This is a genomic window from Micromonospora sp. NPDC048835, assembly GCF_040649995.1.
GTDB lineage: Bacteria > Actinomycetota > Actinomycetes > Mycobacteriales > Micromonosporaceae > Micromonospora.
Map to the genome: position 1 here is coordinate 1 of NZ_JBEZGM010000022.1, position 57,671 is coordinate 57,671.

Sequence of the window (57,671 nt, forward strand, 5' to 3'; positions counted from 1 at the left end):
AGGGCGTCGGGCAGGCCGGCGATGCCGGTGGCCACGGCACTGGTGACGGTGGGGCTGTCTCGTCCTGACAGGGGAATCAGGATCAGGAACCGGGAGGTGCGTTCCACCAGCGTGGCGGTGGCGCTGGCACCGTTCTTCCCGATGACCAGGTCACCTTCCCAGTGCCCCGGTATCCGGCGGTCCTCGGCCTGGGCGGGCCGCTGATCGATGAACGTCGGGTTCGGGATCTTCGGCGCCCGCGACGCCGGCGACCGCGCCGGACGACGGTTCCTGCGGCCACTGCGCAACCGCAGATGCTGACGTGCCAACTCCCCGACCGGCAACGCGTACATCCATGTGTAGATCGCCTCGTGCGACACCCGCATCGCCTCGTCATCGGGATAGTCCACCCGCAACCGCCCAGCGACCTGATCCGGCGACCAGCCCTCACCCAACAATCTCACCACCACCTCCCGCAGCCGGCCGTCCACCTCCAGCTTGCACGGCTTCGGCCGACGCCGCGCCCGCTGCGCCTGCCGCTGCGAACGCCACGCCCGATAGAACCCCCGCCCACCACCCCGACAAATCTCCCGCGACACCACACTCGGATCCCGACCAATCCGCGCCGCGATCTGCTGACCCGAGAGCCCTTCAGCGATCCCCCGCGTGATCTCTTCCCGGTCCGCCACCGTCAACGGCCTACGACCCGCCACGTCCCCACCAGCCTCTCAACGATCACCCCGCCGAAGAGACCAACGAACGACAAGATCGATTGCTACGACCACCTGAGCACGGGAACTACATCCAGGATCGAGCACGATCATGGTGGCGGTCTGCGCTCCACGTCCGCCCGAGGCGCTCAGAGCGCCTGAACCTGCCCCGACCCACGCGTTATGACCAAAAGATCCGCGCACTTTCGGTGAAACTGCTGCCTCGCGACGCGGCGAGGGAGCAGTTTCACCGAAGTTGCTCGGATCTTGACGGCGCAGGTGGGGTCCGGCGCGGGGGCGCGAGGCGGAGGGCGGGGCGAGGGGCGGGGGACGGGGGACGGGGGACGGGGCGAGGGCAAGGCGAGGGGCGAAGGGCGGGGCGCAAGGCGAAGGGCGCGCCGCGAGGCGAGGCGAGGGGCGGGGCACGGGCAAGGCGGGGGCGGGGGGCGAGGTTTGACCGATGGCTGACAGGGGTGATCGGGATCGGTCTGCGACGAGGCGTTCTACTTGAGTTGACCGGCGGTGAGGCCGGCCTGCACCTGACGTTGGAACGCCACGTAGACGGCGAGCACCGGAAGCACCGCGATACTCAGCCCGGCGAACAGCCGAGCGTAGTCACCGGCGTAGCCCTGGCTGACCGAGAGCGCGAACAACCCCTGCGCCAGCATCCACTTGGACTCGTCGCCCTGCAACAGCACCTGCGGCAGCAGGAACTGGTTCCAGTGACTGAGGAAGTTGAAGATCGCGACACTGATCAATCCCGGACGCGCCATCGGCAGCATCACCCGGAAGAAGAGCCGGAAGTGACCGCAGCCGTCGACAAGTGCGGCCTCCGCCACCGAGGTTGGCAGGGTCCGGAAGAACGCGGTCAGGAAGAACACCGTGAACGGTAGCGAGTAGGCCGCGTACACGAGGATCAGCCCGAGCCAGGTGTTGAAGAGGCCGGCATTGCGGACCACGAAGAAGAGCGGCACCAGGGCGAGGAACACCGGGAACATGAGACCGCCGACGAACAGGTAGTAGACGGCCTGGCGGCCGCGGAACTCGTACCTGGCGAAGACGTACGCGGCGGTGGCACCCATCAGCATGGTGAGGCTGACCGAGCCGGTCACCACCACCAGGCTGTTGAGGAAGTACCGGCCGATGTGCGCGCCGGTCCAGGCCCGCGCCCAGTTGTCCCAGTGCAGGGCGTCGGGGAGGCCCCACGGGTCGGACAGGATCTCACCGTTGGTCTTGAACGAGCTGATGAACATCCACAGCAGCGGCAGTACGGTGAGCAGGCCCCAGAGCAGCAGGAAGCCGTGCGAGAGGGCGTTGGCCACGCCGAGTTCCCGGCGCACCGGGCGGTCCCGACGGGCGCTCGACGCCGGCCCGGCGACGGAACGGGTGGTCTGATCAAGAGTGGTCACGAGTACTCGATCCGTTCGCGCCGGCCGATGCGCAGCGACAGCACCGCCACCGAGAGGGTCAGGAAGAACATCACCACGCCGATCGCGGAGGCGTAACCGAACTTGGTCTCGCTGCCGAAGGCGGTGTCGTACATGCGTACGCCGATGACGTCGGTGGAGAAGTTCGGGCCGCCGTTCGTCATGAGCTGTACGAGGATGAACCCGTCCAGGGCGAAGATGGCCAGGTAGACCCAGGCGACCTGGACGGTGTCCCAGAGCAGCGGCAGGGTGACCCGGCGCAGGGTGGTGAACCGGGACGCGCCGTCGAGCAGCACCGCCTCGTAGATCTCCTTCGGTACGGCCGACATCGCCGCGCCGAAGAGCACCACGTAGAAGCCGACGTTGCTCCAGACCATCACCGCCAGTACGCACCAGAAGGCGGTCGCCGGGTCGCCGAGCCAGGTCGGCGCGGTCAGGCCGACGGCGTGTGCGGCGCTGGTGAGCAGGCCCTGGTTGGGGTGGTACACCTCTTTCCAGAGCAGCGCGATGATCACCACGGAGAGCACCTGCGGGAAGAAGTAGACGGTGCGGTAGAGCGCGCCGCCGCGTACGCCGGTCACGCCGGCGCTGCCCTTGCGCCCGCCCAGGGCGAGCATGGTGGCGAAGAAGAGCCCGAGCACGATTGTCAGCACCGGCACCAGGGCCAGCAGGATCACGTTGTTCTTCAACGCGTTCCACACGTAGTCGTCGTGCCAGAGGGTCTTGAAGTTGGCCAGGCCGACCGGGTTGGCGTCCGCCGAGTAGCCGAGCCAGTCGGTGGTGGAGATCTGGAACGCCTGGAGGTACGGCGAGACGACGAAGAACACGTACAGGAGCACCGGTGGCACCAGGAACGTGACGATCAGCGGCCACTTGCCATGTTTCACGGGGAGGACCTTTCCGTGGGGGTGCGGCCGGTGGGGGCACATCTCCCCCACCGGCCGGGCGGTCAGGCCGCTCGCTTGTACTTCTTGACCGAGCTGTCCTGGGCGATCGAGTCGGCGCCCTTCTGGCACTGGTCGAGGAACTCCGCGGGGCCGATGCGGCCGCTGAAGAACTCGCCGCACGCCGCGTCGACGAGGTTGCGCTCCAATTTGCGGTAGAAGTTGTTGTAGACCCAGTTGAAGCCGTTGGCGCCGGACGCGTCGAGGGCCTTGACCACGGTGTTCAGCCCGTACGGCAGCTCGACGCCCTCGGTGGCGCCGGCGACGACGGTGAGACTGGCGACCTTCTTCGTGAAGTCCTGGGCGCCCTTCTTGGAGAGCATGGTCCGGAAGTACTCCAGACCACCGGCGATGTTGCGGGCCTTGGCCGGCACCATGAACGGTTCCCCGGCGGTGCCCCGGATCGCCTCGAACGGCAGTTTGTCGCCGCTGCCCAGGCTCGGCGTGGGCGCGATGGTCATGTTGAACCCGGCCGGGGTGACGTCCTTCTGCTCGCTCTCCAGCCAGGAGCCGCAGGAGATGAAGGCGGCCTTGCCCTGGCACCAGGCGGTCTGCGACTGCTTGTGGTCGAGGCCGGGCGAGCCCTCCAGGATGTACTTGTCCTTGACGATCTGGTGCCAGGCGTCGGCGGCGGCGCGCATCGAGTCGGACTTCCAGGCGTTGGGCTCCAGGTTGTCGATGGCGGTCGCCACCGACGGGCCGCCGAACTTGATCGCCGTGGAGATCAGGGGCCAGCTCATGTAGCGCGGGTGCAGGCCGGCGTACGTCCAGGGGGCGATGCCGGCGGCCTTGATCTGCTTGCAGAGCGCGATGTGCTCGTCCCAGGTCTTCGCGTACGACCAGCCGCGGTCGGCGAAGAGCTTGGCGGAGTGCCAGATGCCGTAGGCGGTGTAGGTGTAGTTGAGCACCAGGAACGTGCCGTCGTAGGAGCCGACCTCGACCGCGCCGGGCAGCAGGGTGTCCTTGACCGTCTTGCCGGGGATGTCGAGGCTCGGGGCGGCCAGCAGCTCGTCGAGGCCGGCGAGGGCCTTCTGGCTGACCAGGCCGTTGAAGTCGATCTGGCCGGAGCCGGAGTTGTTGACCACGTCCGGTGGGGTGCCGTCGACGAAGCGCGGCTGGAGCGTCTTGCTGATCTCCTGGGTGGACGAGTGCGTGATCTTCGCCTTCGGGTACTTCTCGGTGTACATGGCCTCGTGGGCCTTGGCGTACTCCTCACCGAACCCGCCACCGAAGATCACCACCTCGAGTGGGGCGTCCTCCTTCACGCCGAGTGGGTTCTGCGCGCTCTTGGTGCCCCGGTAGGTCTCGGCATCGTTCTTGTCACCGCCACCGCTGGTGGCACAGCCGGACAGCAGACCAGCGGCGGGGGTGGCCAGGAGGCCGGCGGCGGCACTGCGCCGAAGGATGTCACGCCTGTTCATGGGTTCTCCTCGGGTCGGGTCGGGCGGATCGCCGGTGTGCGGGGGTGGCGTCAGCCGCGCGAGGCTTGGTGGTTCTCTTCAGTTAATGCCCTGTTGCTGAAGAATTTCTACGACAGCCGGGCCCGGACTTCAAGTCCTGAAGGCCGAACCGTTATCACCACCAGCCGCGCCGAGCGCCGAACGCCGCCGGTCAGACCCCGCCACCACCCGCGGGGACCGACACCGCCGGGCCGCCCCTTCCCGACCATTCGGGGGTACGCCGACAAGGCCGGCCCGCCTCTCGGCGGACCGACCCGGTGGTCTCGACAGCGGCGTCCGTCAGGTCTGGGTGGGGAAACCGAGGTTGACCCCACCGTGCCGCGGATCCAACCAGCGGCTGGTGACGACCTTGCCCCGGGTGAAGAACCGCACCCCGTCCTCGCCGTGCGCGTGCAGGTCGCCGAAGAGGGAGGACTTCCAGCCGCCGAACGAGTGGTACGCCATCGGCACCGGGATGGGCACGTTGATCCCGACCATGCCCACCTCCACCTCGTGCTGGTAGCGCCGGGCCGCACCACCGTCATTGGTGAAGATCGCCGTGCCGTTGCCGTACGGGCTGGCGTTGACGAGGTTCACCGCCTCGTCGTACGAGCCGACCCGGACCACGCTCAACACCGGCCCGAAGATCTCGTCGGTGTAGATCGACATGTCCGGGGTCACCCGGTCGAACAGGGTGGGGCCGAGCCAGAAACCGTTCGGGTCCCCGTCCGGCGTCACGTCCCGACCGTCCACCACCGGCACCGCACCGGCGGCCACACCGGCCTCCAGGTAGGAGCGCACCCGCGCCGCGTGCGCGGCGGTGACCAGCGGACCCATGTCGCAGCCCCGTCGGCCGTCGCCGGTACGCAGACCCCTCACCCGGGCGGCGATCCGCTCGACCAGCGCGTCCGCCACCGGCTCCACCGCCACCAGCACCGAGATGGCCATGCACCGCTCCCCCGCCGAGCCGAACCCGGCGTTCACCGCCGCGTCGGCGGCCAGGTCCAGGTCGGCGTCGGGGAGCACCACCATGTGGTTCTTCGCCCCACCGAGGGCCTGCGCCCGCTTGCCGGTGGCCGTCGCGCGCTGGTGGACGTACCTGGCGACCGGAGTCGAGCCGACGAACGACACCGCCCGCACCTCCGGGTGGTCCAGCAACGCGTCGACCGCCTCGGCGTCGCCGTTGACCACGTTGAACACCGCGTCGGGCAGACCCGCCTCGGCGAACCACTCGGCGAGCAGCAGCGCCGCGCTCGGGTCCTTCTCGCTCGGCTTGAGCACCACCGCGTTGCCGCAGGCCACCGCCACCGGCACGAACCACAGCGGCACCATCACCGGGAAGTTGAACGGGGAAATCACCGCGACCACCCCGAGCGGCTGCCGGATGGTGTAAGAGTCGACCTCGGTGGAGACGTTCTCGCTGAACGCCCCGCGCAGCACCGACGGCAGGCCGCAGGCGTACTCGATGACCTCCAGGCCGCGCTGCACCTCGCCGGCGGCGTCGGCGAGCACCTTGCCGTGCTCGGCCGTGATCACCTCGGCGAGCCGGTCCCGGCGGGCGTGCACCAACTCCCGGAAGGCGAACAGCACCGCCGACCGCCGGGCCAGCGACGCGTCGCGCCAGTCGCGGGCCGCACGGGTAGCGGCCCGCACCGCGACGTCGACGTCCGCGGTCGAGGCCAGCTCGACCTCGGCGGTACGCCGGCCGGTGGCCGGGTCGAACACGTCGCCGCGCCGCTCGGAGGCGCCACCGACCCGCTTGCCGTCGACGAAGTGACCGATGCTCACGCCGCCACCCCCGCCGCCGCACGGATCGCGTCGACGAGGATCGCCAGGCCCTCCCGGGCCTCCTCCTCGGTAAGCGTCAACGGTGGGCCCATCCGCAGCACGTTGCCGTAGAGCCCGCCCTTGCCGGTCAGCAGACCACCCTCCCGGGCGGCCTCGAAGACCGAGTTGGTAAGCGCCGGGTCCGGCTCACCACCGCCCGGTCGGACAAACTCGACGCCGAGCATCAGCCCCTTTCCGCGTACCTCGGCGACGCAGTCGAGCCCGCCCACGGCGGACCGCAGGCCGTCGGCGAGGATCGCGCCGACGCGGGCCGCGTTCGCCTGCAGGTCGTGCGCGGTCAGGTAGTCGAGCACCGCGTTGCCGGCCGCCGTGGAGATCGGGTTGCCGCCGAACGTGGAGAAGCTGATGGCCGGCACCGCCTGGAGCACCTCGGCCCGGCCGACCACCCCGGCCAGGGCGAACCCGTTCCCGACGCCCTTGGCGAAGGTGAGCAGGTCCGGGGTGACGCCGTGCGCCTGGTAACCCCAGAAGTGCTCCCCGGTACGCCCCCAACCGGTCTGCACCTCGTCGGCGATGAACAGGATGCCGTGCTCGTCGAGGACCTTCTTCCAACCGGCGAAGAGCCCGTCCGGCGGGTGCACGAAGCCGCCCACGCCCTGGATCGGCTCGGCGATCAGCGCGGCCACGTCACCCGCGGTCTGGGTGGCAAGCACCTCGCGCAGGTCCTCCACCGCCGCGTCGACCTGCTGGTCGGCGCTGAGCCGGGCCAGCAGACCGCGCACCCGGTCACCCGAGTGCAGCCAGGCCACCTGGAGCGGGTTGAGGCCGCTTGCCGACCAGGTGCGGTTGCCGGTGACGCCCATCGCCGCGTACGACCGGCCGTGGTAGCTGTTGCGGACGGCCAGGATCTGGTGCGAGCGGCGGTGGTTGGTGGCGACGAGCAGGGCCGCCTCGTTTGCCTCGGTGCCGGAGTTGGTGAAGAACACCCGGGCGTCCGGGATGCCGGAGCGCTCGGCGATCTTCTCGGCCAACTCCACCTGTTGGCGGATCAGGTACAGCGTCGACGTGTGCACGATGCCGGTCGCGAGCTGCCGCTCGACGGCCTCCCGGATCTCCGGGATGTCGTACCCGATCATGTTGGTCAGCACGCCGCCAAAGAAGTCCAGGTAGCTGCGCCCCTGCGCGTCGGTGACCCGGCGGCCCGAGCCGGAGACCAGCTCGATCGGCTCGGCGTAGTACAGCGGCATCCAGGACGGGAGCACGGCGCGGTGCCGGGCCAGCAGGTCGTCGGTCATCGTGGCAACCTTTCAGCGGCGTTCGTGGATACCGCACGCTCCCACCGCCGGCCGACGCGAACAACTGTCACCGTGTAGCGCAAGGACCTCCCCACCTGACAGCCCGCAATACCCGGCGGGGGCGCACCGGCAGGTGCAGGGCGACGGCGATCACCGCGAAGGCCGCCCAGGCGGCGCCCAGCGCCACTGCCGACGAGACGTCCTGAAGGTAGTGGTACGCGGTGAGGAAGCCGACCAGCGCGAGGCTGTTGCGGGCGAAGTGCCTGCTGAACTCGGCCAACTGCCGGCGGGCCTCGACCGCGACCAGCACCCCCGAGTACGGGAACGTCACCACCATGCCGCGCAGCACGGCACCGAGCAGTTGGGTGAGGACCGCCCCGACGAAGATCACCACCAGCTTGAGCAGCGCCGGCAGCCCGTCCGGGCGGGTCTGCGTGCCGGGCACCGCCGCCGCGGCAGCGGCCACCTCCTCGGCGGAGGCGACCCGCCGGCGGGCACGACGACGCAACCACAGGACTGTCGCCAGCCAGAGCACGAGCGTGCCGGCCAGGGCCACCTCGAACGGGATGTCGACGGCCAGCAGACCGGCACTCAACGCCACGTACCCGGCGATCCCCGCCCCGTCGGCGAGCAGGATCGGCCAACGCCACCGCTGGTGGGTGACCGCCACGACGACGAAGAAGAGATTGAGCCCGAGCACGCCGAGCACCTGCGGGCCCTCCACCCGGTGACCGGTGGTGACCAGGGCGAGCGTCATCGGCAGCGGCAGGCTGTAGACAAGAGCCCGGAGCCGGACGGAGCGGATCACGCTCACCGCCCAGACCACCGCCGTCACCAGCAGGACCGCGCTCCACGTCATGGCTCGCCCGTTCCCGCCCCGGTGGAGGCCGTCAGTCCTGGAAGGTCGCGGCGTTCGCGCACAGGTCGAACACGCGGGTGAGCCTGGCGACGTCCGTCCGGTTGACCGAGAACTGATTCTCGCCGATCTCGCCGTGTGCGGTCATGTGGGCCTCCCAGCAGCTCGACCCGTCCCAGAGGGTCAGATTCACGTGCAGGTGCGGGCTGACCACCCCGAGCGGCAGCAGACCCACCCGTGCCCCGGCCGCGCGCTGCTTCTCCACCAGGGCGGACAACTCGTCGGTCAGCGTGGCGTAGACGAAGACCCGCGTGATCTGCACACCCCGTTGCAGGGCCTCCACGTTCGCCTCCCAGTAGCGCCGGCCGATCTCGCTGCGCCACCAGCTCAACTCCCCGCTCACCCGGGGCATCACGTTCGTCACCCCGTCCAGCCGGTGCGCACAGGTCCGGGTCGCGCCGAGCAGGTCCTCGTCCTCGTCGCCGCGCCTGATGATCCGACCGTCCGCGAGCTGCTCGGCCTCCAACCGGAACTGCTCGTACCGCCGCTGCGCCTCCACCGCCACCCGGGTGCCAGCGTGCTGCTCAGCCGCCTCCCGCATGGCCCCGGCCAGCTCCGTGGTGGCGCCGACCAGCCAGGGCGGGCCGTCCAGCAGGGTACGCAGGTGGAAGCGACGCTCCGCACGGGCCAGCGAGTCGACCAGGAGCGAGATGGTGATGCCCATCAGGCCGGCCAACAGCGACTCCACACCGGAGGCGGCGTTGCTCAGGTCGAGCGCGATGCTGAGACTTACCGACAGCGCGATGCCGACCAACGCCACCGGGTCGGTGTGCGCCACCAGCCGGACGAAACCCGCGCCGGAGCCGCCGCCCTCCCGGAACCGCTGACCTGTCCCGTCACGGGTCATCGAGATCCCCCCATCGGCCGCTCCCGCCAGCGTAGACAGCAACCACAACCAGCAGCCCGGACGCGACGGGCGGTAGCATCCGGCAGGTGCAGGAAGCGGACACGGCGTCGTCGGCCGGGACGGACGAGGAGCGGCCCACGGCGCAGGTTCGGGCCTGGGTCAGCTCCACCCCGCTGCGCGGTCTGGTCGCCCACTTCGGCGGGACGTGGCCCGACGGCCACCTCACCGAGGTGCTCCGTTTCCTCGACGAGTTCTCCGCCCAGCACTGGGACTTCCGGGGCGGCCGGGAGCGGCCCGACGCCCGGGAGCCCGACCTCGACCCGGCCACCGCGACACTCGTGCTCGACGCGGCCGCCGCGCTCGGGCTGATCCACCCGGTGCCACCGGCCCGGTCGGCGTACGCCCACCTGCTGGTGCTCGGCGGCCTGGCACACGCCTGCGTACGCCGCGTCGCCTACGCCGCGCACCTGCTCCGCGCCGGCCTGCCGGTGAGCGGCGAGGTCGCCGTCCTGGGCAGCTTCCGGCCGCTGTCGGACTGGGAACGCCGCACCCTCGCCGACGCGGGCCTGCCGGCCGACGACACCGAGGTGGACGTGCTGGACACCGCCGTCCGCCGGGTGTTCGAGGTGACCGCCCCGGCGGAGCAGGCCGGCGTCGACGCCGGCCACCCGCACCACTCCTGGTCGTCGCGGACCTACCGACCGAACGGGCTACCACCGATCCGGGTGCTTGCCGCACCGTCCAGCGAACCCGACCGGCGACGCGCGCACACCGCCGACACCCAGCGGTTCTGGGCCGGCCACGTCCGGCTCGCCCCGGGCGACGACGTGCTGATGGTCACCGCGCCGATCTACGTGCCGTTCCAGCACGGCGACGCGCTGCGCACCCTCGCCGTGCCGTACGGCTGCGCCATCGACACCGTCGGCGTGGACCCCACGCTCGCCGACCTGGCGGTGCTGCCCGAGCAGACCCTCACCCCGGGGCGCTACCTCCAGGAGATCCGCTCGGCGATCCGCGCGATGCGCGCCCTGCACACCGCCCTGACGCACCCGGCGTGACACCGGCGCCGCGGGCCGCTCAGGCGAAGACCAGCAACGGGTCGTTCTCCGCGCGAACGCCGACGAAGCAGGCCGCCGAGGTACGGCAGCCCTCCCGCACCTCGCGGACGCCGTGCATCCGGCCCGCCTCGAACATCACCAGATCGCCCTTGCCGGGCAGCACGGTGTCCAATGGTGGACCGACACGTTCGGGTTCGATGCCGTAGTCGAACGGGTCGGTCTTGAGCGCCACGAACTCCTCCTCGGACAGGATCCCCCAGAAGTCGATCTCGCCACCCGCGCCCGGCTCCGGCACCTCCAGGTAGATGTTCACCCCCAACCGCCGATCCAGCCGGTACGCGTCGAGCAGCGGGATCTGTCGGCGGTCGATGTGCGGGCGGCCCCGACCACCGGGCGTCATCCGGCGCAGCACACCCGGCAGCATCATGCGGCCGTCGTGCCGCCCGACCGTCGCCCCGTACGGCCACATCTCATCCAGGTCGAGCCGAATCAGGTCGGTCGGTGACTGCTGCTCCGCGAACACCTCGTGACGGATCAGCCGGGTCGTGTCGGCCGCGGTGTCCAGGTAGCGCCGGACACTGTCGCCACCGTTCGCCACCTCGCCCATCGACGTGCCGACGCTTGTGAACTCCTTGGTGAGCAGGAAGTTCGCTTCGTCGACGGCGCGGACCACCCGGGGCAACGCGGCGTCGCACTGCTCCGGCGGGTAGTACTCCTGGTGCCAGATCACGTCGATCTCACCGATCGCCAACTCCCGCAGCGACTCGGCGGTCAGTCGGTCCCGGCGACGTAGTTGCTCGCTCACATCAACTCCTCGTCAGGCTGGCTGCGGAACTGGAGCGGGACCTCGACGTCCCGTCCGTCACTCGCCACGAAGCTTCCTGAGGTCGGTCTCGGCCCGGACGGTGTCCGGGTGGTCGTCGCCGAGAATCCGCCGCCGGTCCGCGACCACCCCGGACAGCACCTTCTCCGCCTCGGCGGCGGCGCCGGTGGCGATGAGACACTCGGCCAGGGTGTGCCGGGCGGCGATCATCGCGACGTGCTGAACCTGCCGCTTGGCGCTGTCCGTCGAGAGAATCTCGCGGAGGTCGACGAGGGCCTCCTCGACCTCACCCTCGCGCAGCCGGCACAGGTCCAGGGTGTGGCGCACCGTCAGGGTCTCGAAGTGGTCCGGCGCCCAGTGCCGCAGGCGGATCTCCAGAATCTCGGTCAGCTCCGCATGGGCGTCGGCGTACCGCCCCTGGTAGACGATCGCACGGGCCAGGCTGTGCCGCGCGGTCATGGTGTCCCGGTCCTCGGGGCCGCGCACCCGGTACTCGGCCTGGACGATGTCGCGTAGCTCGGCCTCGGCGTCGCGCCACCGACCCTGTTCCAGGATCGTCCGGGCCAGCTTGTGCCGACTGGCCAGGGTGTTGCGGTGCTCCCGTCCGAGTCGCGCCTCCCGAGCCGGGATGATGGCGCGCAGCTCGGCCTCGGCCCAGCTCAGATGCCCCTGCTCCAGCGCCGCCCGGGAGCGTTCGTGGCGCAGACTGAGCGCCGGCCGGTCGTCCAGGTCGACGCCGATGCGGCGACACCCCGCCAGGCAGAGATCCAGGAAGATCTCCGCCTGCCCGGGCAGGCCCACGGCCAGGATGTAGCGGGCGATCAGCCGGGCCAGATCGAGTGCGACATCCAGCAGGTCCGGCCGGGTGCGGGGCAGGTCGCCGCTGTCGAGGAAATCCAACACCGCGCCCATCGTGGGTGGTGCCAGCAGATGCCAGCTCGCCCACTTGTCCGGCTCGTCGGGATCGAACTCCTCCTCGCGAGGGCGGTCCGGGTCCCGCAGCCGCAGCGCGTCCAGCAGACCGAGCACCAGTTCGTGGTATTCCGCCCGAGCGGCCACCACGTCGGGTAGGTCCCGGATCAGCTCGCGTACCAACGGGTGCAGGGTGACCACGTGGGCGACCGGAGACTGGGCCGGCAGTGACTCGATCACCCCGAGGTCGACAAGCGCGAAGTCCGCAAGCGAACGGAGGACCTCACGCAGCCGGTCCTCGCCGATCTCACCGATCAGCGGCGAGGCCGACAGCCGGACCGGGTCGAGCAGCACGGCGTAGGGAATCGGCGCGTCACCGAGACAGGCCAGCAGGCGCAGCACCGGCCGCGCCTGGTCGAGCCCACGCCCGGCGAGCAGGTCCAGCGACATCTCCCAGGACTGCACCACCGGACGGACGGCCATGTCGAAGCCGCTGGAGCCGTTGCGCCGGACGCCGGTGCCGGAGCGCCTGTCCAGTGCCTCCCGGTAGTCGTCGTAGGTACGGACCGAGGAGCGGGTGGTGCCGACCGGGATGCGGTTGGCCTCCGCGAGGTAGGTGCCGGCGCCGCGCAGCGCCAACGGGTGCCCCTTGAGCCGGGCGGCGAGCCCCCGCGCCTGGGTCAGCGTGCCGGGGGCCGCGTCGGCGAGGTCGACGAGCACCTGTGCGCCGTCCTCCGGCGACAACTCGTTGACCAGGTACATCGTGGACCACTCGCCCCACGTGTCCCGCCTGCCGTCCCGGGTGGTGACCAGGACCAGCCCGTTGGGGGTACGCGGCTGGCGGAACCAACCCGTGCCGTCGGCGACCCGCCCGTCGGCGGGGGCCAGCAGAGTCGGTTCGTCGGCGTTGTCGAAGATCAGCAACCAGGGCCGGGGAGAGTTGTTCAACAGGTCCCAGACCAGCTCCACCGGGCTGCGGGCCTTTCCGGCCCAGGCGAGGTCGAGCTGGTTCTCCGGAGCCTGGAGCTGGCCCGCGACCTCGCGCATCCCAGCGCTGACCCGCGCCGAATCCTTCGCCGAGATCCACCAGACCAGCCGGCCACGTTCCTCGAGCTGGCGGGCCACCTCCTGAGCCGTGAGGCTCTTGCCGCAGCCGCCCAGCCCCCAGAGGATCTGCGTGGCCTCCTCCGGAGCGCGCACGGTGCCGGCGGGCGGCTCGGCGGCCCGCAGGATCGTCTCGACCAACTCGTCGCGCCCGCGCAGCGGCAGCCGGTTACGGCGAGGCGGGATGATCGAGAATCCGGTGCCCTGCGCCGGCGCGGTCATCGGCCCGGCTCCGTGCGGCCCGTCTCCCTTCGACGCGTCTCCGGGCGGCCCGTCAGGACGCGGGCCGACCGGGTCCGGCCGGGCCGGTGCAGGGTGTGGCGACGGTGGGTCATCTGGCCTCCCGGAGGGGCGTGACGGCAGGCTCCACGATGGTCGGTCACGCCGAGGGGTGGCGGCCGACCGCGTGATCCGTAACCCAGACACTACCCGCTGAAGCACACACCAACACCGCACGTAGCCGCACCAACATGAAAGATGCAGTCCCGTCGGCGGGACGGCCGGTGGTCGCCGCTGAACGGTGGATCCCAGAGGGCAGATTCGGGTGCCGCGACTACCGTGGACCCATGTCGATTGTGGATTCCCTGGCGACCGTCATGGCTGACTGGGGCGTCGACTGGGGATCGGTCCCGGACTGGTTCGGCGGCCTCGGGACCGTCGGCACACTCCTCTTCGGCGTGCTCAGCCTGCGCCGCGAGTTGCAGGCCCGGCGGCGCGAGGACCGGGCCGCGCAGGCCCGACAGGCGCGGCTGGTCTCCAGCACCACCCGCACCGAGGGCAAGGGCGTCCTGCGGGTGCGGGTCGCCAACGACAGCGACGGGCCGGTCTTCGACCTGGCCCCCACACCGGTGGTGCACACCGGCGACCCGGGCCCCGGCGGCCGTCACGTGCCGGTGGCCACCGTGACCGGTCCCGTCGACCGGCTCGACGGCGGGGCCGCCGCGGAGCTGTTCATCACCGTCGACCGCAGCGTCGACCTCAGCGGGTACGCGTCGGCGACGGTGCGGCTGTGCTTCACCGACCAGCAGGGCAACCGGTGGCAGCGGGAGGGGACCGGCCCACCACAGCCCGACCTCGGTGACGAGGTGGTGCCGGCCCGCCGTTCCTGGCTGCGCCGGCGTCGGTCACGCTCCCGCTGAGCCGACCCGCCGAACCGCGGGCAGGTCGTCGAGGGATCAGCCGGCGGTGTCGGCGACGGCCTGGGCGAAGACCTCGGAACGGTGCTCGAAGTTGCGGAACCGGCCGTAGCTGGGCGCGGCCGGGGACAGCAGCACCACCCCGCCGGCCGGGGTCACCTCGCGGGACAGCCGGACCGCGTCCACCAGGTCGTCGACAAGTTCGGTACGCACCTTCGGCAGCCCGGCCAGCACCTCGACGATCCGGGTGCCGCTGTCCGGAATCCCGATCACCGTCAGCTCCCGCTCGGCCAGGTGCTCGGCAAGCGGCGTGTAGTCCAGACCCCGGTCGTTGCCCCCGACAATCACCGTCAACGGCCGCCCGTCGTACGCGTCGATGGCGTGCATGGCCGCGTACGGGCTGGTGGCCAGGGTGTCGTCGACGAAGGTCAGCCCGGACGGGTCGGTGATCTCGGTGAGCCGGTGGGCCAGCCCCTGGAACTCGGCGACCGCGACGGCGAGGTGGTCCCTGTTGCCCACCACGTCGACGCCGAGCGCGTCGAGCACGGCGAGCGCCACGCAGAGGTTCCCCTCGTTGTGCCGGCCGACGAGCGGCAGCACGGCACGCGGGAAGAGCGGCTGGGCACCGAGGTGGAACCACGGCGTGCCGTCGGCCCCGGTGGCGACATGGGTGGTGTCGGGGCTACCGGCCCGGACCGCCGGCAGCTCCCCCAGCTCCGCGGCGAGCCGCGGGTCGCCGCCGTTGACCACGATCGTCTGCGGGTCGTGGGCGAGCAGGTTGAGCTTGTCCCGGTAGTACTCCCGTTCCCCGCCGTGCGCGTCCAGGTGCTCGGGGAACAGCGCGGTGACCACCGCCACCCGGGGCGAGTCGGTGAGGTCGCTGCACTGGTAGCTGGACAGCTCCAGCACGTACAGCTCCGCGTCCGGCAGATCCAGGGTCGGCACCCCGATGTTGCCGCCGAAGACGTTCGGCCGGCCCAGCGCGGTGAGCAGGTGACTGATCAGGCTGGAGGTGGTGCTCTTGCCCTTGCTTCCGGTGACCCCGACGGTGCGCGCGGCGTGGTCGGCCATCCACAGCGCGGTGCCCTGGGTCACCATGACGCCACGGCGGCGCAGCTCGACAAGCCACGGGTGGGTCTGCGGCACACCCGGGGACCGGACCACCACGTCCGCGGCGGCAAGCCGTTCGAAGCCCGCCTCACCGGTGACCAGCGGCGCCGCCTCGGCCAGCGGGCCGTCCCACGGCAACGACAGGAAGTTCGCGCTGTCGTCGACGGCGACCAGCTCGGCCGGGCCGTGCGCGGCGATGGCGGTCACAGCGGCCCGGCCCTCCCGACCGGTGCCCCAGACGGCGACGGTACGTCCGCGCAGGTCAGACAGGCGCACGGGGCTCTCCTCTGGGGTCACGGCGGCGGCAGGACGGGCCCGGTCCGGACACGGCCGGACGAACCAGGGCCTAGTATGGCGTGTGCCCAACGAGCAGCTCCGGCGGATGGACGCCTTCACCTTCCCGTCCTACTCGATCGACTTCGCCACCGGCGAGGTGTTGTTCGACTACGCCCTGACCGGCCCGGCCGGCGAGCAGCGGTTCACCGAAGTGATCACGCTTCCGCTGCCGGCGGAGCCACCCTCGGACGAGACCGTGGCGACCCTAAACCGGGTGCTGGAGGTGCTGCACCTAGTCGCCGGGGTCAGCTACTACAAGGCCGCCGCGCCGCCCCGGCTCGTGCTGCCGGCGCCGCTGGGCGCGGCCACCGTCGACTACGTCACGGCCGTCTACACCAAGGGCCTCGCGGAGTACGCGTACCGCAACCAACTGCCGCACGTGCTCACGCTGCGCCCGGAGGTGCCGGCCGGCTCCCCGTCGACCCCCCGGGTGTACGACGACTCGGACCGCCGCCCGCTCTCGGCGGTCGGTGGCGGCAAGGACTCCATCGTCAGCCTGGAGGCGCTGCGCCGCGCCGAGTTGGACCCGGTGCCGTTCTCGGTCAACCCGAACCACGTGATCGTCGCCGTCAACGAGGCCTCCGGGCTGGTCCCCCTCGCCGCCCGACGGCGCATCGATCCGGTGCTGTTCGACCTGAACGCGGCCGGCGCGCTGAACGGGCACATCCCGGTCACCGCCATCAACTCCCTCATCGCGGTGGCCACCGCCGTCCTGCACGGGCTGGGCCCGGTGGTGATGTCCAACGAGCGTTCGGCGTCCGACCCGAACCTGGTCTGGGACGGTCACGAGATCAACCACCAGTGGTCCAAGGGCGTCGAGGCGGAGGGGCTGCTGCGGGCGTCGCTGGCCGAGCACGCCGGTCTGACCGACCCGTACTTCTCCCTGCTCCGGTCCCTGTCCGAGCTGCACATCGCCCGACTGTTCGCCGAGTTCACCCGGTACGACGCCGTGGTGACCAGCTGCAACCAGGCGTTCAAGCTGCGCGACGCGAGTGAGCGCTGGTGCCGGGACTGCCCGAAGTGCCGGTTCGTCTTCCTGGCGATGGCGCCGTTCATGCCCCGGGAGCGGGTGGTGGGCATCTTCGGCGGTGACCTGCTCGCCGACGAGTCGCAGATCCCCGGCTACCGCGAGCTGCTGGGCGTGGACGGGCACAAGCCGTTCGAGTGCGTGGGCGAGGTCGAGGAGTCGGTGGTGGCCCTCGGCCTGCTCGCCGAGCAGGACCAGTGGCGCGACGCCCCGGTGGTCCAGGCCCTGGTCGACGCCGTCCCGGAGACAGCCTGGTCCACGGTCGCCCACTCGGACGTCTTCACCCCCGGCGGCCCCAACCACATCCCCCCCACCTACCACAAGGCCCTGCACCTTCTCATGTGACACGGCACGGCCCGACGCCTCGGAACCCGGGGGTCGACGCGGCGCTCGCGTTGCCCACGGGGACCAGCACGTATTCGCGGCGTCCGGCGGTGACGTGTGTGTCGCTGGTCCTTTGGAGCTGATGCCGTAGACGAATCAGCCTGGCCGGCCACGTCGAAGCCAGGCGGCACGCCGAAGCCAGGCGGCACGCCGAAGCGTGAGGCGGGGGTTACGGAGCTCGGACTGCTTCCAGGGCCAGTAGGGCCACGTGCAGGGACAGGGTGGCCTCTACCGAGTCGAGGTCCACGTTGAGGACGCGGGCGATGCGGGCCAGACGTTCGTAGAACGCCGGCCGGGACAGGTGGGCGGCGGCGGCACCGGCGGACTTGTTGCGCCCCTGCTCCAGGTACGCGCGCAGGGTGTCGAGCAGCCGGTCCCGGGGGTGCCGGGCGTCGTACTCCAGCAGCGCCCCGAGTTCGCGCTCCACGAACGTCTGCAGGCGGGGCTCGTCGCGCAGCAGGTGCAGCAGCCCGGCCAGCCCGACGTGCGGCAACCGGAAGATCGGCAGGTCACGCCGGTCCCGACGGGCCGCCTCGGCGATCTGCCGTGCCTCGACGAGCGACCTGCGGGCCTCCCGCAGACTCCCCACACCCGATCCGGCGGCGACGATCACGGCAGCCGGGTCGACACCCCGGGCCGGGTCGACACCGACGGTGGACGCGCGGCCGGTGCCGGCGTCGAGGCGTACCCGACGAAGGGCGCTGGCGAACGCGGACAGCGCGCGGTCCTCGGCGGCCGGGTCCGGTAGGGCCAGCAGCGCGCCCACCGAGTTGTCGTCGACGGCGCTTGTCAGCGCGGTGAGCTTCGCCTCCCGCAGGGCCTGGCCGACCGCTTCGGAGAGGTCCCGCAGCCGGGCCTGGCCGGCCTCGGGGCCGGCCTCTCCGGCGGCGTCGTCGGCGCGGTGCCGGACCATCACGCCGACCAGGTGGCGACGGTCGAGCATCACGCCGAGCGCCTTGGCGCGCAGCCCCACCTCGTCCACCGGGCGGGAGTGGTCGAGCAGCGCGGTGAGCAGGGTGCGGTGGATCTGCCGTTCCAGGCCCTCGGCGTCGCGGCGGATCAGCCGACCCAGCGCGAGGGTGGACGCGGCCCGCTCGATCAGGATGGTGAGCCGGGTCGGCGTGCCGGCGGTCGGTTCGACGGCCTGGGCGCTCGGCACGTCCCCGCTGGCCGGCCAGCGCAGCAGTAGTCGCCCCCAGTCCTGCCCCCGGGCGCCGACGGTGGTCACCAGCCAGCCGCTGTCCGCGTCGTACGCGGTCCGCCCGGCCGGGCGGATCCGCCGGGAGTGCTGCTCCCAACCGTCCAGGAGCAGCTCGGCGCTCTCGCCCGCCGGGTCGTACCCGAGCACCTGCCGGGACAGGTTCTCCAGCACCACCGGGCATCCGGAGAGTTCGGCGGCCTGGCGGATCACCTCGGCGGCGTCGGCGCCCTCCACGGACAGGTCGTTGAACCGCTGGTGGATCTCCTCGGTGGCGCGCAGCTCGGTGAGCTGCGCGTCGACGATCAGCGCGTGCACCGCCTCGGTGATCCGGACGAACGGGGTGGCCCGGCGCAGCTCCACCAGGGGCAGCCCCCGCCGCTCGGCGGCGGCGGCCATCACCCGGGGCACCCCGCTGACGTAGCGGCGGCCCAGCTCGACGACGAGACCGGAGACTCCGACGTCGGCGAGGTCACCGATGAAGGCGCGCAGCCCGGCGTCGTCCCCGGGCAGGCCGATGCCGGTGGTGAGGACCAGTTCGCCGCCGCCGAGCAGGGTGGCGATGTCCGGCACTTCCGCGACGTGCACCCAACGGACGGGCCGGTCCAACCCTTCGTCGCCGGCGACCACGCGCGGCGCGCCGTGACGGACCGGGCCCAGGGCGAGGACCTCACGGACGGTAGGGAACACGGCCGCCACGCTACCCTGCGTCACCGCCGATCTCGACGCGCCACCTGCGGCCGGGGTCAGTCGACGCCGAACTCCATCGCGGCGCGGTCGAGCGCCGCGTCCTCCGCCGAGGCGACGCCCCGGGAGGCGATGGCTTCCGCGCCACCCTCGGGCATCGCGCCGATCAGCCCGGTCGAGGCGGCCTGCGCGGCACCGATCATCCGCTGCGGGGTCCCGCCGCCGACCAGGCCGAGGGAGGCGTACTGCTCAAGCTTGGACCGGGAGTCGGCGATGTCCAGGTTGCGCATGGTGAGCTGGCCGATCCGGTCCGACGGGCCGAACGCCGAGTCCTCGGTGCGCTCCATCGACAGCTTGTCGGGGTGGTAGCTGAACGACGGGCCGGTGGTGTCCAGGATCGAGTAGTCCTCGCCCCGGCGCAGCCGCAGCGTGACCTCGCCGGTGACCGCCGTGCCGACCCACCGCTGCAGCGACTCACGCAGCATCAGCGCCTGCGGGTCCAGCCAGCGGCCCTCGTACATCAGCCGGCCGAGGCGGCGGCCCTCGTTGTGGTAGTTCGCGAGGGTGTCCTCGTTGTGGATCGCGTTGACGAGCCGTTCGTACGCGGCGTGCAGCAGCGCCATCCCGGGCGCCTCGTAGATGCCGCGGCTCTTGGCCTCGATGATCCGGTTCTCGATCTGGTCCGACATGCCCAGGCCGTGCCGACCGCCGATGGCGTTGGCCTCCAGCACCAGGTCGACGGCGCTGCCGAACTCCTTGCCGTTGATCGTGACCGGGCGGCCCTGGTCGAAGCCGACGGTGACGTCCTCGGTCGGGATCTCCACGGACGGGTCCCAGAACCGCACGCCCATGATCGGGTTGACCGTCTCGATGCCGGTGTCGAGGTGCTCCAGGGTCTTCGCCTCGTGCGTGGCGCCCCAGATGTTGGCGTCGGTGGAGTACGCCTTCTCGGTGCTGTCCCGGTAGGGCAGGCCGCGTTCCAGCAGCCACTCGGACATCTCCTTACGCCCACCCAGTTCGGTGACGAAGGCGGTGTCGAGCCACGGCTTGTAGATGCGCAGCATCGGGTTGGCCAGCAGGCCGTAGCGGTAGAACCGCTCGATGTCGTTGCCCTTGAAGGTCGAGCCGTCGCCCCAGATCTGCACGTCGTCGGCGACCATCGCCCGCACCAACAGGGTGCCGGTCACGGCGCGGCCCAGCGGGGTGGTGTTGAAGTACGCCCGCCCGCCGGTGCGGATGTGGAAGGCGCCGCAGGTCAGCGCGGCCAGACCCTCCTCGACCAGGGCGGCGCGGCAGTCGACCAGGCGGCCCAGCTCGGCGCCGTAACTGAGCGCGCGGCCGGGCACCGAGGCGATGTCGGGCTCGTCGTACTGGCCGATGTCGGCGGTGTAGGCGCAGGGAATCGCGCCCTTGTCGCGCATCCACGCGACCGCGACAGAGGTGTCGAGGCCGCCGGAGAAGGCGATGCCGACGCGTTCGCCGGTGGGCAGGGAGGTGAGAACCTTGGACACGGGGAAAATTATGCAATAGAACGCATGGCCATGCAAGCCGAAGTGGTCTACCCGCCGTCGAACGGCGTGTCGTCGCGGCTCAACTCCCAGAAGGCGACCGCCGCCGCGGCGGCGACGTTCAACGAGTCGACGCCACGCCGCATCGGCAGGACCACCCGCACGTCACTCGCCGCCTGGGCCGCCGCGGTGAGACCGGGCCCCTCCGCGCCGAGCAGCAACGCCGCCCGCTCGCGCTGCGCCGGGGTCAACCGCTGCATCGGTACGGCGTCCGGCGCGGGCGTCATCGCGAGCACCGTGAAGCCGGCCTCCCGCACCTGGTCCAGGCCGTCGGGCCAGCGGTCGAGCTTCGCGTACGGCAGCGCGAAGACCTCACCCATGCTGACCCGGACGCTGCGCCGGTACAGCGGGTCGGCGCACGTCGGCGAGAGCAGCACCGCGTCGACGCCGAGCGCGGCGGCCCCCCGGAAGATCGCCCCCAGGTTGGTGTGGTTGTTCACGTCCTCCAGGACGACGATCCGGCGCGCGGTGGCGAGCACCTCGGCCGCCGTCGGCAGGGGCCGGCGGTGGAACGACGCCAGCACTCCCCGGTGTACGTGGAAGCCGGTGGCCCGTTGCAGCACGTCAGGCGTCGCGGCGTAGACCGGCGCGTCGCCGGTGTCCAGGTCGGCGAGCTGGTCCACCCGTTTGGCGTCGACGAGGTACGACCGGGCCGGATAGCCCGCGCGCAGCGCCCGGCGCAGCACCAGCTCCCCCTCGGCGATGAACAGGCCGTGCGGCGGCTCCCAGCGGGTGCGCAGCTCGACGTCGGTGAGCGCCCGGTAGTCGGCGATCCGGTCGTCGTCGGGGTCGGTGATCTCGTGGACGGGCACCCGACGATTCTGCCGGACGCGGAGCAGCCCGCTTCGACGCCCGCCCGACGGGGTGTTTTGTCCGAAGAAGAAGGGGAATGACCCGCCCAGCGCGGGACTCGACGGGAAGGACCAGCCAGGTGAGCGCAGACCAGACGGCGCCCGACGAATCGGGCGCGCTGCCCCGACGTCCGACCGTCGCGGACCACATCGTGTCGCGACTGTTCAGCTGGGGCGTACGCCGTTACTTCGGCTATCCCGGCGACGGCATCAACGGCCTCACCTCGGCGCTGCAACGCACCAACGAGCGGGCCCAGTTCGTCCAGGTCCGCCACGAGGAGACCGCAGGCTTCGCCGCGTCCGCGCACGTCAAGTACGGCGGCGGCCCGCTGGGCTGCGCGCTCGTCACCAGCGGGCCGGGCGCCATCCACCTGCTCAACGGCCTGTACGACGCGAAACTCGACCACCAACCGGTGATCGCCCTGGTCGGGCACACCGCGACCACCGCCGAGGGCGGCGGCTACTACCAGGAGGTCGACCTGCTCGCCCTCTACAAGGACGTGGCCGCGGCGTTCCTCGCCCAGCTCGACCACCCGGCACAGGTACGCCACCTGGTCGACCGGGCGTGCCGGACGGCGCTGGCCCGGCGTACCGTCACCGCCCTGATCCTGCCCCTGGACATCCAGGACGAGCCGGCCGTCCCGAACCCGCCGCACGCGCACGGCTACTACCAGACCAGCAACGCGCCGAGCAGCACGCCGACGGTGCCACCGGAGGCGGACGTACGCCGAGCGGCCGAGGTGCTGCGCGGCGGGCAGCGAGTGGCCATGCTCGTCGGCCAGGGTGCCCTCGGCGCGCGCGACGAGGTCCGCGAGATCGCCGATCGACTCGGGGCCGGCGTGGCCACCGCGCTGCTCGGTTTCACCGCCGTCGACCACCGGGAGCCGTGGGTGACCGGAGCGATCGGGTTGCTCGGCACCCGACCGAGCTGGCAGCTCATGAACGGCTGCGACCGGCTGCTGATCGTGGGCAGCAACATGCCGTACTCGGAGTTCTACCCGCCACCCGGGCAGGCCCGCGCGGTGCAGATCGACCTGGACGGCACCCAGCTCGGGCTGCGGTACCCGACCGAGGTGAACCTGACCGGCGACGCCCGCCCCACGCTGCGGGCGTTGCTGAACGAGCTGGGCCCCGGCCCCGGCCCGACCGCCTGGCGGGCCGAGGTCACCGAGGCCACCTCCGCCTGGCGCCGGGTGCAACACGACCTGGCCGAGCAGACCGCCGACCCGGTCAACCCGCAGTTGCTCTTCCACACCCTCAACGAGCGGCTCCCCGACGACGTGCTGCTCGCCGTCGACTGCGGCACCACCACCGCCTGGTACGCCCGGCACATCCAGGTACGCCCCGGCATGCTGGCCAGCCTCTCCGGCACGCTGCTGTCCATGGGCGGCGCCATGCCGTACGCGCTCAGCGCCAAGTTCGCCCACCCGGACCGCCCGCTCGTCGCGCTGATCGGCGACGGTGCCATGCAGATGAACGGCGTCAACGAGCTGATCACCGTGGCAAAGTACTGGCGCAGCTGGGCCGACCCGCGCTTCGTGGTGCTGGTGCTCAACAACCGGGACCTGGCGTTCGTCAGCTGGGAACAGCGCTCCACCGAGGGGACGCCGATGTTCCCGGACAGCCAGCAACTGCCGGACATCGCCTACCATCAGTGGGCCGAGGTGCTCGGGCTGCACGGCGAGCTGGTCGACTCACCCGAGCAGGTGCGGGACGTCTGGGACCGCGCGCTCACCGCCGACCGCCCGGTGGTGATCAACGCCCTGGTCGACCCGGCCGAGCTGATGCTGCCACCACACTTCACCGTCGAACAGGCCCGCAAGACCGCCGCGGCGGTGCTGCGCGGCGACACCGACTGGGCCGGAATCATCCGCCGCGGCCTCCCGGCCACCCTGGCCAGCTACCGCCCCCGCCGCCGCCAGCCCTGACCCCCACCCCAGGCCGTCGATCATGGAGTTGTGGTGGTAGACAAAAGACCCGATGCTCAACATAACGGGCACCACAAGTCCATGATCGACGAAGCGAGTGCACCTAGCCTCGGCGGTTCAGCCAGCGTTCCAGGGGGGACAGGGGGTCGTCGTTCTGGTTCGGCGGGCTCTGCGGGGGCTTGGGGCGCTCGACCGGGCGGTGCGGCTCGCCGGCCAACTCCTTGCTGGGCGCCGCGAACGCCTTCTCCGGCTGGCCCTTCACCGCGCTGGCGATGACCCGGGCGACCGCGTCGATCACCTTGCTCTGCACCGCCGACCCCACCGAGTCGGCCGGGTCGTCCGGGTTGGCGGCGATGCCGGCCACCGCGACCTGCGGGGTGAAGCCGACGAACGTCTCGGTGGAGTTCTGCTCCGAGCTACCCGTCTTACCGGCCACCGGTCGACCGTCGAGGATCTCGTTCACACCGGTGGCGGTGCCGCCGTTGCACTGCCCGAACGCGGACTGCTGGCCCACCGGGCAGCGCGCCGCGTCGGTCGCGGCACGGGCGACGTCGGCGTCGAGCACCCGCTTGCAGGAGGGCTGCCCGACCGGCACCTTCTTGCCGTCCGCGCCGGTCACCGAGACCACCGGCACCGGCGTGCAGTAGGTGCCTTCGGCGGCCACCGTGGCGTACGCGTTGGCCAGGTCCAGCGGGGTGGTGGCCGCCACCCCGAGGGTGAACGAGCCCCAGTTCGCGGCGTTGTTCTTGGCGAAGGCGGCGTCCGAGTCGGCACGGAACGTGATGCCGAGCCGCTGCGCCATCTCGACCACCTTGTCCTGGCCGACCTGCTCGGCCAACCAGACGAAGTAGGTGTTCACCGAACGACCGAAGCCGTCCCACATCATCCGGTACCCGTCCATCCACTCCGGGTTGGCGTTCGCCGGGCACCAGCGACCGTCGCAGCTTCCCGGCCCCTCGGCGGCGTACCGGGTGGGCAGCTTGGCGGGCGCGTCGAAACCGGTGGAGAGGGTACGGCCCGACTCCAGCGCGGCGAGCATGGTGAACAGCTTGAACGTCGAACCCGCCTGGTACCCGTCGACGCTGGCTCCCCCGGAGATCAACGGGTTCACGGTGTTGGGGTGATTCGCCTGCCCGCCCGGGTTGTCGGCCAGGCTGTAGTGCCGGTTGACCGCCATCGCCAACACCCGCCCGGTGCCCGGCTGGACCGCCGCGATCGGCAGGGCGCGCTTGTTGTCGTACCCGTAGACCTTGGTGGCCTGCTGCTGCGCGGTGGCCTGGATCTTCGGGTCCAGCGAGGTGACCACGGTGTAGCCGCCCGAGCGCAGCGCCTGCTCCCGCTCCGCGACGGTGGCCCCGAAGGCCGGCTGGGTCAGCCACCACTGGCGCAGGTAGTCGCAGAAGAAGCCCCAGTCGTCGTGGCCCTGGGAGACGGCGGTGCAGCCGTTGGGCTGGGCGGTGGGGTGCAGGGTCAGCGGCTCGGCCTTGGCCTGGGCCGCCTGGGCGGCGGTGATCGCGTTGGTGGCGACCATCGAGTCCAGCACGTACGACCGGCGGGTCACCGCTTCGTCCTTGTCGCCACTGATCGGGCTGTACGCGTCCGGGGACTGCACCAGACCGGCCAGCAGCGCCGACTCACCGAGGGTCAACTGCGCCGGAGGCTTGCCGAAGTACCGCTGGCTGGCCGCCGCGATCCCGTACGCGCCGGAGCCGAAGTAGGCGATGTTCAGATACCGGTCGAGGATCTCGTCCTTGCCGAGGCTCTTGTCCAGCGCACTCGCGTACCGGATCTCCTGGATCTTGCGGCCGACGGTCGGGTCGGTCGCCGCGGCCCGCTCCTCGGCGGTGCGGGTGGGGTCGGTCTTGAGCACGTTACGCACGTACTGCATGGTCAGCGTCGAGCCGCCCTGCTCGGTGCCGCCGCCCTTGACGTTTGCCACCAGCGCCCGGGCGAGGCCGCGCAGGTCCGCGCCGCCGTGGTCGTAGAAGCGCCGGTCCTCGGCCGCCACGATCGCCTGCCGCATCACCGGGGCGATCTCCGACAACGGAACATCCGTGCGATTCACGTCGTAGAACGTGGTGATCAGCGTCTTGCCGTCGCTGGCGTAGAGGTACGAGCGCTGCGGCGTGGCCGGGGTCTTCAGCGAGGCCGGCAACGCGGCGTACGACCCGAGCGCGGAGCGGGCGGTGAGCCCGAGCATCAGGTTGCCCGGCAGTGCGGCGACTGCCAGGACAAGCCCGGCCAACACGCCGGCGAGCAGCACGGTGAACAGCCGCGACAGCGGCGAGCGGGGGGCGGCCATGCAACCCAGGATTGCCACAAATAACGCCAACCGACCACCCCCACCCCCCAATTGTCAGCAACTTCACGGCCACCCCCCACCTCCCCCCCACCCCCAACCCCCACCCCCACCCCCACCCCCACCTCCCTGCTCGGTGATCAAGAGGTTTGCGTCAAGAATCAGCCTTTGACTGACGCAAACCTCTTGATCACCAGGGGCGGGTGGCGGGGGGTGGGGTGGGTGGGTGGGTGGGGTGGGTGGGGTGGGGGGTGGGGTTAGGGGTTTGGGGTGCTCAGGCTGGCGGCGGCGGCATCCCTGGCGGTTTCGCGGGGCATCAGGCGGCCGGAGCGGTAGCCGATGCCGATGCCGGCGATCAGCACGAAGATCGCACCGAACGTCTGCAACGAGCCGATCAGGGCACCACCCAGGCCGAGCAGCGGAGCCGCGATGATCAGCATGACGCCGTCGCCGAGACTGAAGGTGCCCGAGCGGGCCACCGCCCACCCGGTGAGGAACCAGCCCACGCTGTAGAACGTGGCGCCGAGCAGGACCAGCGACCGCGCGGTGGTGCCGAAGACCGGCGTCTGCTCCTCGAACCCGGCGAACGGCAGCATCAGCACGGTGCCGGCGATGCTGACCAGCAGCCCGGCGGCGGCCACCCGGCGGCTGCGGGTCGCGGCCAGCAGGCCGGTGAGGGCCAGCAGCGCGAGCAGGCCGAGCCAGACCGCGGCCACCCACCCGATCAGGTACACCGCGCGGCCGTCGGCCGGATAGGGGTCGTTGCCCACCCCTCCGTCGCTGGCCATCGCCACCGCGCCGTAGAGGATGGCGTACGCGGGCAGCAGCCAGACCGCCGCCCGCGCGAACCGGCGTACCGACCAGGCCCAACTGGCGTTCGTGGCGGGGGCGCCCGGAGTCGGTTCGCCGACGAAGGGCAGTACGCCGAACCCGCCACCGCTGCGCCGGGAGCCCAGCGGGGCGACCGGGTCGTGCGCGCCGGGCACCGGGGCCGAGGACCACATCCGATTCGCCGGATCCTTCATGCGTCACCTCGCTCGTCGTCGAGCGGTGCGGAACGCGCCGGGGCGCCCCGATTGCCTGGTCACCACCCGTCCTAGGACCGATCGTGGCAGGCGTCGGAGCGCCCCATGAGTCTTTCTCGCATTAACGGCGTACCGGGTCAGCCCCGCTCACGCTGATCCGCCGGGTCCTCGACCAGGCTGGCCGGCGACACCGGCTCCGGCGCGGGCAGCCCCTGCGGCTTGTTGCCGCCGGTGGCCTGCGCCTCGGCGACGCGTACCTCGTCGTGGATCTGCTGGGCGGCGTCCGCCGCCGCCTGCGCCGCCTCCGCGGCCTCGCGCTCGACCTGGCTCGCGTGGTCCGCGGCCTCCGGCGCGGGCAGGTCCCCCACCATCTGGCTCAACCCGCCGAGCGCGCCACCCATCCCCTCCAGGGCCTTGGTCAGCTCGGCCGGGACGATCCAGACCTTGTTGGCGCTGCCCTGGGCGATCTGCGGCAGGGCCTGCAGGTACTGGTAGGCGAGCACCTTCTGGCTCGGGTTGGCCTGGTGGATCGCGTCGAAGACCGTCCGGATCGCCTTCGCCTGACCCTCGGCCTGCAGGATGCGGGCCTGCCGGTCGCCGTCGGCCCGCAGCACCGCCGACTGCTTCTCACCCTCGGCGGTGAGGATCTGCGACTGCTTGTGGCCCTCGGCGGTCAGGATCGCCGCGCGGCGGTCCCGTTCGGCGCGCATCTGCTTCTCCATCGAGTCGCGGATGCTGGCCGGCGGCTCGATCGCCTTGATCTCGACCCGGGTCACCTTGATGCCCCAGCGGCCGGTGGTCTCGTCCAGCACACCGGAGAGGTGCCGGTTGATCTCGTCCCGGCTGGTCAGCGCCCGCTCCAGGTCCAACGAGCCGATCACGTTACGCAACGTGGTGACGGTCAACTGCTCGATGGCCTGGAGGAAGCTGGAGATCTCGTAGGTCGCGCGGACCGAGTCGACCACCTTGAAGTAGAGAACCGTGTCGATCGAGACCACCAGGTTGTCCGAGGTGATCACCGGCTGCGGCGGGAAGCTGACCACCTGCTCCCGCATGTCGACCTTGGTACGGACCGCGTCGATGAACGGCACCAGCAGGTTGAGGCCGGGGCTGAGGGTGCGCTTGTACTTGCCGAGCCGTTCCACCACGTCCTGGCGCTGCTGCGGCACGATCCGTACCGCCTTGGCCAGCGTTATCACGGCGATCAGCGCCACCGCGATCACCACCACCCCGAGAAACGTCATCCCGTTCACCCTCTCGATTCCGGCAGCTCGCCGGCGGAAGAAACATCGTCCTGCCACACCAGGGCGGTCGCGCCCCGGACCTTTATCACCCGAACCCGTTGACCGGGGTCGTACACCTGTGTCGTGTCGTACGACCGGGCGCTCCACAACTCACCGTCGATCTTGACGAGACCCTGCTCGGCGTCCACCCGTTCCAGCACCAGCGCCGTGGAGCCCTCGATCGCCTCCACACCGAACGGCTGCTCGCCGCTCTCCAGCGCGGAGCGGCTGTGCCGCCGGATGACCGGTCGGACCACCACCAGGCTCAACGCCGACACCACCGCGAAGACCAACGCCTGCACGGCGACCGGCGCGCCCAGGGCGGCCGCACCGGCGGCAGCGAACGCACCGGCCCCGAACATGATCAGAAACAGCGTCGTCGTGAAAATCTCCGCGACGGCCAGCAGCACACCCACAACGATCCACACCACGGCGTCCACACCACGATCGTGACACGCAAATGCACGCGCGACCTCCCCGCGAAGATCAGTAGGCTCGGCGAAACCCTTCCCGGCCCGCCAAACCACCACGAATCGACGGCCCGACCCGAGGAGATCCCGTTGACCCTGTTACCCGAGACCGTCCGACAGATCGACACCCGGGTCGCCCAGGCACAGGCCGACGGTCACGCCCCGTCGCTGGTGCTGGGTGTCGTCCGCGACGGCGCGCTGGTGCACGTGGCCACCGCCGGTGAACACCCCCGCCCGGACGTCGACCTGCAGTACCGGCTGGGCTCGATCAGCAAGACGATGACCGCCACCCTGATCCTGCAACTGCGCGACGCCGGGCGGCTGACCCTCGACGACCCGCTCGAGCGGCACCTGCCGGGCACCGGCGTGGGCGCGCTCACCCTGCGCCAACTGCTCGCCCACGCCAGCGGCATCCAACGCGAACCCGAGGGCGACTGGTGGGAACGAGCGGCCGGCGTCGACCTGACCACCCTGCTCGCCGACGTCGACGCCGACAAGATCGCTTACCCGCCGCACCGCACGTACCACTACTCCAACCTGGCGTACGGGCTGCTCGGCGGGCTACTCGAACAACTCACCGGGACACCCTGGGCCGACCTCCTCGGCGAACGGGTCCTCACCCCGCTGGGACTGCGCCGCACCACCTACGCGGCCACCGAGCCGTACGCCCGCGGTTACGTCGTCCACCCGTGGTACGACACGTTGCGCGAGGAACCCCGCACCGACACCGGCGCCATGGCCCCCGCCGGGCAGCTCTGGTCGACGATCGAGGACCTGGGCCGCTGGGCCGCGTTCCTGGCCAACCCCGACCCGTCCGTGCTGGCCCCCGAGACCCTGACCGAAATGTGCTCACCCGTCGTCATCAGCGACCACGAGGCCTGGACCCACGGGCACGGTCTCGGGCTGGAACTCTTCCGCACCGGCAACCGGGTGTACGTCGGACACGGCGGCTCGATGCCCGGCTACGGCGCCTCGCTGGCCGTGCACCGACCCAGCCGCACCGCAGTGGTCGGCCTGGTCAACGCGTACACCCTGCGGGGGGTGCACCTCGGCGTCCTCGGGCGGCAACTGCTCACCCTGGTGCTCGACGCCGAACCCACGCCGGTCACCCCCTGGCGGCCGGCGGCCGCCCCGCCGTCCGCCGAACTCGCCGAACTGACCGGCCGCTGGTGGTGGATGGGCACGACAATCGAGGTGTACGCGGACCCCGACGGCAACCTGCTCGCCGGCCCGGTCGGCGCACCGAACCTGCGGTTCGTCCCCGAGGGACCGGACCGCTGGCGAGGTCGGGCCGGCGGGCAGGACGGCGAAATCCTCACAGTCCGCCGCGACGAGCAGGGCGCGGCGGTCGCACTGGACATCGCCACCTTCGTCTACAGCCGCACCCCCGACCAGGAGCCCTGACCGCCACCCGCCCCACCGCGGCCCGCCCCGCGACGCGACGCGACGCCTCGCCTCGCGGGGCCCCGCCTCGCCTCGCGGGGCCCTGTCCGACCCCATCCCACCCCGCGACGCCCGCAAGATCCGCGCAACATCAGGGATGTTGCTGCCTCGCACCGCCCCGAGGCAGCAACATCAGGGAAACTGCGCGGATCCTGGGGGCTGCGCGGCGGCGGCGCGGGCGGGCGCCGGCGCGGGCGGCGGCGGGCGGCGGCGGCCGGCGGGCGCGGCGGGCGGGGCGGGCGGGGCAGCAGAGGGTCAGGCTGGCTCGGTGACGAAGTCGATGAGACGTTCCATGGCGTTGATCAGTGGGGTCTCCACGTCGGCGAAGCTGTTCACCCGGGACAGGATGTGCCGCCACATGTCGGCCGGCTCGGCCACTCCGAGGGCCGCGCAGACCCCCTCCTTCCAGGGACGCCCCGGCGGCACCACCGGCCACGCCGCGATACCCAGCGCGGTCGGCTTGACCGCCTGCCACACATCCACGTAGGGATGGCCCGTCACCAGCACGTACGGCGACGTCACCCGGGCCACGATGCGGCTCTCCTTGCTTCCCGGCACCAGGTGGTCGACGAGGACGCCGAGTCGCCGGGTCGGGGCGGGGCCGAAGTCGCGTACGTCGGCGTCGAGGTCATCGATGCCGTCCAACGGTTCCACGACGACGCCCTCGATGCGCAGGTCGTCGCCCCAGATCCGCTCGACAAGCGCGGCGTCGTGGATGCCCTCCACCCAGATCCGGCTCGCCTTGGCGACCTGGGCCCGGACGTTGTCCACCGCCACCGAGCCGGATGCCGTCCGTCGACGGGCCGCCGGCACCGGCGCGCGGGTCGGACGGCGCAGTGTGACCGGGCGACCGTCGAGCAGGAAAGCTGCTGGCAGCAAAGGGAAGTTGCGCCGTTTGCCGTGCCGGTCCTCCAACACCACCGCGCCAGCTTCGAAGCCGACCACCGCGCCGCAGAACCCCGAGTCGGCGTCCTCCACCACGAGGTCCGGTTCGGCGTCCACCTCGGGGGTGACCTTCCGCCGCCGCCAGTCCCCCGCCAACACGTCCTCGCCGTATCGCCCCGCCATGTCGATCACGCTAACCCCGGCCCGCGCCCACCACGCCCCGACACACCGCCCCACAACCCTCGCCGACCCCATCCACCACACCGATCAGCGAGTTGGGGTGCCGCACACCAAACCCGTGATCGGGGGTCCCCACCCCGACTTCATGATCGGCGTGAGCGCCGCGCGAGGGCGAGAGGTGGTGGCTGCGGAAGACGGCGCAGGCTCGGACGAAGGCAGGGGCAGAGGCGAGGCGAAGGCACGGCCGAGGCGAAGGCACGGGCGAGGCGAAGGCACGGGCAAGGCGAAGGCACGGGCAAGGCGAAGGCACGGGCAAGGCGAAGGCACGGGCAAGGCCAAAGCACCGGCAAGGCCAAGGCGAGGGCGAGGCCAAGGCGAGGGGTGTAGTGGCGGGTGGACGCAGGCCAGGCGAGACGGGGCGAACTGGGCAGTTGGGGGCAGGGCGGGCGGCCGGAGCGGCAGTCGAGACACGGCCGGTGGTGACCACGTACCCTTTCGGCATGTCCACCCCCGCAACGGGCGCGGCCACACTCGCGCCGCGCCGGTCGAGCCGGTTCGTTGCCTGGGTGCGCGCGTGGCGTGCCGGGTTGGTGCCGTACGACGAAGTCGCCGACGCCATCGCCGGCGACGAGGAGCACCTCGTCGCGGACGCCCCGGGCACCTGGACCGACGTTCCGCTGGGCGCCGCGCTGCCCACCCTGGCCAAGCTCTCCCCGGACGAGATCCGCCTGGTGCTGCCCGCGCCCGGCGACCCTCGGGGCTTGCCCGGCCCCGGCGACTTCGCCGGTGCGGCGCTTGTCGCGGGCGAGGCGGTGGTGGCCGGCGGGCTCGGGTTGATCCCGGAGGTGCGCTCGCACACCTCCGGCTCGGGAGACTGTTTCGAGACGGTGCTGTGGCGGGTGTACCCGCTGCCCGCCAACGCCCCCGCCGCGTCGCTCTCGTTGCCCGGCGCCGCTGAGGCGGAGGCCGAACTGGCCGCCGCGCTCGCCGAGACGACCGCCGCGTTGACCCGCCTCGACGTGGCCCAGTGGCGGCCCGAGCTGGCCGGCGCACTGGCCGCGCTGCGCCGCCCCGACGGCGCCACCGACCTGCCGCCGGGCTTCGACCCGCGGGCCCGAAGGCTCTTCGCCCGAGCTGCGGTGCTCGACCGGGTGCTCGCGCTGGCCGGGCACGCCGCCCCGGGTGGTGCGATCAACAACTACGAGGCCCAGCAGCGCGACGCCGCGCTTCGTCCGCTCACCGCGGCGTGCCGGCAGGCGCTGGTGGCCGCCTGCAACGCCCCACTGCGCCCCTGACCGGTCACCCCACCCCCATTCGGCCGCGCGCCGATGGGCCAGCTCCGCAGGGTGCGCCGCGCCGGCCGCGCGCCGATGGCCAGTCGAGCAACGCGCCACGTGCGCCACGCCGGCCGCGCGCCGGTCCGGCCGCGCGCCCGGTGCGCCCGGCCCTGCGCGCCACACCGCCGCATCGGGTACGCCGCCGCCGCCCGGGTCCGACGCGAACGCCGGTCGTCACGCCCGACCAAGCCCTGGGCGCAGCAAGGGTCCACATTGCCCGACCGCCGGGGTCCCGCTGCGCACCCGCCCAGCATGATCGCGCTCGATCATGGATGTAGTGGCCTCCGCCAGCCTGCCAGCGCAACCAACCTGCGACGCGCTCAGATCTCGTCGAGCAGGTCCGCGACCGAGTTGATGATCCGCGACGGGCGGTACGGGTAGCGTTCCGCTTCGGTACGGCTGCTGATGCCGGTGAGCACCAGGATGGTCTCCAGCCCCGCCTCCAGGCCGCACAGGATGTCGGTGTCCATCCGGTCACCGATCATCGCGGTGCTCTCCGAGTGCGCGTTGATGGTGTTCAGCGCCGATCGCATCATCATCGGGTTGGGCTTGCCGACGAAGTACGGCTCGACCCCGGTCGCCTTGGAGATCATGGCGGCGACCGAGCCGGCGGCGGGTAGCGCGCCTTCCACGGACGGGCCGGTCACGTCGGGGTTGGTGCAGATGAACCGGGCGCCGTCGTTGATCAGCCGGACGGCCTTGGTGATCGCCTCGAAGCTGTAGGTGCGGGTTTCGCCGAGCACCACGTAGTCGGGGGCGAAGTCGGTAAGTACGTAGCCGACGGCGTGCAGGGCGGTGGTCAGTCCTGCCTCACCGATGACGTACGCGGTGCCGCCCGGCCGTTGGTCGGCGAGGAACTGGCCGGTGGCGAGGGCGGAGGACCAGATCGACTCCTCCGGCACGTCCAGCCCCATCCGGCTGAGTCGGGCCGTCAGGTCCCGCGGGGTGTAGATCGAGTTGTTGGTCAGCACCAGGAACGGTTTGCCGGAGGCGCGCATCCGGTTGATGAACTCGGGCGCGCCGGGCACCGGCTGGCCCTCGTGCACGAGCACGCCGTCCATGTCGGTCAGCCAGCTCTGCACGGGCTTACGGTCATGCATCGGTTCCCCCAGCAGGCATCGGGCGACGGGTCGGCACGCAACAGACGGTGGGACAGCTGTCCCACATGGGCAGCTCGCCCAGGCGGCGGCGCAGCTGCGCGCCGTCCGGGTCGGTCCGCTCGGTGACCAGCTCACGCACCATGCTCACGAAGCGCGGGTCGGTGCCCGGCGTGCCGGCCCGGACGAAGTCCAGGCCGAGCTGCTTGGCCGTCTCCAGCGCTTCGGTGTCCAGGTCCCACACGACCTCGAGGTGGTCGGAGACGAACCCGATCGGGCTGACCACCACTGCCGTGGTGCCGCTCTGCGCGAGGGCGGCCAGGTGGTCGTTGATGTCCGGTTCCAGCCACGGCACCTGCGGGGGGCCGGAGCGGCTCTGCCAGACCAGGTCGTACCCCAGGTCGGGTGCGGCGGCCGCGGCGACCAGCCGGGCGGTCTCGTGCAGCTGCGCCTCGTACCGGCCGCCGTGCGGGCCGGCGTTCGCGGCCATCGAGCTGGGGATGGAGTGGGCGGTGAAGACCAGCCTGGTGGTGTCCCGCAACGCCTCGTCGAGCTGGCCCAGGGCCGCCCGGACCGCATCGACGTGCGGCTCGACGAAGCCGGGGTGGTCCCAGAACTGCCGCAGCTTCTCGATCACCGGGGCGTCCGGGCCGACGGCGGCCCGGGCGGCGGCGATGTCCTCCTGGTACTGCCGGCAGGACGAGTAGCCGCCGTACGCGCTGGTGACGAAGGCCAGCGCCCGGGTGACCCCGTCGTCGCGCATCTGCGTCACGGTGTCGGCGAGCATCGGGTCCCAGTTGCGGTTGCCCCAGTAGACGGGCAGGTCGATGCCGTGCGCGGCGAAGTCGGCGCGGACCGCCGCCAACAGGTCCCGGCACTGCTGGTTGATCGGGGACACCCCACCGAAGTGCTGGTAGTGCTCGGCGACCTCGGCCAGCCGCTCAGGGGGCACACCCCGGCCCCGGGTCACGTTCTGCAGGAACGGCATCACGTCCTCGGGCCGCTCCGGGCCACCGAAGGACACCAGCACCACCGCGTCGTACGACATGGGGTCATTCTTGCCCCTCGGCCGGGACGTCCCGGCGACGCCCCCTGGTCCGGACGTGTGGGTCACGCGGACGGTGGCCAGGGAGCGCCGCTAGGGCGTGTGTCAGGCGCCGATGGCGTGGTAGCCGCCGTCGACGTGGACGATCTCACCGGTGGTCGCCGGGAACCAGTCGGACAGCAGCGCCAGGCAGGCCTTCGCGGCGGGCTCCTGGTCGGTGAGGCTCCAGCCCAGCGGGGCCCGCTCGGTCCAGGCGTCCTCGAACTGGTCGAAGCCGGGGATCGACTTCGCGGCGATGGTGCGCAGCGGCCCGGCGGCGACCAGGTTGCTGCGGATGCCCTGCTTGCCCAGGTGCAGCGCCAGGTAGCGGGACGCGGACTCCAGGCCGGCCTTGGCCACGCCCATCCAGTCGTAGACCGGCCACGCCTTCGTCGCGTCGAAGGTCAGGCCGACCACCGCGCCGCCGGGCGACAGCAGCGGCAGCGCCGCCATGGCGAGGGACTTGTACGAGAAGGTGGAGACGTGCAGGGCGGTCGCCACGTCCTCCCAGGGCGCGTCGAGGAAGCCGCCGCCGAGGCAGCTCTGCGGGGCGAAGCCGATGGAGTGCACGACGCCGTCGAGGCCGTCGACGTGCTCGCGGACCCGGTCGGCGAGGCTGGCCAGGTGCTCGGTGTTGGTGACGTCCACCTCGATGACCGGCGCGGGCTCGGGCAGCCGCTTGGCGATCCGCTCGACCAGGGACATCCGGCCGAAGCCGGTGAGGACGACCTGCGCGCCGTTCTCCTGGGCGAGCTTCGCCACCGAGAAGGCGATCGAGGCGTCGGTGATGACTCCGGTGACAAGCAGTCGCTTACCGGCGAGCAGTCCGGACATCCGTGGGTTCCTCCGTACGTAGGTGGGGGTCAGTGGCCCATGCCGAGGCCGCCGTCGACCGGGATGACGGCGCCGGAGACGTAGCCGGCGCTGTCCGAGGCCAGCCAGGTGACCACGTCGGCGACCTCGTCCGGGCTGGCCATCCGGCCGGCCGGGATGGACTTGAGGATCTCCGCCTTGCGGTCGTCGGTGAGGCCGGCGGTCATGTCGGTGTCGATGAAGCCGGGCGCCACCACGTTCGCGGTGATGTTGCGGCTGCCCAGCTCCCGGGTGATCGAGCGGGCGACGCCGACGAGGCCGGCCTTGCTCGCGGCGTAGTTGACCTGCCCGGCGCCGCCGGCGAGGCCGACCACCGAGGAGATGAAGATCATGCGACCCCACTTGGCACGGAGCATCTTGCCGGAGGCCCGCTTCGCGACCCGGAACGCGCCGGTGAGGTTGGTGTCCACCACATCGGTGAACTGCTCCTCGGTCATCCGCAGCAGCAGTGTGTCGGCGGTCATGCCGGCGTTCGCGACAAGCACCTCGACCGGCCCCAGCTCGGCCTCGACGGCGGTGAACGCGGCGTCGATCGAAGCGGCGTCGGTGACGTCGGCGCGGACGCCGAACAGCCCTTCCGGCGGCTCGCCGCTACGGTGGGTGACCGCCACCCGGTCGCCCTGCTTGGCGAAAGCCTGCGCGATGGCCAGGCCGATCCCCCGGTTGCCCCCGGTCACCAGCACGGTGCGAGCCACTGTTCCCCCTTGCTCAGCCGATCTCGGTCGCAGGCGAGCCTAGGCGTTACCCACAGGTAAGCGCTAACGGGAGCCGCGTCACACCGGGGTACGACATCGGGATCAACCCCTGGTGGCACGCCTCGTGACGGGTCGGCCCGTAGCCTCCGGGTGGTGAACCGGCAACCGATCACCCTGGCCCTCGGGGGCCTCGGGCAGACCCTGTGGGGGCGGGACGCCCCGCCCGGTCGTCCGCTGCTGGCCCGCTGGCCCACGCTGGCCCCGTTCGCTGCCCCGGTCGGCCTGCTCGCCGCGCTCGGCCTCTTCCTGATCACGTTGACGGTGGAGAGCGACTGGGGCCTGCCGCCGCCGATCGCGCTCCTGTTCGCGGCGATGACGGTGGCGCCGCTGCTGGCGCTGCCCCGGCGTCCGCTGCTGGCCTGGCGGCTGACGGTGCTGGCCCTGCTGATCTGCACGTTCAACGCCCCGGCCGACCAGCCCTGGCCGTGGACCCCGCCGCTGGCACTCGGGTCGATCGCGGTGCTGGCGGTGGTCGTCGCACGGGTCGACCGTCCGGTGCTGGCCTGGGTGGTGACGATCAGCACGGTGCCGGTGTTCACCATGGTGCACCCGGACAACCGGGTCCCGGTCCTGCTCCTACTCGGCGCGCTGGCGATCGCCGGCGACCTGATCCGGCGCAACCGGCTGTCCCGGCGGGCGCTCGCCGCGCAGACCGAGCTGAGCGAACGCGAGCAGGAGCGCCGCGCGGTGCTCGAGGAACGCACCCGGATCGCCCGGGAACTGCACGACGTGGTGGCCCACCACATGTCGCTGATCGCGGTGCAGGCGGAGACCGCCCCGTACCGGCTGACGGACGTGCCCGCCCCGGCAGCCGCGGAGTTCGTCGCCATCGCCGCGTCCGCCCGCGACGCGCTCACCGACATGCGTCGGCTGCTCGGGGTGCTGCGCAGCGAGACGAGCGACCCGCAGACCGCGCCGCAGCCGAACCTCACCGACCTGGCCGCGATGGTGGACGCGGCCCGCCGCGCCGGCCTGCCGGTCACCCTGGCCACCGAGCCGGTGCACGACGACCGGGTGCCCGCGCCGGTGGGGCTGGCCGCGTACCGCATCGTGCAGGAGGGCCTGGCCAACGCGGCCCGCCACGCGGCCGGCGCCGCCGTGCGGGTCACCGTCCGCGTCGGTCCGTCCGCCCTGGGGGTACGCGTACAGAACGCGCCACCCGCCGAGGCGGGCTCCCGACCGGGCGAGGCGGGCTCCGGGCACGGGCTGACCGGCATGCGGGAGCGGGCCATCTCGCTTGGCGGTACGTTCACCGCCGGGCCGCTGCCCGACGGGGGATACGCGGTGGCGGCCGAGTTGCCGTACGACACGGAGGACGGGGACCGATGATCAGGGTGCTGATCGCCGACGACCAGGCGATGGTCCGGCAGGGTTTCGGCGCGCTGCTCGCCGCCCAACCGGACGTGCTGGTGGTGGGGGACGCCGCCGACGGGGAGCAGGCGGTGTCCGCCGCCCGGCACCTCGACCCGGACGTGGTGCTGATGGACGTGCGGATGCCGGTGATGGACGGGTTGGAGGCCACCCGCAGGCTGCTCGGTGACCGTTCGGCGCAGCGACCCCGGGTGCTCATCCTCACCACCTTCGACCTGGACGACTACGTGTACGAGGCGCTGCGCGCCGGGGCCAGCGGGTTCCTGCTCAAGGACGCCCCGGCGGCCGACCTGGTGCAGGCGGTGCGCGTGGTGGCGGCCGGGGACGCGCTGCTCGCCCCGGCGGTCACCCGCCGGCTGATCGCCGAGTTCGCGGCCCGTCCGGACCGCCGCCGCCCGCGCCCCACCGACCTGGCCGGGCTCACTCCCCGCGAGACCGAGGTGCTGCGGTTGATCGCGCGGGGCCGCAACAACGCGGAGATCGCGGGTGATCTGGTGGTGGCCGAGCAGACCGTGAAGACGCACGTCGGGCGGATCCTGGGCAAGCTGGGCCTGCGCGACCGGGCGCAGGCCGTGGTGCTGGCGTACGAGACGGGTCTGGTGGCCGCCGGCGAGTAGCCCTGCGGAGCCAGCCGATGAACGGCTCTGCGGGATGACGACCGGGCCCCGTCCCCGGGCGCACTCTCCCTCCGGACGACTTCCGGAGGGAGAATGCGATGCGACGACGAGGTGCCAGTCGGGTGGCGATGGCCGCGCTGCTCGGCGTGAACCTGGTCCTGCCCACCCGACCCGAGCCGGCCATGGCGGCGGGGTTCGTCGAGGCGTACCCGGTGGTGGCGGCGGCGATGCGCGCGGCCGGTCCCCCGTACGCGGACTGGGCGGCCCACGGACGCCGGTTCCTGCTCTTCGACGAGCACGGTGACGGCCGCGCGGTCGAGGTGCTCGGTGACCTCGCCGACGCGGACCGGATCGCGGTGCTGGTACCGGGGGTCGGCAGCAGGCTTGCCGACTTCGACCGGGGGTTGGGCGGGGTGGCCCGGCGGGCGCCGGCGGTGCAGGCCGGGCAGCTCTACCGGGAGCTGCGGGCGACCGACCCGACGGCGCGGGTGGCGGTGCTGGCCTGGCTCGGCTACGACCCGCCCGACGGGGTGTTGACCGCCGCCGGTGGCGTCAGCGCCCGGCGCGGCGCGGCCGGGCTCACCCCGCTGCTGCGGGAGCTGGCCCGGCGGCGTCCGACGGCGACGATCACGCTGGTCGGGCACAGTTACGGCGCGCTCGTGGTGTCGCTTGCGGCGGCGGACGCCCCGGCCCAGGTCAGCGACGTGGTCAGCCTCGGCGGCGTCGGCGCCGGAGTGCAGCGCGCCGACGACCTGCCCGGTGGGCGACGGTTCTGGGCGGCCGAGGCGCCCACCGACTGGATCCGCCGGGTGCCGCAGGTGCGGCTGCCCGGTCTGGGCTTCGGCCGGCGGCCCGGCGACCCGGCGTTCGGCGCCCGCCCCCTGCCGGTGGGTGGGGTGGCGGGGCACGACGGCTACCTCGCGCCGGGCAGCGCCGCGTTGGTCGCGGTGGCGGCGGTGGTGCTCGGCGACGTCGACGCCGACCGGATCGGGGACGCCAGGTGAGCCGGGACCGTGCCGTCGACGCCCTGCGGGCGTACGCCATCGGCGGGGTGGTCCTGGGGCACTGGCTGGTCACCGGGCTGGTGTCGACAGGCGACGGTGGGCTGCACCAGGCCAGTCCGCTGACCGCCCTGCCCGACCTTGCCCCGATGACCTGGGTGCTGCAGACGCTCGGGCTGTTCTTCTTCACCGCCGGGTTCGGCTCGGCCCGGTCGCTGGCCCGCCACCGGGGCGGGGCGGGCGGTTGGCTGGCCGGTCGGCTGCGGCGGCTGCTGCTGCCCGTGGTGGCGCTGCTCGGGGTGGGTGCGGCCGTGCTGCTCGCCGCCACCGTCGTCGGCACCTCCGACGACACGCTCGCCGTCGCGCTGCGGCTCGCGGTGAGCCCGCTGTGGTTCCTGCTGCCGCTTGTGGTCCTGGTCGCGGTGACCGGCCCACTGCGCGCCGCCGTACGCCGGTGGGGGGTGGCGCGGTGCGTCGCACCGGCGGTGGCCGTGGTCGCCGCCGCCGACGTCGCCGTCCGCCTGCTGCCGGCCGGCACCGCCCTGCCCCCGGTCACCGTGCTTGCGGCCTGGTCGGTGCCGTACCTGCTGGGTGTGGCGCACGCCGACGGGCGGCTGGGCGGGCGGCGGGTGGGCGGCGCGTTGGCGGCCGGTGCGGCGGTCGCGCTTGCGGTGCTGCTGGCGCTCGGCTACCCGGTGAGCGCGGTCGGCGTACCCGGGGCCGGGGTGTCCAACCTGAACCCGCCGTCACTGCTGGTCGTGGCGCTGGCGGTCGCCCAGGTCGGGCTGGGGCTGCTGGCGCTGCCGGCGCTGCGACGGCTGCTGACCCGCCCGCTGCCGGGCCGGGCGGTGACCGAGGTGAACAGGTACGCCGCCCGGGTCTACCTGTGGCACCAGCCGGTCCTGGTGGCGGTGACCGCGCTCACCGCCCGCGGCGGGCTGGCGCTGCCCGGTCTGCACACCGTCCCGGACGACCCGGGCTGGGTGCTGGCCCGCTGCTGCTGGCTGCCGCTGTTCGCGGTGGTGCTGGTCACGGTCGTGCGGGTGGGGCGGCCGCGTCGAGGCGTACGGGTGGGTGCGGCGCGGCGTCGGCAACCGGGCGGTGGAGGGCTCTCGGACCGGTCGGCCGAGTGCGTGCCGGCGGTGCCGCAGGTGTACGATCATCGACGTTCCGGCCGGCCCGACTTGCAGGAGGTGATCGCTGTGCGAGATAGCGATCCTCCCAGTCGTGGCCGGGCCGATGGTCAGACCCGCTGAGCCACGACTCAGTCTGGTGAGCTGACCCCGCTCCGCTCCCCACCGCCTCGGCACCCGCCGAGGTGCGTGCCGCGCCGCCCGATTTCCGGGCGGTCGCCGGGAGCCCCCGGTCACGACTTCGTGTGCGCGTCCCCACCCCCTGCGGTCCGCCCCCAGCACGCGGACCGTCCAGCCGCCACCCGGAGCCGTCCATGAGCCGCTACGTCGCCCCGCTGGGCTTCACCCTCGCCGCCGTCTGGGTGGCAATCGTCTTCGTGCTCGCCGGCGGCGGTCACTGACCGCCGCCGGCGCACCCGCTACAGCATCCGGGACGACCAGAGCAGACTGAACGCCCCCGCGCAGAGCGCCAGCAGCAACGCCACCCCGGCGTACCACTGGGTCACCTCACGCGGCTCGGTACGGAACCCGATCGAGCTGCCCATGTCCTGGTACACCTGCTTCAGCTCACTCACCGAGGCCGCCTCGTAGAAGTACCCCTCGGTGGTCTCGGCCAGCTCGGCGAGCGCCAACCGGTCCACCGGCACCCGCTGCAACTGCCCGCCGATGTCGACCTGACCGGTGTCGGTGCCGAAGGCGATCGTGGACACCGGAACGTTCGCCGCCTGGGCGGCCGCCGCCGCCTCCTCCACCGCCCGACCCGACGTCCGGAAACCGTCCGAGAGCAGCACGATCCGAGCCGGCGGAATACCCGCCGCCCCGTCGGCCGGCACCGACCGGATCGCCTCCAGGCAGGTGAACACCGCCTCACCGGTGGCGGTCGCCTCGGCCAGCACCAGCCCGTCGATGGCACTGGTCACCGCGTCCCGGTCCTTGCCCGGCGGCACCAGCACGTTCGCCGCCTTGGCGAACGACACCAGGCCCAGGTTGTAGCTCTCCGGCAGCTCACCGACGAACTGCTTGGCCGCCTCCTGGGCCGCCTCCAGCCGGTTCGGTGCCACGTCGTCGGCCTGCATCGACAGCGACACGTCGATGGCGAGCATCACGGTGGCCCGCTCCAGCGGCTCCTTGGTGTCCACCGCGGGCCGGGCCAGCGCGGTGGCGAGCACCAGCAGGCACAGCAGGAACGCGGTCGCCGGGACGTGCCGCCGCCAGCCCAGGCCCTTCGGCGCGACGGTACGCAGCAGGTCCACGTTGGTGAACCGCATCGCGTACGCCCGGCGGTGCAACTGCCGCCAGACGTAGAACGCGGCGAGGGCGAGGACCGGCAGCAAGGCCAGCAGCCACCACGGTTGCAGAAAACGGATCATCGTGTCGTCCCCCGGGTGCGGGCGTGCCGCTGCGCGGCCACGAATCGCACCATGTCCAGCAGCCAGTCTCGGTCGGTACGCAGACGCAGGTGGGCCGCGCCCGCGCCGCGTAGGGCGGCGGCGATCGTGGCCCGTTGGGCGGTGGCGGCCTCGGCGTAGCGCTGCCGCAGCCGCGGGTCGGCGGTCTGCACCTCGTGCAGCTCACCGCTCTCCGGGTCGACCACCGGCAACACGCCCACATCCGGCAGCTCCAGCTCACGCGGGTCGACCACCTCGATCGCCAGCACGTCGTGGCGGACGCGCAGCTTGCGCATCGGCCGCGACCACTGCTCGGCCGGTGCGAGGAAGTCCGAGACCACCACGGCCACCCCGCGACGGCGGGGCGGACGGTTGAGCATCTCGACCAGAGCCCCCAGGTCACCACGGCCGGGCCGGATGGCGGTGCCGGCGACGGCACGCAGCAGACCCTGCGCCTCCTTGCGGCCGGAGCGGGCCGGCAGCCGGGTGAGAACCCCGGGCCCGACCGGCGGTGGCCCTCCCCGCCAGCGTCGAGCCGGCGCGGCGACCCCACCCCCGGTGCCGATCACGGCGCCGATCCGGTTACCCCCACGCACGGTCAGGTGGGTGATGGCGGCCGCGGCGGCAACCACGACCTCCCGTTTGAGCCACTGCCCCGTACCGAAGTCCAGACTCGCGGAGAGGTCCAGCGCGAGCCAGGTCTCCAACTCCCGGTCGGCGACCGTACGTCGCACGTGCGGCGTTGTGGTCCGTGCCGTCACCGGCCAGTCCATCCGGCGTACGTCGTCGCCGGGGCGGTACTCCCGGGACTCCCCCGCCTCACTGCCCGGCCCGGGTAGCAGGCCGGCGTAGTCGCCCTGGAGCAGACCGTCGAGCTTGCGGGTGACGAGCAGTTGCAGCCGGGACAGCACGGCCTCGCTCCGGTCGGCGAGGGGGGCGGGACGAGGGGTGGGTGAGCTCACGGCCGCTGCCCGGGCCAGCCTGCGCCCGGCGGCGGCGCGATCGGCGACGGGGTGGCCTGCTGGCGGGGAGCGACCGCCGGGAGCGGGATCGTCGACATCACCCGCTGCACGATGTGGTCGGCGGGCACGTCGTCGGCGAGCGCGTCGTAGCTGAGCACCAACCGGTGCCGCAGAATGTCCGGCGCGATGTCCTGCACGTCCTGCGGCAGCGCGTAGTCACGCCCGCGCAGCAGCGCCAGGGCACGGGTCGCCCGGACCAGCCCCAACGAGGCGCGCGGACTGGCCCCGTACTGGATCAGCTGCGCCACGTCGGGCATGCCGTGCTCGGCCGGGGCGCGGGTGGCCAGCACCAACCGGACCGCGTAGTCGACAAGCGCATTGTGGACGAAGACCTGGTCCGCCTTGCGTTGCAGGGCGATCAGCTCCGGGGTGTCGAACACCGCGGTCGGCTCGGGCGCGGCCACGCCCATCCGGTAGACGATCTCCCGTTCCTCCGCGTCGGTCGGGTAGCCCACCACGATCTTCATGAGGAAGCGGTCCCGTTGCGCCTCCGGCAACGGATAGACGCCCTCCTGCTCGATCGGGTTCTGGGTCGCCATCACCAGGAACGGGTCGGGCACCCGGTGGCTCTCCCCGCCGATGGACACCTGCCGCTCGCTCATCACCTCCAGCAACGCGGACTGCACCTTCGCCGGTGCCCGGTTGATCTCGTCGGCGAGCAGGAAGTTGACGAAGACCGGGCCCAACTCGACGTCGAACTTCTCGCTCGACTGCCGGTAGATCCGGGTGCCCATGATGTCGGCGGGCACCAGGTCCGGGGTGAACTGCACCCGGGCGAAGGACCCACCGACGACCTTGGCGAGCGTCTCCACGGCGAGCGTCTTGGCCACCCCGGGCACGCCTTCGAGCAGGCAGTGACCCCGGGCGAGCAGCGCGACGAACATCCGCTCCACCATCCGGTCCTGCCCGACGATCACACGTTTGATCTCGAACAGGCCCTTCTCCAACAGGGTGGCGTCCTGCGCCGGCGTGGTCACCGGCGCGGGTGCCGCTCCGTTCGGCGTCGGGGCGTCGGGCATGGTCGGCTGGGCCACCGGTCCTCCACAGCGTTCGTCGGTCGTCGCTCGTCGCGGCTCGTGCGGTATCAAGACTCGCACGCCTTGCTGAGTGTCGAGGTGGGGAGAAGCCGATTTTGACCGTGCCGTCCCCAGCAGCCGAATCGCGCAATCGCGGGCGTGCACAGACCGGCCTGCCGCGTGTACGATTCACCCCGTCGCCGGGCGGCTCCCCCCGTGGTCGCCCGGCGCTCAACCTCTCCGTCCCGCCGCCCTAGACTGGCCGGGATGAGCATCCCCTCCCCCGCCGACGAGGCCCTGGTCTGTTCGGCCAAGCGCTGCCGGTCCGCCGCCGTCTGGTCGCTGGAGTGGAACAATCCCCGCCTGCACGACGCCGATCGGCGCAAGACCTGGCTGGCCTGCGCCGAGCATCGCAGCAGCCTCGGTGACTTCCTGGACGCTCGGGGCTTCCTGCGTGCCGTCACTCCGGTGCCCGGATCGCCTACGCTCGACCTGTGAGCGGCGACCCTCCGGCTTCCCCCGGCCCCACCTCCCCGTCCTGGCCGCCCACCCCGGCCACCGCACCACCCGGCGTCGAGCCGCCGCCTGGCGCGTTCCCCGCACCCGGCACGCTCGGCCCGGAGCCCACCGCGCCGGATGTCTCGACGCCCGCCCCGCTGCCACCGGGGGCGCTGCCACCCGGTCACCGGTCGGCCTCCGCCGCCGACCAGCGCCCACCCGACCTGCCGCCTCCCGGCCTCCTCCCGCCCGACCCCGGCGCGCTGATGACGGCCGTGCCGGGCGGCCGGGGTCCGCTGGAGCCCTGGCCGGACACCGTCAACTGGCAGCCGATCTCCACCGACCTGATCTGGGTGGAGCTGATCCGGCTGGCGGTCGTGGTCGCCATCGGCCTGGCGGTGACGGCGGTCGGCTGGGCGTTCAGCGGCCACTGGCTGCTCGGGCTCGCCGTCGCCACCGTGCTGGTGCTCGGCGCGTGGCGGGCCGTCGCGATCGTCCGCGCCGTCCGGGCCTGGGGGTACGCCGAGCGGGACAACGACCTGCTGGTCCGGCACGGCCTCCTGGTCCGCCGGCTCTCCATCGTGCCGTACTCGCGGATGCAGTTCGTCGACGTGAGCGCCGGGCCGTTGGAGCGCGCCTTCGACCTGGCCACCGTGCAGCTGCACACCGCGGCGGCGGCGAGCGACGCCCGGGTGCCCGGGTTGCGCCCGGCGGAGGCGTCCCGGCTGCGCGACCGACTCACCGCGCTCGGCGAGGACCGGGCGGAGGGGCTGTGAGCACCCGCGCCGGCAGCCGACTACGGCTGGCCGGCCCCGACGACACCCCACACCGACCGGGTCGAGGGCCGCTCCGATGAACGACGGGCCCGCCGAGCCGGGCACCGTGCCACCGACCGGTCCGACGCCACCGGGGTCGGCGCTACCCGTCGGCGCGGCACCCACCGGGCCGACGCCGAGCGACGCAGCATCTGCCGGCGCGGCACCTCCGGGGGCAGTGCCGGGGACGCCCGCGCCGATGCCACCGGGGACGCCCGCGCCGATGCCGCCGGGGACGCCCGCGCCGATGCCGCCGGGGACGCCCGCGCCGATGCCGCCGGGGACGCCCGCGCCGATGCCGCCGGGGGCGCCCGCGCCGATGCCGCCGGGGGCGGGCGGCGTCGACGTCGAGCCCCGACAGCGACTGCACCCGCTCAGCCCGGTGCTGCACGGGGCCAAGTCCCTGGTCGTGGTCATTGCCGGGCTGTCCTGGTCGACGCTGTCCCGGGTCGGCTTCGGCTGGTTCGCCGCCATGGTGGCGGTGCTGGCGCTCGGCGCGACGGTGCTGTCGGTGGTCAGTTGGTACAACACCGGCTACCACGTGGTGGGCCGCGAGCTACGGGTGTACGAGGGGCTGCTCTGGCGGCGTACCCGGGCCATCCCGTTGGAACGGTTGCAGGCCGTGGAGGTCGTGCGGCCACTCCTCGCCCAACTCACCGGCCTGGCCGAGCTGCGCCTGGAGGTGGTCGGCGGCGGCAAGACCGAGGCGCCACTGGCGTACCTCGGGGTGGCCGACGCGACCCTGCTGCGCGAGCGTCTGCTGGCGCTGGCCGGGCGGGTGGCGCAGCTACCCGCGCCCGGCGACCCGGCCACCCCGGTGGTCCCGGGTGCGACGACGCCGCCGGCGGCCGTGCCGGGCCGACCACTGCACGCGGTACGCAACAAGAACCTGCTGGTCAGCCAACTGCTCACCCCGCAGGCGTTCCTGCTCCCGTTCGGTGTGGCCTTCGTCGTGGTGCAGTTCCTCACCGCCGGCTCGTGGTCGTTCGTCGCGGTGGCGAGCACACTGACCGCGATGGCGGGCGTACTGCTGCAACCGGTCCGCCGGGTCCTCGACGACTGGAACTTCCGGCTGGCCCGCGACGGCGGCACACTGCGGGTGCACAACGGCCTGCTGGAGACACGGGCGCAGACCGTGCCGCTGGAGCGGGTGCAGACCGTGCGGGCCACCTGGCCGCTGCTGTGGCGGGTCAACGGCTGGCTGCGGCTGCGCCTGGAGGTGGCCGGCTACTCCGTCGCGGAGGCCGACGACCGCAACCGGCCCGACCGGCTGCTGCCGGTCGGCGACCTGCCGACGGCCACGATGATCGTCGCCGAGGTGCTTCCCGGGGTACGCCTCGACGCGCTCACGCTGAGCCCGCCACCACGCCGGACCCGTTGGCTGCACCCACTGGGCCGTGCCGCATTCGGGGCGGGGCTGTTCGAGCGGGTGTTCGCCACCCGGTCCGGCCGGCTCACCCGGCAGCTAGTGATCGTGCCGTACGCCCGGATCCAGAGCGTACGAGTCGTGCAGGGACCCATCCAGCGCCGCCTGGGGTTGGCCTCCGTCCACGCGGACACCGCTGGCGGTTCCGGCGCCACCGCCCAGGACCGCGACCTGGCCGAAGCCTGGGCCCTGGCCGCCGACCTGACCCGCAAAGCCCACCAAGCCCGCCGCCCAACCTAACCCCACCCCCTGCCCCCCACCCCCACTGCCCCACCCCCCCTGACCCGGGTTGATCAAGAGGTTCGCGTCAAAAACCGGCCACCCGGTGACGCAAACCTCTTGATCAACCCGGGTCGGCCTGCGCCCCGCGCGGGTCGGCCTGCGCGGCGCGCGGGCCTGCCTGCGCGGCGTGTTTTGGCAATAACTTCATGATCAACGGGGGCAGGCGGGGGCGGGGGTGGGGTGGGTTAGTGGTCGGCGGGGACCTGGGGGTGGGGGGTGGTGGTGTCTGGTTCGCGGGGGGTTGGGGGGTCGGGCTTATTGGTCGCGGGGGCGGCCGGTTCGGTGGGCCTTTGCGCCTTGGGGCTCGGGTGGCGGAGGCGCCACGCCGCCCAGCCGCGCTCGGCCAGGCCGACCACCAGGAAGGTCAGCCCCACGTACGCCCAGCCGACCAGCACGTCGATCACGTAGTGCTCGCCCGAGTAGACCAGGGTGAAGGTCATCGCCAGCGGGTACGCGAGCAGCAGCGGCCACCAGCGACGACGGGTGGCGGTCAGGAAGAACAGCACCACGAACAACGCCCACGCGGTGTGCAGCGACGGCATCGCGGCGACCGGGTTGGAGGCGATCTGACCGGCGTTGAGCACGTTGCCGGCACCGTGCATGCCGAACGCCTTCCAACCCCGGGTCGAGATCCGGGCGACCTCGGTGAGCAGGCCGTTCTGTGCCGCCCACCAGGGCGGGGCGGCCGGGTAGATGAAGTAGGTGACCAGGCCGGCCGCGCAGAGGAAACCCCACCGCCGCATGTACGCGGCCCAGCGGTGTCGGTCCCGCAGCCAGAGCACCGCGGCGGCGGCAAGCGCCACCACGAAGTGCGAGAAGTACACCCAGCTCGCCGCGACGTCCCACCAGTGCACCTGCGGGTGGTAGAGGTGCTGCTGCAACCAGACGGTGGGCACCTCCCCGCCGGTGGCCCAGCCGAACATGAACCGGTCGGCGACGATCAACTCCATCGCGTGCGGGGTGGCCCCGTTGTCGGCGAACCCGCGGGACAGGTTGTAGATGACGAACAGCAGCACCACCGGCACCCAGTCCCGGGCGAAGCGCAGGTGGCTGCGCCAGGGCCGGTCGCTGTTCCAGGCGATGGTCGCCAGCCAGATCCAGACGAAGGCGTACGCCGGGTCGGTGGGCAGCCCGATGGCCAGCCACGCGGCGACGAAGGCCACCGCCCAGACGGTCATGGCGATGACACGCCGGCGACCCCCGTCCGGGGACGCGGGCGGGTCGGTCCGGGCGGGGGGCTGGGGGTCAGTCACGACGGCCATCGGGGTCAAGGTTAACGACGGGTACGGCATCGACCGACGGGGACCACCCGGTGGCCACGAGCGGTGGGTGCGCCCGGATCACCGGGCGCGTGCTCCCCTCGCCCGGCGAGCACCTAGGCTGACGACCATGCAGGAGCAGCCCGAGCCGGCCTTCGCGCCGGGTCTGACCGCCCAGGTCGAGTTGACCGTCACCGACTCGGACACCGCCCAGGCGGTCGGTTCCGGGGACGTACCGGTGCTTGGCACTCCCCGGGTGCTGGCGCTGGCCGAGGCGGCGACCGTCGCGGCGACGGCGACCGACATGCCGCCCGGTTCGACGACGGTGGGCACCCGGGTCGAGTTGGAGCACCTGGCCCCGACGGTTGTCGGCCGTACGGTCCGGGCGCAGGCGCTCCTGGCGACCGTCGACGGCCGCCGGCTGTCGTTCGAGGTGACGGTCAGCGACGGCGACCAGACGGTGGCCCGGGGTCGGGTGGACCGCATCCTGGTCGACCGGGGGCGTTTCGTCGAGCGCGCCGGGCGACCGTCGTGAACGCCGGTTTCGTCGAGGTCGCCGACCGGGTGCACGTGCTGGCCGAGCCGCTGCTGCGGGTCAACGTCACACTCGTCGTCGGCGACGACGAGGCGCTGCTGGTGGACACACTCTCGTCGGCCGCCCAGGCCACCGAGCTGGCCGCGGCCGTCCGGGCCGTCACCGACCGCCCGTTGACGCTTGTCAACACCCACCACCACTACGACCACTGCTTCGGCAACGCCGTCCTGGCCGGCGACCAACCCCGCCCGGTGTACGCGCACGAACTGGCCGCCGCAGCCCTGCGCGAGGAGCCGGAGCGGCTGCGCCGGGAGGCGTACGACGAGGTGCGCGCGGAGCACCCGGCGCTCGCCGCCGAGCTGGCCGACACCCCGCTGCTCGCGCCGACGCACACCGTGCACGTCGAGACGACCCTCGACCTGGGCGGCCGGCGGGTGACGCTGCGACACCCGGGGCGGGGGCACACCGAGGCCGATCTGGTGGTGCACGTTCCGGACGCCGACGTGTTGGTCGCCGGCGACCTGGTGGAGCAGAGCGGCCCTCCCGCCTTCGAGGACTCGTACCCCCTGCAGTGGCCCGACGCGGTCGCGGACCTGCTGCGGCTGACGACCGCGCGCACGGTGGTCGTCCCGGGCCATGGTGACCCGGTCAGCGTGGACTTCGTCCGGGCCCAGCACGCGGAGCTGGCGAAGCTCGCGTGGCTGATCCGGGCCGCGCACACCGGCAGCGCCCCGCCGGAGCGGGTGGCCGCCGAAGCTCCCTTCGGCGCCCGACCCGCCCTGGTCGCCGCCCGCCGGGGCTACCTCGAGCTGAACGGCACGGCCTGACCCGCTACGCCGACGTGCGTCGCCACTGCTGGTTGGTGCCGGTGCCACACGTCCACTGGACGGCGCGGGCGCCGTCGGTGGTGGCGGAGTTGAGCACGTCGAGGCACTTGCCGCTGTGCCGGGCGACGAGCTGGACATAACCCGTGCCGAGGTCCTGCACACGCCACTGCTGGTTGGTGCCACCGTTGCAGGCCCACTGGATGACCCGGACCCCGTCGGCGGTGGCGCTCGCACCGCCGTTCACGTCGAGGCACTTGCCGCTGTGCGCGCTGACCACCGTCTGGTAGCCGCCACCCGCGTCCTGGAAGCGCCACCGCTGGTTGGGCTGACCGTTGGCGGCCCACTGCACCACGTCGGCGCCGTCGGTGGTCGCGCTGTTGTACACGTCCAGCAGCTTGCCGCTGTGCCGCGCGGTGAGGGTGTACGCGGTCGGCACCGGCACCGTGGTGTCCGGGGCCAGCCGGTACAGCCCGGCACCGTGGGCCGGGAGCGTACGGGCGAACGTCCCGGCCGCCGTGCCGAGGGCCGCACCGGACCACAGGTCGGTCACGGTCGCCGACCCGATCCCGAGGTCGGCCAGGTTCACCGACACCTGCGCCGCGCTGCTGTCCCGGTTGAAGAGGGCGACGTACCGCTGGTTGCCGCCCGGCACGTCGGCGGTCCACACCTGCCGGCTGCCGCCGTAGAGCTGACGGTTGTTCGTGCTGTTCTGGTTGACCCCGAGGACCGCGGCGTTTGTCATCAGCGCCAGTTCCGCGGCACGGTTCTCGACCAGGTTGCCGCCCCACATCAGCGGCGCCCGGTTGATCGCCCAGAGTGACATCAGGGTGCGCTGCTCGTCGGAGGTGAGGTTGGAGTATCGCGGCGAGCCGACCGGCCCGTACTTGGAGAGCCGCCCGATGGGGATCATGTCGGCGTCGGGCCAGGCGCCGGTGGCGCGGTACGGGGTCCAGTTGCGCAGTTGGTCGAAGAGCGCGTCCACCGACGACCAGTTGTCCCACAGGTCGTTGACGATCCGCCACATGTGCGCGTTGGCCTGCACGTGCGCGCCGTTGGCCAGCGAGGTCGGGCCGGGTGACAGGCTCAGCACCATCGGGCGACCGCTGCGCTGGATGGCCGTCCGGTACCCCTCGACCTCGGACTGCCGGTACGTGGGGGCGGCGATGTCGTCCACCTTCACGTAGTCGACTCCCCAGGACGCCAGCAACTGGAACATCGAGTCCAGGTACGTCTGTGCGCAGGGGTTGGACATGTTCAACCCCCACATCAGGTTGAGCCAGGCCGCGGTGGTGGTGTTGTTGATCTGGTTGGCGCGACAGTTGGTGCCGAGGATCGGGACGTTGTCGGCGACCGCCTGACGGGGGATGCCGCGCATCAGGTGGACGCCGAACTTCAACCCCTGCGAGTGGACGTAGTCGGCCAGGGGCTTGAACCCGTTGTCACCGGCGGCGGAGGGGAACCGGGTGGTGTCCGGCAGCAACCGCCCGTTGGCGTCCATCCGCAGCCGGGGTTGCAGGTTGGCGTCCTGGTTTGGGCTGTTGTTGTGTTGACCCGGGTAGTACCAGGCCCAGTCGATCACCACGTACTCCCAGCCGAACTGCCGCAGGTTGGTGGCCATGTAGTCGGCGTTGGCCCGGACGTCGGCCTCGGTGACCCGCCAGTTGAACGAGTCGTAGCTGTTCCACCCCATCGGCGGGGTGTCGGCCACGCCGTTGTCCCACGCCACCGCCCGCTCCGGCCGGTCCACCACGACCATCCCCGCTGCCACGAGAAGCATCACCACAAGCGCCGCGACGCGGCGAAACACCAGAGGTACCAGAACGACACGCATCAGAGCCTCCCCGGAGACGCCCACGTTTCCATCGCGCGTCGTCGATGTTAACGTTCACATAGATCAAGTTCAACCCAATCGCTCACCAGGCCACCCCGCCCCGCGCCGACCCCCGCCCACTCAGCGCCGATCTTGCACTTTCGGTCGCCGCTTGGCCCTCTTTGTCCACCTTCGACCCCGCAGAAAGTGCAAGATCGCGGCAGCAAGCGGGGCGCGACAGGGCAGCCCGGGGTGAAGCGGATCAGGTGTTGAAGCGGTTCTGGACGGCTGCGCGGGTGGGCATGGCGGTGGCGCCGCCCGGGGATTCGCAGACCAGGCCGGCCACCCGTAACGCGAAGGCCACCCGGTCGGTCCAGCCGGACGGGTTCTCCGGTTCGCCGTCGAGGAGCAGATCGGCGATGAGCGCGGCCATCACCGAGTCGCCGGCGCCGGTGGCGTCGATCGCGTCGACGGTGGGGGCCGGCACCCGGACCGGGTCGGCGTCGGCGGCGGCCAGCACCGCGCCCGCCGCGCCGAGCGTCACCACCACCGTCGCCGCGCCCAGCTCCCGGAGGTACGCCGCGACTCCCTCGACCGGTTCACCAGGGTAGAGCAGCACGGCGTCGGCGGCGCTCAGCTTGACCACGTGCGCGCCGGCGGCGAACTCGGCCACCACCTCGCGCAGCCCCTGCAGCGCGGTCGGCCCGTCGAGCAGCCGGGGACGGACGTTCGGGTCGAAGACCCGCAGGCCGGTGGCGAGCGACCAGGCCCGTCGGGCCGCGGCCAACGGGCCGGGCTGGAGCAGCACGATCGAGCCGCAGTAGAGCACGTCGGCGCCCTCCAGCAACGCCAGGTCCAGATCGTCGGGGCCGAGCAGGCCGTAGGAGGCCGGCTCACCGTAGAAACGGAAGTCCGGCTCCGGCCCCGCGTACGTGACCACCGCGAGCGTGGTCGGCGCCGGCACCGTGATCGCACCGGCCACCCCGACATCGGCGGCAGTGAGGAAGTCGCGGATCCGCCCGCCCAGCGCGTCGTCACCGAGCGAGCCGACGAACTGTGCGGCGCCGCCGAGGCGGGCCACCCCGACGGCGACGTTGAGTGGGCCGCCGCCGATGGCCTGCCGATAGACCCGCTCTCCGCCCAGTTCACCGTCGAGCAGGTCGACGAGCGCCTCGCCGAGCACCACCGCGTACCCCATGCCGATCCTCTCGTCGTCGCCGCCGACCGCCGCTCACCGAACCGATCGCCGCCGACCGCCGTGGCACCAGGCTGGCACAACGCGCGGCTCGATGGGCGCCGAAGGGCCCGCACCGACGTCCGCGCTACCCCGGCCGGTGGATGGGGCCGTCGAGCGCGGCGAGGGGTCGGCCGGTGCCGCCCCACCGGGCCGCGACGATCTGCGCGGCCACACTCACGGCGGTCTCCTCAGGGGTACGACCACCGAGGTCCAACCCGATCGGAGAGGCGAGCCGGGCGAGCTGCGCCTGACCGAGCCCCGCCTCGCTCAGCAGCTTGTGCCGCTCGTCGTGGGTGCGCCGGGAGCCCATCGCCCCGACGTACGCCAGCGGGTGACGCAACGCCAACTCCAACAGCGGTACGTCGAACTTCGGGTCGTGGGTGAGCACGCACACCACCGTCCGTTCGTCGAGCCGGCCGGCCGCCAACTCCGTACGCAGATAGCGGTGCGGCCACTGCACCACCACCTCGTGCGCCTCGGGGAAGCGCCGCGCGGTGGCGAAGACCGGTCGGGCGTCGCAGACGGTCACCCGGTAGCCGAGGAACGCGCCGATCCGTGCCACCGCGGCGGCGAAGTCGATCGCACCGAAGACGATCATGCGGGGCGGGGTGGCGTACACGTTCACGAAGAGGCTGACCCCGCCGCCCCGGCGCTGCCCGTGATAGCCGTACCGGAGCATCCCGGCGCGCCCGGCGGCGAGCAGCCCGAGGGCGTCGGCGCTGGCAGCGTCGTCGAGCCGGTCGTCGCCGAGCGAGCCGACGACGGACCGAGGGTCGGTCAGCACCGCCAACCGCCGGCCGAGCCGCCGGGCCGGATCGGCCGGCCCGGCACCTGGCGACTTCCCGGCGCGAGCCGGTAGGCCGTCGGCGACGCGCGCCAGTGGCTCGCCGCCAGCACGCGCCGGCGGGCCGTCGCCAACGCCGACCGATGCGCCAGCGGTGACGCGCGCCAGCAGCTCGTCGCCAGCACACGCCGGCAGGCCGTCGGCGACATGCGCCGGCGGATCGTCGGCAGCGCGGGCTGATGGATCGTCGGCGGTGCGGGCTGATCGGGCGTCGGCGGCCACGCAGGTGACGACTGCCGCCGGGCGGCCGTCGCGACGGGCGGCGGCGATCGCGTCCAGCATCGGCAGGGCGTTCGCGTCGACACGTTCCACGAACACGTCGAGGATGCCGCCGCAGGTCAGACCCACGGTGTACGCGTCGGCGTCGCTGATCCCGTAGCGACACAGCTCGGGTTGGCCGGTGTCGAGCACGCGGCGGGCCCGTTCGTAGAGGTCCGCCTCGACGCAGCCACCGGAGACGCTGCCGATGACCGTGCCGTCGGTCGTGACCACCATGGTGGCCCCGGGCGGCTGCGGGGCGGAGTGCCAGGTGGCCACGACGGTGGCAAGCGCGACCGACTCACCGTCGAGGCAGCGGCGGTGCACCTCGTCGAACACGTCCGGCACCGGCGGCCGCCTCTCCGTTCCCGCTCCCCGTACGCAGGATATGGCGTTCGCCGACTACCGGCGGGTCTTCTCATGCATCGAGGAAGACCTATTGCGCTCGGCCCCTGCGGCGTGGTGGGATGACGCGTACCGGGCGGTGCGAGGGCTGCGACACCGCCGGATGCCGGGTTGGTTAGACGCGAGGGCACCGGTCCAGGACAGGACCGTCGACGGCGCACGTCCACTGGCTGTTGTCCGCCGGGGCACGTCGCCATGATCGTCGCACCGCTCACGACAGCGGGGCGATCACGCCACATCCCACCCGATTGCGGCGGGGCGGCTCGGCAAGCGCCCCTCGCGAGTCAGGAGAACCCGTGAACCGTTCCCGTATGGCCGCGTTGCTCACCGCGGCCATGACCCTCGCGCTTGGCGCAGTCGCCCTGGCGTCCAGTCCGCAGCCGGCCGCCGCGCACGGCGCGGCGATGACGCCCGGCAGCCGCACCTACCTGTGCTGGCAGGACGGCCTGAGCACGACCGGTGAGATCAGGCCGACCAACCCCGCGTGCTCCGCCGCCGTGGCGCAGAGCGGAACGAACTCGCTCTACAACTGGTTCAGCGTGCTGCGCTCGGACGCTGGCGGCCGGACCACCGGCTTCATCCCGGACGGGCAGTTGTGCAGTGGCGGCGCCACCGGTTTCCGCGGCTACGACCTGCCCCGCACCGACTGGCCGCTGACCCACCTGACCGCCGGCGCGCGGTTGGACTTCAAGTACAGCAACTGGGCGCACCACCCCGGCACGTTCTACTTCTACGTCACGAAGAACAGCTGGAGCCCGACCCGGGCCCTCGCCTGGAGTGACCTGGAGGAGCCGTTCCTGACGGTGACCAACCCGCCGCAGCGCGGCTCGGTCGGCAGCAACGACGGCCACTACTACTTCAGCGGTAACCTGCCGTCGGGCAAGAGCGGCCAGCACATCATCTACTCCCGTTGGGTCCGCTCGGACTCCCAGGAGAACTTCTTCGGCTGCTCCGACGTGGTCTTCGACGGTGGCAACGGCCAGGTGACCGGCATCAGGGGTGGCACCTCGTCGCCGACCCCCACGCCGACCACGCCGACGCCGGGTCCGACCGACCCGCCGCCGACCACCACCACCCCGCCGCCGGCCGGTGGCGGCTGCACGGCCAGCTACACGGTGACGCGTTCCTGGCAGGGTGGCTTCCAGGGCGATGTCACGATCACGAACAACGGCAGTTCGGCTTTGTCCGGCTGGACCGCGAGCTGGACCTGGCCCAACGGGCAGGCGATCAGCCAGATCTGGGGCGCCACCCAGACGACGTCCGGCTCGTCGGTGACGGCGACGAACGTGTCCTACAACGGCACTGTCGCACCGTCGGGGACCGCGACGTTCGGCTTCCTGGGCAGCTCCACAGGGACCAACAACGCCCCCACGGTGACCTGCGCCGCCCGCTGAACCCCTCGCCCCAATAGTTGACCAAGAGGTTTGCGTCACCGGAACCGCTCCGGATGACGCAAACCTCTTGATCAACAGGGGCTGACGGGGGGTGGGGTGGGTGGGGTGGGGGGTGGGTGGGGTGGGGTGGGGGGTGGGTGGGGTGGGGTTAGCGGACCATGGAACCTACTACCGGTTTGGTGAGAAGTGCCGACTGGTTGCGCTGGATGCCCGGGTCTAGGGTCTTGGCCACGAAGATCGCGTGCCAGATGCAGAAGATCAACACCGTCCACACCTTGCGGGAGTGGTCGGCCTCCTCCCGCTTGTGCTCGTCGAGCAGCCGCAGCGCGTACGACAGGTCGAGCAGGTCGCCCGCGCCCGAGGTGCTGAGCACGTGTCGGGCCCACTCGTACATCTCGCCGCGCAGCCAGACCCGGGTCGGGGTCGGGAAGCCCAGCTTCTTGCGGTTGACGATGGCCGGCGGCACGACACCCTGCAACGCCTGGCGCATCGCGTACTTGGTGGCGTCGGAGCGCGGCGGCAGCTTCAGGTCGACCGGGATCTTCGCCGCGACGTCGAAGACCTCACGGTCGAGAAACGGCACCCGCACCTCCAACGAGTGCGACATCGAGATCCGGTCGGCCTTCACCAGGATGTCGCCGCGCAGCCAGGTGTAGAGGTCGACGTACTGCATCTTGGTGACGTCGTCCAGCTCGGTGCACTCGGCGTAGATCGGGGCGGTGACGTCGGTGTAGCGCACCGAGGGGTCGTAGCGGCGCATCAGGTGCTGCTTCTCCTCCTCGGTGAACATCCGCGCGTTGCCGTAGTAGCGCTCCTCGATCGGGGTGGTGCCACGCTCCAGGAAGCTCTTGCCCTTGACCCCCTGCGGGATCGCCTTGGAGACCGCGCGCAGGCCCTTCTGCACCCCGCCGGGCAGACCGTTGACGGTGCCCAGCGACAGCGGCTCCCGGTAGATCGTGTAACCGCCGAAGAACTCGTCCGCGCCCTCGCCGGAGAGCACCACCGTGACGTGCTCGGCCGCCTTCTTGGCCACGAAGTAGAGCGGCACCAGCGCCGGGTCGGCCACCGGGTCGTCCAGGTGCCAGACGATCTTCGGCAGCGCGTCGATCATGTCCTGCGGACCGATCTTGGTGGGGATGGTGGTGACGTCGAGGTGCCGGGCCGAGTCCTGGGCGACGTCGATCTCCGAGTAACCCGGCACGTCGTAGCCGACGGTGAAGGTCAGGATGTTCGGGTTGAACTCCCGCGCCAACGCCACCACCGCCGTGGAGTCGATGCCGCTGGACAGGAACGAGCCGACCGGCACGTCGGAGCGCATGTGCATGCGCACGCTCTCCCGCAGCGTCTCCCGGATCTCGTGGTAGAGCTTCTGCTCGTCGTCGACAGGCGCCGGCCGGAACACCGGCCGGTACCACCGGCGTACGTCGATCCGGCCGCCCGGGGTCCAGTTCAGGTACTCCCCCGACCCGATCCGGCTGATGCCCTTGTGCAGGGTGCCGGGCTCGGGGACGTACTGCAGGGTCAGGTAGTGGCTCAGGTTGGCCGGGTCGACACCCGCGTCGCCCTGGTAGTTGCTGTGCGCGAACGGCAGCAGCGCCTTCTTCTCCGAGGCCAGGTAGAGGCCGTCGGCGGTCTCCAGGTAGTGCATCGGCTTGATGCCGAAGTAGTCGCGAGCACCGAACGCGCGCCGTTCCTGTCGGTCCCAGATGACGAAGGCGAACATGCCCCGCAACCGGGTGAGCACCTGCTCACCCCAGTAGTGGTAGCCCGCGACGATCACCTCACCGTCACCGGCGGTGGCGAACTGGGCACCGAAGTTCCTGATCAACTCCTCGCGCAGCTCGATGTAGTTGTAGATCTCGCCGTTGAAGGTCAGCAGGTAACGGCCGTTCGCGTAGGGCAGTGGCTCGTGGCTCGACGCGACGTCGATGATGGCCAGCCGCTTGTGGGCGAACACGCCGTCCGCGTACCGGCCGGAAGCGTCGCCGACCACCTCGACCCCGGTCTCGTCGGGGCCGCGGTGGTGCAGGCATTCCAACGCTCCGGCGATGTGGTCGCGGTGCGCTGCGGCGTTGCCGTTCGCGCTGAAGAAGGCCAGAAGTCCGCACATGGTGGCCATCTTTCCACGCGCGTCGTCGGGCCTCGCAGCCGTCCGTCGATCCGCCCGACTCCCGGGGGCCGTCACCGCGAACCGGACGCGCGGTACCGTCGGGACCAGCAACGAAGCGGAGGGAGCGGCGCAATGACCGAGGGACGCACCGACGGTACGCCGACGGACGGTACGGAATCGCACGATCCGGACTTCCCGGAGGCGTTCCTGTCCTTCATGCGGCAG

The 57,671-nt window shown here is 72.1% G+C and carries 49 protein-coding genes (1 of these 49 running past the window's edge); 18 read left to right on the forward strand and 31 right to left on the reverse strand.

Annotation, left to right across the window (positions count from 1 at the left end; translation table 11 throughout):
* From AB0C15_RS23895 to AB0C15_RS23930, 8 genes are all read right to left on the reverse strand, one after another.
* On the reverse strand, positions 1-692 hold a 692-nt coding region (locus AB0C15_RS23895; protein WP_357355330.1), incomplete at its 3' end, for an IS30 family transposase.
* Positions 693-1,192: 500 nt separating this feature from the next.
* Entirely contained in the window at positions 1,193-2,098 is a 906-nt protein-coding gene (locus AB0C15_RS23900) for a carbohydrate ABC transporter permease (RefSeq protein ID WP_357355332.1), read from the reverse strand.
* Entirely contained in the window at positions 2,095-3,003 is a 909-nt protein-coding gene (locus tag AB0C15_RS23905; protein ID WP_357355334.1) for a sugar ABC transporter permease, read from the reverse strand. The genes AB0C15_RS23900 and AB0C15_RS23905 overlap by 4 nt, the downstream gene beginning before the upstream one ends.
* A 62-nt stretch (positions 3,004-3,065) precedes the next feature.
* Entirely contained in the window at positions 3,066-4,481 is a 1,416-nt protein-coding gene (ngcE, locus tag AB0C15_RS23910; protein WP_357355335.1) for an N-acetylglucosamine/diacetylchitobiose ABC transporter substrate-binding protein, read from the reverse strand.
* A gap of 318 nt (positions 4,482-4,799) precedes the next feature.
* On the reverse strand, positions 4,800-6,287 hold the full coding sequence (locus AB0C15_RS23915; protein ID WP_357355337.1) for a CoA-acylating methylmalonate-semialdehyde dehydrogenase: 1,488 nt from the start codon (positions 6,285-6,287) through the stop codon (positions 4,800-4,802).
* Positions 6,284-7,582, reverse strand: a complete 1,299-nt coding sequence (locus AB0C15_RS23920; protein WP_357355339.1) for an aspartate aminotransferase family protein — start codon at positions 7,580-7,582, stop codon at positions 6,284-6,286. The genes AB0C15_RS23915 and AB0C15_RS23920 overlap by 4 nt, the downstream gene beginning before the upstream one ends.
* 67 nt (positions 7,583-7,649) lie before the next feature.
* On the reverse strand, positions 7,650-8,441 hold the full coding sequence (locus AB0C15_RS23925) for a hypothetical protein (protein WP_357355341.1): 792 nt from the start codon (positions 8,439-8,441) through the stop codon (positions 7,650-7,652).
* A 31-nt stretch (positions 8,442-8,472) separates the two neighbouring features.
* Positions 8,473-9,345 carry a hypothetical protein gene (locus AB0C15_RS23930; RefSeq protein ID WP_357355343.1) on the reverse strand — a complete coding sequence of 291 codons (873 nt, stop codon included), beginning with the start codon at positions 9,343-9,345 and terminating at the stop codon, positions 8,473-8,475.
* Between the two features lie 86 nt (positions 9,346-9,431).
* Between AB0C15_RS23930 and AB0C15_RS23935 the strand changes: the two genes are divergently transcribed.
* Entirely contained in the window at positions 9,432-10,403 is a 972-nt protein-coding gene (locus AB0C15_RS23935) for a hypothetical protein (RefSeq protein WP_357355345.1), read from the forward strand.
* 19 nt (positions 10,404-10,422) lie between these two features.
* Here AB0C15_RS23935 and AB0C15_RS23940 read toward each other — a convergent pair whose 3' ends face one another.
* A complete protein-coding gene (locus AB0C15_RS23940) occupies positions 10,423-11,208 on the reverse strand; it encodes a 2OG-Fe(II) oxygenase (RefSeq protein WP_357355347.1) in 786 nt (261 codons plus the stop codon).
* Positions 11,209-11,265: 57 nt separating this feature from the next.
* Entirely contained in the window at positions 11,266-13,464 is a 2,199-nt protein-coding gene (locus AB0C15_RS23945; RefSeq protein ID WP_357355349.1) for a tetratricopeptide repeat protein, read from the reverse strand.
* A 344-nt stretch (positions 13,465-13,808) separates the two neighbouring features.
* Here AB0C15_RS23945 and AB0C15_RS23950 point away from each other — a divergent pair, with 344 nt between their 5' ends.
* Positions 13,809-14,381 (forward strand): hypothetical protein, encoded by a 573-nt coding sequence (locus tag AB0C15_RS23950; protein ID WP_357355351.1) that lies wholly within the window; start codon positions 13,809-13,811, stop codon positions 14,379-14,381.
* 36 nt (positions 14,382-14,417) lie between these two features.
* Here the strand turns inward: AB0C15_RS23950 and murD are convergent, their stop codons facing one another.
* On the reverse strand, positions 14,418-15,764 hold the full coding sequence (gene murD, locus AB0C15_RS23955) for a UDP-N-acetylmuramoyl-L-alanine--D-glutamate ligase (RefSeq protein WP_357355353.1): 1,347 nt from the start codon (positions 15,762-15,764) through the stop codon (positions 14,418-14,420).
* An 82-nt stretch (positions 15,765-15,846) separates the two neighbouring features.
* Between murD and AB0C15_RS23960 the strand changes: the two genes are divergently transcribed.
* A complete protein-coding gene (locus AB0C15_RS23960; protein ID WP_357355355.1) occupies positions 15,847-17,196 on the forward strand; it encodes a hypothetical protein in 1,350 nt (449 codons plus the stop codon).
* Between the two features lie 208 nt (positions 17,197-17,404).
* Here AB0C15_RS23960 and AB0C15_RS23965 read toward each other — a convergent pair whose 3' ends face one another.
* Genes AB0C15_RS23965 through AB0C15_RS23975 form a run of 3 tightly spaced genes read right to left on the reverse strand, consistent with a single transcriptional unit; the run spans position 17,405 to position 21,527 of the window.
* Positions 17,405-19,132 (reverse strand): PucR family transcriptional regulator, encoded by a 1,728-nt coding sequence (locus tag AB0C15_RS23965; RefSeq protein ID WP_357355479.1) that lies wholly within the window; start codon positions 19,130-19,132, stop codon positions 17,405-17,407.
* A gap of 47 nt (positions 19,133-19,179) precedes the next feature.
* Positions 19,180-20,631 carry an argininosuccinate synthase gene (gene argG / locus AB0C15_RS23970; RefSeq protein WP_357355357.1) on the reverse strand — a complete coding sequence of 484 codons (1,452 nt, stop codon included), beginning with the start codon at positions 20,629-20,631 and terminating at the stop codon, positions 19,180-19,182.
* A 47-nt stretch (positions 20,632-20,678) separates the two neighbouring features.
* Positions 20,679-21,527, reverse strand: coding sequence for an RNA methyltransferase (locus tag AB0C15_RS23975; RefSeq protein ID WP_357355481.1), 849 nt, complete (start codon positions 21,525-21,527; stop codon positions 20,679-20,681).
* A 92-nt stretch (positions 21,528-21,619) separates the two neighbouring features.
* Between AB0C15_RS23975 and AB0C15_RS23980 the strand changes: the two genes are divergently transcribed.
* Positions 21,620-23,467, forward strand: a complete 1,848-nt coding sequence (locus AB0C15_RS23980; protein WP_357355359.1) for a thiamine pyrophosphate-requiring protein — start codon at positions 21,620-21,622, stop codon at positions 23,465-23,467.
* A 103-nt stretch (positions 23,468-23,570) separates the two neighbouring features.
* Here AB0C15_RS23980 and AB0C15_RS23985 read toward each other — a convergent pair whose 3' ends face one another.
* From AB0C15_RS23985 to AB0C15_RS24000, 4 genes are all read right to left on the reverse strand, one after another.
* Positions 23,571-25,769, reverse strand: coding sequence for a transglycosylase domain-containing protein (locus AB0C15_RS23985; protein WP_357355361.1), 2,199 nt, complete (start codon positions 25,767-25,769; stop codon positions 23,571-23,573).
* A gap of 254 nt (positions 25,770-26,023) precedes the next feature.
* Positions 26,024-26,791 (reverse strand): hypothetical protein, encoded by a 768-nt coding sequence (locus AB0C15_RS23990; RefSeq protein ID WP_357355363.1) that lies wholly within the window; start codon positions 26,789-26,791, stop codon positions 26,024-26,026.
* 137 nt (positions 26,792-26,928) lie between these two features.
* Positions 26,929-28,035 carry an SPFH domain-containing protein gene (locus AB0C15_RS23995; RefSeq protein WP_357355365.1) on the reverse strand — a complete coding sequence of 369 codons (1,107 nt, stop codon included), beginning with the start codon at positions 28,033-28,035 and terminating at the stop codon, positions 26,929-26,931.
* 5 nt (positions 28,036-28,040) lie between these two features.
* Positions 28,041-28,514, reverse strand: coding sequence for an NfeD family protein (locus AB0C15_RS24000; protein WP_354944500.1), 474 nt, complete (start codon positions 28,512-28,514; stop codon positions 28,041-28,043).
* Between the two features lie 120 nt (positions 28,515-28,634).
* On the opposite strand from AB0C15_RS24000, the gene AB0C15_RS24005 reads away from it, so the two are divergent.
* Positions 28,635-29,948: a serine hydrolase domain-containing protein gene (locus tag AB0C15_RS24005; protein WP_357355367.1), complete on the forward strand. Its 1,314-nt coding sequence runs from the start codon at positions 28,635-28,637 to the stop codon at positions 29,946-29,948.
* Between the two features lie 294 nt (positions 29,949-30,242).
* Here AB0C15_RS24005 and AB0C15_RS24010 read toward each other — a convergent pair whose 3' ends face one another.
* Positions 30,243-31,055: a DUF3097 domain-containing protein gene (locus AB0C15_RS24010; RefSeq protein ID WP_269683269.1), complete on the reverse strand. Its 813-nt coding sequence runs from the start codon at positions 31,053-31,055 to the stop codon at positions 30,243-30,245.
* Between the two features lie 497 nt (positions 31,056-31,552).
* On the opposite strand from AB0C15_RS24010, the gene AB0C15_RS24015 reads away from it, so the two are divergent.
* Positions 31,553-32,347: a hypothetical protein gene (locus AB0C15_RS24015; RefSeq protein WP_088991540.1), complete on the forward strand. Its 795-nt coding sequence runs from the start codon at positions 31,553-31,555 to the stop codon at positions 32,345-32,347.
* 362 nt (positions 32,348-32,709) lie between these two features.
* Here the strand turns inward: AB0C15_RS24015 and AB0C15_RS24020 are convergent, their stop codons facing one another.
* The 4 genes from AB0C15_RS24020 to fabG all read right to left on the reverse strand — a co-directional run bounded on the left by AB0C15_RS24020 (position 32,710) and on the right by fabG (position 36,138).
* Positions 32,710-33,489, reverse strand: a complete 780-nt coding sequence (locus AB0C15_RS24020; protein WP_091403868.1) for an HAD-IIA family hydrolase — start codon at positions 33,487-33,489, stop codon at positions 32,710-32,712.
* Positions 33,482-34,534: a ferrochelatase gene (locus AB0C15_RS24025; RefSeq protein WP_357355370.1), complete on the reverse strand. Its 1,053-nt coding sequence runs from the start codon at positions 34,532-34,534 to the stop codon at positions 33,482-33,484. The genes AB0C15_RS24020 and AB0C15_RS24025 overlap by 8 nt, the downstream gene beginning before the upstream one ends.
* Before the next feature lie 102 nt (positions 34,535-34,636).
* Positions 34,637-35,404, reverse strand: coding sequence for an enoyl-ACP reductase FabI (gene fabI, locus AB0C15_RS24030; protein ID WP_357355372.1), 768 nt, complete (start codon positions 35,402-35,404; stop codon positions 34,637-34,639).
* Between the two features lie 29 nt (positions 35,405-35,433).
* Positions 35,434-36,138, reverse strand: coding sequence for a 3-oxoacyl-ACP reductase FabG (gene fabG / locus AB0C15_RS24035; RefSeq protein ID WP_357355374.1), 705 nt, complete (start codon positions 36,136-36,138; stop codon positions 35,434-35,436).
* A gap of 153 nt (positions 36,139-36,291) precedes the next feature.
* On the opposite strand from fabG, the gene AB0C15_RS24040 reads away from it, so the two are divergent.
* The 5 genes from AB0C15_RS24040 (at position 36,292) to AB0C15_RS24060 (ending at position 40,721) form a co-directional block, all read left to right on the forward strand.
* On the forward strand, positions 36,292-37,527 hold the full coding sequence (locus AB0C15_RS24040; RefSeq protein WP_357355376.1) for a histidine kinase: 1,236 nt from the start codon (positions 36,292-36,294) through the stop codon (positions 37,525-37,527).
* Positions 37,524-38,186 (forward strand): response regulator transcription factor, encoded by a 663-nt coding sequence (locus AB0C15_RS24045; RefSeq protein WP_357355378.1) that lies wholly within the window; start codon positions 37,524-37,526, stop codon positions 38,184-38,186. Before AB0C15_RS24040 ends, AB0C15_RS24045 begins: the two co-directional genes overlap by 4 nt.
* Positions 38,187-38,284: 98 nt before the next feature.
* Positions 38,285-39,190 (forward strand): alpha/beta hydrolase, encoded by a 906-nt coding sequence (locus AB0C15_RS24050; RefSeq protein WP_357355380.1) that lies wholly within the window; start codon positions 38,285-38,287, stop codon positions 39,188-39,190.
* Positions 39,187-40,443: an acyltransferase family protein gene (locus AB0C15_RS24055; protein WP_357355382.1), complete on the forward strand. Its 1,257-nt coding sequence runs from the start codon at positions 39,187-39,189 to the stop codon at positions 40,441-40,443. Before AB0C15_RS24050 ends, AB0C15_RS24055 begins: the two co-directional genes overlap by 4 nt.
* Before the next feature lie 122 nt (positions 40,444-40,565).
* A complete protein-coding gene (locus AB0C15_RS24060; protein ID WP_357355384.1) occupies positions 40,566-40,721 on the forward strand; it encodes a hypothetical protein in 156 nt (51 codons plus the stop codon).
* A gap of 18 nt (positions 40,722-40,739) precedes the next feature.
* On the opposite strand, the gene AB0C15_RS24065 is transcribed toward AB0C15_RS24060, so the two are convergent.
* Genes AB0C15_RS24065 through AB0C15_RS24075 form a run of 3 tightly spaced genes read right to left on the reverse strand, consistent with a single transcriptional unit; the run spans position 40,740 to position 43,764 of the window.
* Positions 40,740-41,690, reverse strand: coding sequence for a VWA domain-containing protein (locus AB0C15_RS24065; RefSeq protein WP_357355386.1), 951 nt, complete (start codon positions 41,688-41,690; stop codon positions 40,740-40,742).
* Positions 41,687-42,688: a DUF58 domain-containing protein gene (locus AB0C15_RS24070; protein ID WP_357355483.1), complete on the reverse strand. Its 1,002-nt coding sequence runs from the start codon at positions 42,686-42,688 to the stop codon at positions 41,687-41,689. The genes AB0C15_RS24065 and AB0C15_RS24070 overlap by 4 nt, the downstream gene beginning before the upstream one ends.
* Positions 42,667-43,764, reverse strand: coding sequence for a MoxR family ATPase (locus AB0C15_RS24075; RefSeq protein ID WP_357355388.1), 1,098 nt, complete (start codon positions 43,762-43,764; stop codon positions 42,667-42,669). Before AB0C15_RS24075 ends, AB0C15_RS24070 begins: the two co-directional genes overlap by 22 nt.
* 249 nt (positions 43,765-44,013) lie before the next feature.
* Here AB0C15_RS24075 and AB0C15_RS24080 point away from each other — a divergent pair, with 249 nt between their 5' ends.
* The 3 genes from AB0C15_RS24080 to AB0C15_RS24090 all read left to right on the forward strand — a co-directional run bounded on the left by AB0C15_RS24080 (position 44,014) and on the right by AB0C15_RS24090 (position 46,725).
* Positions 44,014-44,244, forward strand: coding sequence for a hypothetical protein (locus AB0C15_RS24080; protein WP_357355390.1), 231 nt, complete (start codon positions 44,014-44,016; stop codon positions 44,242-44,244).
* 266 nt (positions 44,245-44,510) lie between these two features.
* Positions 44,511-45,020, forward strand: a complete 510-nt coding sequence (locus AB0C15_RS24085) for a PH domain-containing protein (RefSeq protein WP_357355485.1) — start codon at positions 44,511-44,513, stop codon at positions 45,018-45,020.
* Positions 45,021-45,354: 334 nt separating this feature from the next.
* Positions 45,355-46,725 (forward strand): PH domain-containing protein, encoded by a 1,371-nt coding sequence (locus AB0C15_RS24090; protein ID WP_357355487.1) that lies wholly within the window; start codon positions 45,355-45,357, stop codon positions 46,723-46,725.
* 227 nt (positions 46,726-46,952) lie between these two features.
* On the opposite strand, the gene AB0C15_RS24095 is transcribed toward AB0C15_RS24090, so the two are convergent.
* On the reverse strand, positions 46,953-48,029 hold the full coding sequence (locus tag AB0C15_RS24095) for a phosphatase PAP2 family protein (protein WP_357355392.1): 1,077 nt from the start codon (positions 48,027-48,029) through the stop codon (positions 46,953-46,955).
* A 127-nt stretch (positions 48,030-48,156) separates the two neighbouring features.
* Here AB0C15_RS24095 and AB0C15_RS24100 point away from each other — a divergent pair, with 127 nt between their 5' ends.
* Both AB0C15_RS24100 and AB0C15_RS24105 read left to right on the forward strand, forming a co-directional pair.
* Complete coding sequence (locus tag AB0C15_RS24100; protein ID WP_357355394.1) at positions 48,157-48,561, forward strand: hotdog domain-containing protein; 405 nt, start codon at positions 48,157-48,159, stop codon at positions 48,559-48,561.
* Positions 48,558-49,388 carry an MBL fold metallo-hydrolase gene (locus AB0C15_RS24105; RefSeq protein ID WP_357355396.1) on the forward strand — a complete coding sequence of 277 codons (831 nt, stop codon included), beginning with the start codon at positions 48,558-48,560 and terminating at the stop codon, positions 49,386-49,388. Before AB0C15_RS24100 ends, AB0C15_RS24105 begins: the two co-directional genes overlap by 4 nt.
* A gap of 4 nt (positions 49,389-49,392) precedes the next feature.
* Here the strand turns inward: AB0C15_RS24105 and AB0C15_RS24110 are convergent, their stop codons facing one another.
* The 3 genes from AB0C15_RS24110 to AB0C15_RS24120 all read right to left on the reverse strand — a co-directional run bounded on the left by AB0C15_RS24110 (position 49,393) and on the right by AB0C15_RS24120 (position 53,885).
* Positions 49,393-51,219 carry an RICIN domain-containing protein gene (locus tag AB0C15_RS24110; protein WP_357355398.1) on the reverse strand — a complete coding sequence of 609 codons (1,827 nt, stop codon included), beginning with the start codon at positions 51,217-51,219 and terminating at the stop codon, positions 49,393-49,395.
* A 241-nt stretch (positions 51,220-51,460) separates the two neighbouring features.
* Entirely contained in the window at positions 51,461-52,396 is a 936-nt protein-coding gene (locus tag AB0C15_RS24115; protein ID WP_357355400.1) for a carbohydrate kinase, read from the reverse strand.
* Positions 52,397-52,520: 124 nt separating this feature from the next.
* Entirely contained in the window at positions 52,521-53,885 is a 1,365-nt protein-coding gene (locus AB0C15_RS24120) for an XdhC family protein (protein WP_357355402.1), read from the reverse strand.
* Between the two features lie 368 nt (positions 53,886-54,253).
* On the opposite strand from AB0C15_RS24120, the gene AB0C15_RS24125 reads away from it, so the two are divergent.
* Positions 54,254-55,336 carry a lytic polysaccharide monooxygenase gene (locus AB0C15_RS24125; RefSeq protein ID WP_357355489.1) on the forward strand — a complete coding sequence of 361 codons (1,083 nt, stop codon included), beginning with the start codon at positions 54,254-54,256 and terminating at the stop codon, positions 55,334-55,336.
* 148 nt (positions 55,337-55,484) lie between these two features.
* Here AB0C15_RS24125 and asnB read toward each other — a convergent pair whose 3' ends face one another.
* Positions 55,485-57,446 (reverse strand): asparagine synthase (glutamine-hydrolyzing), encoded by a 1,962-nt coding sequence (asnB, locus tag AB0C15_RS24130; RefSeq protein WP_357355405.1) that lies wholly within the window; start codon positions 57,444-57,446, stop codon positions 55,485-55,487.
* Between the two features lie 132 nt (positions 57,447-57,578).
* Between asnB and AB0C15_RS24135 the strand changes: the two genes are divergently transcribed.
* Positions 57,579-57,671: the 5' end (the start) of an aminopeptidase P family protein gene (locus AB0C15_RS24135; protein ID WP_357355407.1), read on the forward strand. 1,389 nt of this gene lie beyond the right edge of the window; the window shows 93 of its 1,482 coding nt (coding positions 1-93); the start codon lies at positions 57,579-57,581; its stop codon lies off the right edge, out of view.

Coding starts and splice junctions, on each gene's coding strand:
- ngcE (WP_357355335.1), bottom strand. CDS start 4,481: ATGAACAGGCGTGACATCCTTCGGCGCAGTGCCGCCGCCGGCCTCCTG.
- AB0C15_RS23920 (WP_357355339.1), bottom strand. CDS start 7,582: ATGACCGACGACCTGCTGGCCCGGCACCGCGCCGTGCTCCCGTCCTGG.
- AB0C15_RS23925 (WP_357355341.1), bottom strand. CDS start 8,441: ATGACGTGGAGCGCGGTCCTGCTGGTGACGGCGGTGGTCTGGGCGGTG.
- AB0C15_RS23930 (WP_357355343.1), bottom strand. CDS start 9,345: ATGACCCGTGACGGGACAGGTCAGCGGTTCCGGGAGGGCGGCGGCTCC.
- AB0C15_RS23945 (WP_357355349.1), bottom strand. CDS start 13,464: ATGACCGCGCCGGCGCAGGGCACCGGATTCTCGATCATCCCGCCTCGC.
- AB0C15_RS23950 (WP_357355351.1), top strand. CDS start 13,809: ATGTCGATTGTGGATTCCCTGGCGACCGTCATGGCTGACTGGGGCGTC.
- AB0C15_RS23985 (WP_357355361.1), bottom strand. CDS start 25,769: ATGGCCGCCCCCCGCTCGCCGCTGTCGCGGCTGTTCACCGTGCTGCTC.
- AB0C15_RS23990 (WP_357355363.1), bottom strand. CDS start 26,791: ATGAAGGATCCGGCGAATCGGATGTGGTCCTCGGCCCCGGTGCCCGGC.
- AB0C15_RS23995 (WP_357355365.1), bottom strand. CDS start 28,035: ATGACGTTTCTCGGGGTGGTGGTGATCGCGGTGGCGCTGATCGCCGTG.
- AB0C15_RS24010 (WP_269683269.1), bottom strand. CDS start 31,055: ATGGCGGGGCGATACGGCGAGGACGTGTTGGCGGGGGACTGGCGGCGG.
- AB0C15_RS24015 (WP_088991540.1), top strand. CDS start 31,553: ATGTCCACCCCCGCAACGGGCGCGGCCACACTCGCGCCGCGCCGGTCG.
- AB0C15_RS24020 (WP_091403868.1), bottom strand. CDS start 33,489: ATGCATGACCGTAAGCCCGTGCAGAGCTGGCTGACCGACATGGACGGC.
- AB0C15_RS24025 (WP_357355370.1), bottom strand. CDS start 34,534: ATGTCGTACGACGCGGTGGTGCTGGTGTCCTTCGGTGGCCCGGAGCGG.
- fabI (WP_357355372.1), bottom strand. CDS start 35,404: ATGTCCGGACTGCTCGCCGGTAAGCGACTGCTTGTCACCGGAGTCATC.
- AB0C15_RS24045 (WP_357355378.1), top strand. CDS start 37,524: ATGATCAGGGTGCTGATCGCCGACGACCAGGCGATGGTCCGGCAGGGT.
- AB0C15_RS24050 (WP_357355380.1), top strand. CDS start 38,285: ATGCGACGACGAGGTGCCAGTCGGGTGGCGATGGCCGCGCTGCTCGGC.
- AB0C15_RS24065 (WP_357355386.1), bottom strand. CDS start 41,690: ATGATCCGTTTTCTGCAACCGTGGTGGCTGCTGGCCTTGCTGCCGGTC.
- AB0C15_RS24080 (WP_357355390.1), top strand. CDS start 44,014: ATGAGCATCCCCTCCCCCGCCGACGAGGCCCTGGTCTGTTCGGCCAAG.
- AB0C15_RS24085 (WP_357355485.1), top strand. CDS start 44,511: ATGACGGCCGTGCCGGGCGGCCGGGGTCCGCTGGAGCCCTGGCCGGAC.
- AB0C15_RS24090 (WP_357355487.1), top strand. CDS start 45,355: ATGCCGCCGGGGGCGCCCGCGCCGATGCCGCCGGGGGCGGGCGGCGTC.
- AB0C15_RS24095 (WP_357355392.1), bottom strand. CDS start 48,029: ATGGCCGTCGTGACTGACCCCCAGCCCCCCGCCCGGACCGACCCGCCC.
- AB0C15_RS24100 (WP_357355394.1), top strand. CDS start 48,157: ATGCAGGAGCAGCCCGAGCCGGCCTTCGCGCCGGGTCTGACCGCCCAG.
- AB0C15_RS24110 (WP_357355398.1), bottom strand. CDS start 51,219: ATGCGTGTCGTTCTGGTACCTCTGGTGTTTCGCCGCGTCGCGGCGCTT.
- AB0C15_RS24115 (WP_357355400.1), bottom strand. CDS start 52,396: ATGGGGTACGCGGTGGTGCTCGGCGAGGCGCTCGTCGACCTGCTCGAC.
- AB0C15_RS24125 (WP_357355489.1), top strand. CDS start 54,254: ATGGCCGCGTTGCTCACCGCGGCCATGACCCTCGCGCTTGGCGCAGTC.
- asnB (WP_357355405.1), bottom strand. CDS start 57,446: ATGTGCGGACTTCTGGCCTTCTTCAGCGCGAACGGCAACGCCGCAGCG.